At 58.5% G+C, this 56810-nt stretch carries 55 protein-coding genes (2 of these 55 running past the window's edge); 26 read left to right on the top strand and 29 right to left on the bottom strand.

Annotation, left to right across the window (positions count from 1 at the left end; translation table 11 throughout):
• Together flgK and IG616_RS02640 are read left to right on the top strand one after the other, a co-directional pair.
• Positions 1–1278 carry the 3' portion of a flagellar hook-associated protein FlgK gene (flgK, locus tag IG616_RS02645; RefSeq protein ID WP_192146101.1) on the top strand. Its footprint begins 576 nt before the window's first position, so the window shows 1278 of its 1854 coding nt (coding positions 577–1854); the start codon falls outside the window, past its left edge; its stop codon occupies positions 1276–1278.
• Positions 1279–1286: 8 nt separating this feature from the next.
• Positions 1287–2822 (top strand): flagellar protein, encoded by a 1536-nt coding sequence (locus IG616_RS02640; RefSeq protein ID WP_192146099.1) that lies wholly within the window; start codon positions 1287–1289, stop codon positions 2820–2822.
• A gap of 168 nt (positions 2823–2990) precedes the next feature.
• Here the strand turns inward: IG616_RS02640 and flaF are convergent, their stop codons facing one another.
• The 10 genes from flaF to IG616_RS02595 all read right to left on the bottom strand — a co-directional run bounded on the left by flaF (position 2991) and on the right by IG616_RS02595 (position 11269).
• Positions 2991–3365 (bottom strand): flagellar biosynthesis regulator FlaF, encoded by a 375-nt coding sequence (flaF, locus tag IG616_RS02635; protein WP_192146097.1) that lies wholly within the window; start codon positions 3363–3365, stop codon positions 2991–2993.
• On the bottom strand, positions 3328–3741 hold the full coding sequence (flbT, locus tag IG616_RS02630; protein ID WP_192146095.1) for a flagellar biosynthesis repressor FlbT: 414 nt from the start codon (positions 3739–3741) through the stop codon (positions 3328–3330). Before flbT ends, flaF begins: the two co-directional genes overlap by 38 nt.
• A gap of 90 nt (positions 3742–3831) precedes the next feature.
• Positions 3832–5337, bottom strand: coding sequence for a flagellin N-terminal helical domain-containing protein (locus IG616_RS02625; protein WP_192146093.1), 1506 nt, complete (start codon positions 5335–5337; stop codon positions 3832–3834).
• A 428-nt stretch (positions 5338–5765) separates the two neighbouring features.
• A complete protein-coding gene (locus IG616_RS02620) occupies positions 5766–7277 on the bottom strand; it encodes a flagellin N-terminal helical domain-containing protein (protein WP_192146091.1) in 1512 nt (503 codons plus the stop codon).
• Between the two features lie 244 nt (positions 7278–7521).
• Positions 7522–7680, bottom strand: coding sequence for a flagellin (locus IG616_RS23415; protein ID WP_425504140.1), 159 nt, complete (start codon positions 7678–7680; stop codon positions 7522–7524).
• A complete protein-coding gene (locus IG616_RS02615) occupies positions 7677–8339 on the bottom strand; it encodes a flagellin N-terminal helical domain-containing protein (RefSeq protein WP_425504139.1) in 663 nt (220 codons plus the stop codon). The genes IG616_RS23415 and IG616_RS02615 overlap by 4 nt, the downstream gene beginning before the upstream one ends.
• A 245-nt stretch (positions 8340–8584) precedes the next feature.
• Entirely contained in the window at positions 8585–8968 is a 384-nt protein-coding gene (locus IG616_RS02610; RefSeq protein ID WP_192146089.1) for an arginine N-succinyltransferase, read from the bottom strand.
• Between the two features lie 389 nt (positions 8969–9357).
• Positions 9358–9846 (bottom strand): hypothetical protein, encoded by a 489-nt coding sequence (locus tag IG616_RS02605; RefSeq protein ID WP_209007234.1) that lies wholly within the window; start codon positions 9844–9846, stop codon positions 9358–9360.
• Positions 9843–10151 carry a rod-binding protein gene (locus IG616_RS02600; protein ID WP_192146087.1) on the bottom strand — a complete coding sequence of 103 codons (309 nt, stop codon included), beginning with the start codon at positions 10149–10151 and terminating at the stop codon, positions 9843–9845. Before IG616_RS02600 ends, IG616_RS02605 begins: the two co-directional genes overlap by 4 nt.
• A 2-nt stretch (positions 10152–10153) precedes the next feature.
• A complete protein-coding gene (locus IG616_RS02595; protein WP_192146085.1) occupies positions 10154–11269 on the bottom strand; it encodes a flagellar basal body P-ring protein FlgI in 1116 nt (371 codons plus the stop codon).
• Between the two features lie 288 nt (positions 11270–11557).
• Between IG616_RS02595 and IG616_RS02590 the strand changes: the two genes are divergently transcribed.
• Complete coding sequence (locus tag IG616_RS02590) at positions 11558–11977, top strand: flagellar assembly protein FliX (RefSeq protein WP_192146083.1); 420 nt, start codon at positions 11558–11560, stop codon at positions 11975–11977.
• A 166-nt stretch (positions 11978–12143) separates the two neighbouring features.
• Positions 12144–12560 carry an RNA polymerase-binding protein DksA gene (gene dksA / locus IG616_RS02585; RefSeq protein WP_192146081.1) on the top strand — a complete coding sequence of 139 codons (417 nt, stop codon included), beginning with the start codon at positions 12144–12146 and terminating at the stop codon, positions 12558–12560.
• Positions 12561–12788: 228 nt separating this feature from the next.
• Here dksA and flgH read toward each other — a convergent pair whose 3' ends face one another.
• The 4 genes from flgH to flgF are packed head-to-tail and all read right to left on the bottom strand — an operon-like array spanning position 12789 to position 16081.
• A complete protein-coding gene (flgH, locus tag IG616_RS02580; protein ID WP_192146079.1) occupies positions 12789–13553 on the bottom strand; it encodes a flagellar basal body L-ring protein FlgH in 765 nt (254 codons plus the stop codon).
• Positions 13550–14527: a flagellar basal body P-ring formation chaperone FlgA gene (gene flgA / locus IG616_RS02575; RefSeq protein WP_192146077.1), complete on the bottom strand. Its 978-nt coding sequence runs from the start codon at positions 14525–14527 to the stop codon at positions 13550–13552. Before flgA ends, flgH begins: the two co-directional genes overlap by 4 nt.
• A 12-nt stretch (positions 14528–14539) precedes the next feature.
• Entirely contained in the window at positions 14540–15322 is a 783-nt protein-coding gene (gene flgG / locus IG616_RS02570; RefSeq protein ID WP_192146075.1) for a flagellar basal-body rod protein FlgG, read from the bottom strand.
• An 18-nt stretch (positions 15323–15340) separates the two neighbouring features.
• Positions 15341–16081: a flagellar basal-body rod protein FlgF gene (flgF, locus tag IG616_RS02565; RefSeq protein ID WP_192146073.1), complete on the bottom strand. Its 741-nt coding sequence runs from the start codon at positions 16079–16081 to the stop codon at positions 15341–15343.
• Positions 16082–16356: 275 nt separating this feature from the next.
• Here flgF and IG616_RS02560 point away from each other — a divergent pair, with 275 nt between their 5' ends.
• From IG616_RS02560 to IG616_RS02540, 5 genes are all read left to right on the top strand, one after another.
• The gene (locus IG616_RS02560) at positions 16357–16866 is read left to right on the top strand and encodes a flagellar basal body-associated FliL family protein (RefSeq protein WP_192146071.1); all 510 of its coding nucleotides are present in this window, start codon (positions 16357–16359) and stop codon (positions 16864–16866) included.
• A 21-nt stretch (positions 16867–16887) separates the two neighbouring features.
• Positions 16888–18120 carry a flagellar motor switch protein FliM gene (gene fliM, locus IG616_RS02555; RefSeq protein WP_192146069.1) on the top strand — a complete coding sequence of 411 codons (1233 nt, stop codon included), beginning with the start codon at positions 16888–16890 and terminating at the stop codon, positions 18118–18120.
• On the top strand, positions 18117–18731 hold the full coding sequence (locus IG616_RS02550) for a DUF6468 domain-containing protein (protein ID WP_192146067.1): 615 nt from the start codon (positions 18117–18119) through the stop codon (positions 18729–18731). The genes fliM and IG616_RS02550 overlap by 4 nt, the downstream gene beginning before the upstream one ends.
• A complete protein-coding gene (locus IG616_RS02545) occupies positions 18728–19468 on the top strand; it encodes a MotE family protein (protein WP_192146064.1) in 741 nt (246 codons plus the stop codon). The genes IG616_RS02550 and IG616_RS02545 overlap by 4 nt, the downstream gene beginning before the upstream one ends.
• A 288-nt stretch (positions 19469–19756) precedes the next feature.
• Positions 19757–23785 (top strand): tetratricopeptide repeat protein, encoded by a 4029-nt coding sequence (locus IG616_RS02540; protein ID WP_209007233.1) that lies wholly within the window; start codon positions 19757–19759, stop codon positions 23783–23785.
• Between the two features lie 91 nt (positions 23786–23876).
• Here the strand turns inward: IG616_RS02540 and IG616_RS02535 are convergent, their stop codons facing one another.
• The 3 genes from IG616_RS02535 to IG616_RS02525 all read right to left on the bottom strand — a co-directional run bounded on the left by IG616_RS02535 (position 23877) and on the right by IG616_RS02525 (position 27698).
• Positions 23877–25010 (bottom strand): DUF2336 domain-containing protein, encoded by a 1134-nt coding sequence (locus IG616_RS02535; protein WP_209007232.1) that lies wholly within the window; start codon positions 25008–25010, stop codon positions 23877–23879.
• A gap of 157 nt (positions 25011–25167) precedes the next feature.
• Positions 25168–25935, bottom strand: coding sequence for a flagellar type III secretion system pore protein FliP (fliP, locus tag IG616_RS02530; protein WP_425504138.1), 768 nt, complete (start codon positions 25933–25935; stop codon positions 25168–25170).
• A complete protein-coding gene (locus tag IG616_RS02525; protein ID WP_192146060.1) occupies positions 25932–27698 on the bottom strand; it encodes a flagellar biosynthetic protein FliO in 1767 nt (588 codons plus the stop codon). The genes fliP and IG616_RS02525 overlap by 4 nt, the downstream gene beginning before the upstream one ends.
• A gap of 441 nt (positions 27699–28139) precedes the next feature.
• Here IG616_RS02525 and flgB point away from each other — a divergent pair, with 441 nt between their 5' ends.
• The 7 genes from flgB to cckA all read left to right on the top strand — a co-directional run bounded on the left by flgB (position 28140) and on the right by cckA (position 34195).
• Complete coding sequence (gene flgB, locus IG616_RS02520; protein WP_192146057.1) at positions 28140–28544, top strand: flagellar basal body rod protein FlgB; 405 nt, start codon at positions 28140–28142, stop codon at positions 28542–28544.
• Positions 28545–28571: 27 nt separating this feature from the next.
• Entirely contained in the window at positions 28572–28982 is a 411-nt protein-coding gene (gene flgC, locus IG616_RS02515) for a flagellar basal body rod protein FlgC (protein WP_192146055.1), read from the top strand.
• A 79-nt stretch (positions 28983–29061) separates the two neighbouring features.
• Entirely contained in the window at positions 29062–29376 is a 315-nt protein-coding gene (gene fliE, locus IG616_RS02510) for a flagellar hook-basal body complex protein FliE (protein WP_192146053.1), read from the top strand.
• A gap of 34 nt (positions 29377–29410) precedes the next feature.
• Positions 29411–29680, top strand: coding sequence for a flagellar biosynthesis protein FliQ (gene fliQ / locus IG616_RS02505; RefSeq protein WP_192146051.1), 270 nt, complete (start codon positions 29411–29413; stop codon positions 29678–29680).
• A 16-nt stretch (positions 29681–29696) separates the two neighbouring features.
• Entirely contained in the window at positions 29697–30470 is a 774-nt protein-coding gene (gene fliR / locus IG616_RS02500) for a flagellar biosynthetic protein FliR (protein WP_192146049.1), read from the top strand.
• Between the two features lie 8 nt (positions 30471–30478).
• Positions 30479–31558: a flagellar biosynthesis protein FlhB gene (gene flhB / locus IG616_RS02495; protein ID WP_192146047.1), complete on the top strand. Its 1080-nt coding sequence runs from the start codon at positions 30479–30481 to the stop codon at positions 31556–31558.
• An 84-nt stretch (positions 31559–31642) separates the two neighbouring features.
• Positions 31643–34195 (top strand): cell cycle histidine kinase CckA, encoded by a 2553-nt coding sequence (cckA, locus tag IG616_RS02490; RefSeq protein ID WP_192146045.1) that lies wholly within the window; start codon positions 31643–31645, stop codon positions 34193–34195.
• 19 nt (positions 34196–34214) lie between these two features.
• On the opposite strand, the gene IG616_RS02485 is transcribed toward cckA, so the two are convergent.
• Together IG616_RS02485 and IG616_RS02480 are read right to left on the bottom strand one after the other, a co-directional pair.
• Positions 34215–35207, bottom strand: coding sequence for an SEC-C metal-binding domain-containing protein (locus tag IG616_RS02485; RefSeq protein WP_192146043.1), 993 nt, complete (start codon positions 35205–35207; stop codon positions 34215–34217).
• An 84-nt stretch (positions 35208–35291) separates the two neighbouring features.
• Positions 35292–35915, bottom strand: a complete 624-nt coding sequence (locus IG616_RS02480) for a TetR/AcrR family transcriptional regulator (protein ID WP_425504136.1) — start codon at positions 35913–35915, stop codon at positions 35292–35294.
• A gap of 81 nt (positions 35916–35996) precedes the next feature.
• Between IG616_RS02480 and IG616_RS02475 the strand changes: the two genes are divergently transcribed.
• The 3 genes from IG616_RS02475 (at position 35997) to IG616_RS02465 (ending at position 38126) form a co-directional block, all read left to right on the top strand.
• Positions 35997–36674, top strand: a complete 678-nt coding sequence (locus tag IG616_RS02475) for a PspA/IM30 family protein (protein WP_192146041.1) — start codon at positions 35997–35999, stop codon at positions 36672–36674.
• Between the two features lie 91 nt (positions 36675–36765).
• The gene (locus IG616_RS02470) at positions 36766–37047 is read left to right on the top strand and encodes a YiaA/YiaB family inner membrane protein (RefSeq protein WP_192146039.1); all 282 of its coding nucleotides are present in this window, start codon (positions 36766–36768) and stop codon (positions 37045–37047) included.
• Between the two features lie 101 nt (positions 37048–37148).
• The gene (locus IG616_RS02465; protein ID WP_192146037.1) at positions 37149–38126 is read left to right on the top strand and encodes a lipoprotein N-acyltransferase Lnb domain-containing protein; all 978 of its coding nucleotides are present in this window, start codon (positions 37149–37151) and stop codon (positions 38124–38126) included.
• Between the two features lie 55 nt (positions 38127–38181).
• Here the strand turns inward: IG616_RS02465 and IG616_RS02460 are convergent, their stop codons facing one another.
• The 8 genes from IG616_RS02460 to IG616_RS02425 form a co-directional block, all read right to left on the bottom strand.
• A complete protein-coding gene (locus IG616_RS02460) occupies positions 38182–38604 on the bottom strand; it encodes a GFA family protein (RefSeq protein WP_192146035.1) in 423 nt (140 codons plus the stop codon).
• Between the two features lie 85 nt (positions 38605–38689).
• Entirely contained in the window at positions 38690–39196 is a 507-nt protein-coding gene (locus IG616_RS02455) for a hypothetical protein (protein WP_209007231.1), read from the bottom strand.
• A gap of 65 nt (positions 39197–39261) precedes the next feature.
• Positions 39262–39816 carry a DinB family protein gene (locus tag IG616_RS02450; protein ID WP_192146033.1) on the bottom strand — a complete coding sequence of 185 codons (555 nt, stop codon included), beginning with the start codon at positions 39814–39816 and terminating at the stop codon, positions 39262–39264.
• A 71-nt stretch (positions 39817–39887) separates the two neighbouring features.
• Positions 39888–41336, bottom strand: coding sequence for a hypothetical protein (locus tag IG616_RS02445; protein WP_192146031.1), 1449 nt, complete (start codon positions 41334–41336; stop codon positions 39888–39890).
• Positions 41337–41373: 37 nt separating this feature from the next.
• A complete protein-coding gene (locus tag IG616_RS02440; protein ID WP_192146029.1) occupies positions 41374–42303 on the bottom strand; it encodes a DUF6384 family protein in 930 nt (309 codons plus the stop codon).
• A 69-nt stretch (positions 42304–42372) separates the two neighbouring features.
• Positions 42373–43569 (bottom strand): cell surface protein, encoded by a 1197-nt coding sequence (locus IG616_RS02435; protein ID WP_192146027.1) that lies wholly within the window; start codon positions 43567–43569, stop codon positions 42373–42375.
• Between the two features lie 282 nt (positions 43570–43851).
• Entirely contained in the window at positions 43852–44766 is a 915-nt protein-coding gene (locus tag IG616_RS02430; RefSeq protein ID WP_192146025.1) for a pseudouridine-5'-phosphate glycosidase, read from the bottom strand.
• A 142-nt stretch (positions 44767–44908) separates the two neighbouring features.
• On the bottom strand, positions 44909–45871 hold the full coding sequence (locus IG616_RS02425) for a PfkB family carbohydrate kinase (protein WP_192146023.1): 963 nt from the start codon (positions 45869–45871) through the stop codon (positions 44909–44911).
• A 328-nt stretch (positions 45872–46199) separates the two neighbouring features.
• Between IG616_RS02425 and recA the strand changes: the two genes are divergently transcribed.
• The 7 genes from recA (at position 46200) to IG616_RS02390 (ending at position 55699) form a co-directional block, all read left to right on the top strand.
• The gene (recA, locus tag IG616_RS02420) at positions 46200–47276 is read left to right on the top strand and encodes a recombinase RecA (protein WP_192146021.1); all 1077 of its coding nucleotides are present in this window, start codon (positions 46200–46202) and stop codon (positions 47274–47276) included.
• 203 nt (positions 47277–47479) lie between these two features.
• Positions 47480–48439: a ubiquinol oxidase subunit II gene (gene cyoA, locus IG616_RS02415; protein WP_343072330.1), complete on the top strand. Its 960-nt coding sequence runs from the start codon at positions 47480–47482 to the stop codon at positions 48437–48439.
• Positions 48439–50481, top strand: a complete 2043-nt coding sequence (locus IG616_RS02410; protein WP_192146019.1) for a cbb3-type cytochrome c oxidase subunit I — start codon at positions 48439–48441, stop codon at positions 50479–50481. The genes cyoA and IG616_RS02410 overlap by 1 nt, the downstream gene beginning before the upstream one ends.
• Positions 50478–51083 carry a cytochrome o ubiquinol oxidase subunit III gene (gene cyoC, locus IG616_RS02405; RefSeq protein ID WP_192146017.1) on the top strand — a complete coding sequence of 202 codons (606 nt, stop codon included), beginning with the start codon at positions 50478–50480 and terminating at the stop codon, positions 51081–51083. The genes IG616_RS02410 and cyoC overlap by 4 nt, the downstream gene beginning before the upstream one ends.
• 10 nt (positions 51084–51093) lie before the next feature.
• Complete coding sequence (gene cyoD / locus IG616_RS02400; RefSeq protein ID WP_192146015.1) at positions 51094–51399, top strand: cytochrome o ubiquinol oxidase subunit IV; 306 nt, start codon at positions 51094–51096, stop codon at positions 51397–51399.
• A gap of 200 nt (positions 51400–51599) precedes the next feature.
• Positions 51600–54260 (top strand): alanine--tRNA ligase, encoded by a 2661-nt coding sequence (alaS, locus tag IG616_RS02395; protein ID WP_192146013.1) that lies wholly within the window; start codon positions 51600–51602, stop codon positions 54258–54260.
• 176 nt (positions 54261–54436) lie between these two features.
• On the top strand, positions 54437–55699 hold the full coding sequence (locus IG616_RS02390; protein WP_192146011.1) for a cyclic nucleotide-gated ion channel: 1263 nt from the start codon (positions 54437–54439) through the stop codon (positions 55697–55699).
• Positions 55700–55729: 30 nt separating this feature from the next.
• On the opposite strand, the gene IG616_RS02385 is transcribed toward IG616_RS02390, so the two are convergent.
• A complete protein-coding gene (locus tag IG616_RS02385; RefSeq protein ID WP_209007230.1) occupies positions 55730–56218 on the bottom strand; it encodes a hypothetical protein in 489 nt (162 codons plus the stop codon).
• Between the two features lie 179 nt (positions 56219–56397).
• Positions 56398–56810 carry the 3' portion of a sulfotransferase domain-containing protein gene (locus IG616_RS02380; RefSeq protein WP_192146009.1) on the bottom strand. Its footprint extends 373 nt past the window's final position, so the window shows 413 of its 786 coding nt (coding positions 374–786); its start codon lies beyond the right edge, outside the window — the gene reads right to left on this strand; it ends in the stop codon at positions 56398–56400.

The following is a 56810-nucleotide window of genomic DNA, read 5'->3' as shown; positions in this document are numbered from 1 at the left end:
ACCGCGGAGCTGGAAGATCAGCGCGACCGTTACGTGGAGCAGCTTTCGGGATATCTCGATATTCGTGTCGAGCAGGACAGTAACGGTACGCTGAAAATCTCGACCCAGAACGCTCAGCAGCTTTATGCTGACAACCGTGTTTCCAAACTGAGCTTTGAGGCCACGCCTTCGCTTCAACCCGGCCAGTCTGGCGCGAGCATTATGGTAACGACGCCAGGTGGAACCAAATATGATCTGATTCAGGCCTCTTCCTCGGGCTCGATAGTGGCGCTGAGCCAGCTGCGCGACGACGTGCTGGTCGAGGCCCAGGCGCAGCTCGATACCATCGCTGCGGAAATGTCGCTGGCGATGTCGAATGTCAACGTTGCGAGCACGGCCACAACGGTTGGCCTGGAGAGCGGTTACACGCTGGATCTTTCCGCTTTGCAGGCAGGAAACACGGTTTCCCTGACCTATGTTGACTCCTCAGGCAATACCCAAAACGTCTCATTTGTCGCAGTCGAGGATGCCTCGCTTCTTCCCCTCGGCAATACAGCCACGGCGCGGGCGGACGATGTGGTCTATGGCATCGACATTTCCAGCGGCAGCACTGCTGATTATGTCACTCAGATTATTGCGGCTTTGGCCGCGACTGATCTCAATGTCAGTGACGACGGCTCCGGCAATCTTCAGGTTCTCGGCGATACTGCAACTGCGACAACAGTTTCTTCGCTGACTGCGAATGTCACTGTGACCGATGACACCGATCAGGGGTTAGGCCTGGCCGTCTTCGTGGACAAGCGTGCAGGCGAAGAGCTTTTCACGGATGCGCTGGAAAAGGGCGGGCAACGGACAGGCTATGCCGCCTCCATTGCAGTCAGCTCCGGTCTTCTTGCAGACAGCTCTCAACTTGTGACTTATCAGACTGTACCTGAGACCAACTCGGTCAATGATTCTTCCCGTGCGGAATATCTCATGAACGCGCTGACCGGGAGCGGTGTGTCCTTCGATCCGTCTGCCGGCATTGGCAGCTCGACGACACCCTATGAAGGGTCGATCCTGACCTACATCAACCAGGTGATTTCCTATCAGGGCAATCAGGCAAGCGATGCGCAGGCCTATTCGGAGGCAAAGCAGACGCTGACCTCGAACCTGGCAATCCGTTACGAAGAAAGCTACTCGGTCGACGTGGACGCCGAGATGGCCTTTCTGATCCAGTTGCAGAACGCCTACGCAGCGAATGCAAGGGTCATGCAGACGGTCAATGAACTCTTCGATACCCTGTTGAACGCGGTATAGGTGCAATTATGGCTGTTGATCAGATCACCACATCCCGTGCCTATATGACCAAGCAGGTCGCAAGCCTGAGCAAGACGCTGCAGGAAAAGACCGCGCAGCTTGCGACCGGCAAGGTATCCAATACCTACGGTGGGGTCGGCAACAGCCGGTTGCTCGATCTGGAGCTGACCCAGAAAGTCGGCCGGATCGAAGCCTACCAGGACACGATCGTCACCGCGGAACTGCACATCAAGTCGCTCAACCTCACGCTGGAGCGCATGGAAGAGCTGCGCATCGATTCCAAGTCCGCTATTGATCCGAATGATTTCGAAATGCAGTCCGACGGTCAGACCCGTTCGCAAGCGACTTCGGAAGTTCTTCTGTTTGAGGCTGTCAGCCTCCTGAATACGGAAGTCGCAGGGTATTATCTCTTTGGCGGTTCGGATGCGGACAAGAACCCGGTTTCGGCTGTGAATGCCATTCTGGATGGTGCTGACGGCAAGGACGGGTTGCGTGCTGTCATGTCCGAATATGCCGCGGCCAACCTTGGTCCGAACAACAATGGGCGTATGGATGTTTCCGCGCTGACGACCAACTACGCCGGTTCCATTCCAACAGACTCTACCTTCACGGTTGCCGAAGACGGCGCTCATGATTTCGGCTTTGATATTTCCTCCGTCACCAACGGCCTTTCCAATGTTGCCGTAACAGGGCCCGGCGGTGGGGATCCGGACAGCTTTGATATCTCCTTCACGGGCCAGCCGACGGTCGGCGAAACCATATCGATTGCGTTGACCCTGCCGCCGGATCATTCCGAGCCGGTGACAATCGAGCTGACGGCCAAGTCAAACGCCAATACAGCAGATAGCTTCACCATTGGTGCGGACCTTGAAGAGACGGCGGCGAACTTGCGGGCTGCCATTAACACCGCTCTGGAGGAGCAGGCGTCGACGACTTTGCGGGCTGCTTCTGACGAATGGGCGGGCAACCAGTTCTTCGACACCTTTGGCGGCACGGAGCCTATGCGCGTCGATGGCCCGCCCTTTGACACGGCGACCGGCCTTGTCGCCGGCGGTTCAACGACCGTTTCCTGGTACACAGGCGACAACACGGCGACGACGAACGCACGCGAGGACAAGAGCGCCGCGATCGATCAGAACCTGATCATCAACTACGGTGCCCGTGCCAATGAGCAGGGCCTGGCGGATGTGGTAAAGTCCCTCGCGATCTTCGTTGCAGCAGACTTTACCGGTGGCACGGATCAGGACGAAATCTACTACTCGCAGCTTGCAACCAATCTGCGGGGCATTCTTCAGCCTTCAACGACTGATCAGTCTGGCATCGTGGACATTTCGACGGAAGTGTCCATCGCTCATCGCACATTGTCTGCGACGTCGGACCGCCATCTTCAGATGAAGTCCAGCTATCAGACGACCATTGACGAGATCGAAGGAGTGGACAAGGAACTCCTGGCAGCAGAAATTCTGCAGCTTCAGACGAACATAGAGGCCTCCTACAAGGCTTCGTCCATCGTCTACAATCTGAGTCTTGTGAACTACCTTTAGACTTGAGGTTCTCTCAGACCTGAAGGTCTTCAAAAGCCGCCTGAAGCAATGCAGGCGGCTTTTTGCTGACCAACTGAGAGAGTGTTCAACATCGTTAACGAAAACGGGCCGGGGCAGCTCTTCAAAGCGCTCCGGCCTGTTGCTGTTCGATATCTGGTCTTTTCCGGATTATTCTGGGCGTGCACGCAACCCTTCGGCGATGTTGCGGTTGATGGAGATCAGCGTGCCAAGCTTTTCCGGCTGCGGGTCCATCATTACGGCCATCGTTTGCTTGAAGACGAAAACCCCAAGTGTCGCAAGATTGTTCTTCACATCCTGGGGGAGAGGATTCTCATCGCTGGTCGCAGAAGTCACAAGGACCGTCCAGAGCTTGCGATTGTAGGTCAACGCTTCATCTTTCTCGGCGAAGGAGCTTTCGTCCCACTCGTCCTTGATCAATTGGAGGCGTGCCGCAGCTTTCATGAGTAGTGTCGCTTCGAGTTCTCTTGGCGATACCGCTACCTGGCTAGTCTTCTGATATGCCTGCGCTGCCTGCTTGTACATGACCGATCAGCGTCCTCTCGTACTCAATAAGCTTCCGTGCTTCTTTTAGGGCTTTATAGAAGGCGCTGGCGATGATCGCATTGCTGATACGTGTAACGTAAGGAATGGTACTCGGCGCAGCCTTCACGATGTCATTCACTAAAGTGAAGTAGTTCTCCTGGATTTTTTCCACTTCGCTGGAGAGATACATCAGCTGAACTGCCAGATAGACGCGTTTCGCTGGAGTATCTGCTGTGGCCGGTGTGAGGATATCCTTTTCCCTAAGGATAGGCGCTTTCCCTTCGATGAAAAGACGGGTTCGCTGGCTGTCATTCGTAATGACTGAATCGCCAATGATGATCCGCTCACCTGGTTTCAACTCGACCTTGAGCGCCATTCCTTGACCTCCAAAAAACAGTATCCCGCAGCAACATTGAGCAAAAGTTAACGGGATGCCCGAGTTTCTTTAACGTTTGACCTCTCCGGATTACCCGAAGAGGCTCAGGACGCTTTGCTCTGCCTGGTTTGCGAGAGACAAGGCCGTTGATGACAGCTGCTGCCGGGTCTGGAGCGCCAGCATGTTTGCGCCTTCCTCGTTCATGTCAGCGATGGTCAGCGCACCGGCCCCCACTTCCAGCGTGTTGACCATTTGGCTGGTGAAGTCGGTTCTGATCTGAACCGTCGAGAGGCTGGTCCCGAAGTTGCTGGCACTTGAGCGCAATTCATCCAAAGCAGAATTGATCGACTGGAGAATACGCTCGATATCCGTATCCGCTTTGAAATCGGAGTCCGTCGCCGTCAGCTTTACGGTGCCGTCCGTCGTCGCCAGCCGGTCGATGTTGAAGTCCTTGTTTGTGCTGGTGATGTTGAAGGAAACATCACCAACCAGACTCACGCTGCCAGAAGCAAAGTTCGCGTCGAGGCCTTTGACGCCCTTGATCAGGCTGACAAGGTCGCTGACTGTGGTATCGGCATCGATCTCTAGGGACGCGGCTTCATATCCATTGCCGTCTGTAATGTAGAGTGTGTCGCCGACCTGGAAACCGCCGGATTCAGACAGAGAGGCTGCGGCCGTCATGATGGTGCTGGTGAGCGTTGTCGTACCAGTCCCGATCCCGCCGTTTGTGGCGGTTCCTCCCCCCGCGTTGTCCTTGGAAATACTGAGTGTGACTGCCGGGTCCAGTCCAGTTTCGATCGTAATCTGGTCCGTTGTCTCGTCGAAACTTGCCTTGATTCCCTGTACGTCATTCAGGGCATTCACGTAATCCTGTACTGTTTCGATCTGCCCTGTGCCTGAGCCAACGGTGAATGTCTTGGATGTCGTGCCATCCGATACGGTAACGACGTCCCCGTCAGACCAAGCAGCCAGATCGGTCAGCTTGGACGACGCCTGCAGCCCTGTCAGATCAATGGTGGTCGTTCCTGAGGCGAGGGTGAAGGCGGATGTTGCACCAGCTCCCGTCCCCAGATCCGACAGGGCAAGACCGGTCGAAAGGCTGGTGTCCGTATAATCAACCGGATGGACCGTCAGGTTTGAGGTGCTGTCCTCATTGAAAATGACTTGCAGATCGTTTCCTGCGCCGGCCAAAAGGTTCTTACCCTTATAGTCAGAGTCGCGTGCCATATCCTCGATCTGCTGCAGGATCTCGTTGTACTGCTCAGCATAGGTCTTGCGCTGATATTCGCTCTGGGTTTGAAGCGCCTGATTGGCAATTGCCTTCGCCGACTCCACGAGTTTGGTGATGCTCGTGATGCCTTTGTCCGCCGCCTTGATGGTCTGGACGGCCTGGCCCATGTTGTCGAGCAAGTTGGTCAGATCGCTGGCGCGGTCATTCAGGCCTGCCGCGGTGAAGAATGAATTCGGATTGTCGAGAGCAGAATTGACCTTGAGGCCCGTTGCCAGCCGGTTTTGCGTCGTGGACTGGAGCTTTGCTGTGTTCTTCAGCGACAGAAGGTTGTCACGAACAGCACTGGAAAGGACGATATCGCTCATCTGGCTTCACCACATCTACATGCAGCACTCCGAACTCGAGAGTGCGACTGGTCAACACCTTCAGGATGAAGGTTGAGATCCTAAAATGTAAATGGAAAGTTAACCTATGTTGCGAGTGATAATGTTTTGGTAAGGAAGGTTACCAAAAGAATTCTTTTAACATATTGAAAAATATGAGAAAAAATTTCCGTCGAAATGAATGCATTAACCTTTCTGGTCGCTCCCTGTCTCGGTGAGGCTCGCGGAATTAAGAGACTAGCTGCAATCGGGGCTGCGAATCTGAGTCGCAAACTGTGCCGCTACGAGCCGGGGAGGACTCTCTGTGCATTGTCACTTTACGCAAAAGAAAGCGGCGGCCCCTTGGGACCGCCGCGATCTGTGTCTGATTGTCAGGTTGTGAGTCGTTGAAGAAACGGACCCGCTTCTTATTAGAAGAGGGACAGAACCGTCTGATCCGCCTGCGACGCGAACGAGAGGGAGGTGGATGCAAGCTGCTGCCGGGTCTGCAGGGCAAGCAGGTTTGCGCCTTCTTCGTTGGTGTCGGCGAGGGTCAGCTTGCCTGCACCTTCCTGGAGCGTGTTGATCATCGACTTCGTGTAGTTCTGCCGGATTTCAACGGTCGAAAGATTGGTACCAAACTCGGAAGCCTGAGACCGGAGGTTCGACAGGGCTGTGTTCAGACGGTCCAGAGCCTTGTTGATCTTCGTATCCGTCGAGAAACCGGAGTCGGTCACCGCTGAGACATTTACGCCGTCACTGTCAGCTGTGAAAGCGCTGGCATTGAAGTCGTTCGAGTTGTCGCTCTTCAGAGTGAGATCGGTATCGCTTTCCAAGGTCACCTTGCCGGTGCCGGTGTTGAACGATGCGCTGACGCCGTTGAAGTCGTCCATGAAGTCCACGAGGTCTTCGACCGTGGAGTCCTTTTCGATTTCGAACGAGCCGAGTTCATAACCGTTGCCGTCTTCCAGGGTCAGGATATCGCCGACAGCGAAAGAGCCCGAGCCCGTAAGAAGCTGCGTTGTTGCCGTGAAGTTGGCAGAGGTCGCAGAGGTCAGGTCTGTTGCAGCGGGCGTGGTGGCGCCGGCATCAGTATTGTGGAGATAGACGTCTTCATTCGAAGTAATTGACAGAGCGCCAGTCTTTTCATCCAGCGAAGCTTTGACGCCAGCGGCACCATCGATAGTGGTAACCAGATCCGCGACGGTTGTGGTTGCTGTGATGGTAAGCGAAACCACGGAGCTGCCGCCACCAGAGGCTGCGGTCCGCAGCTCAATGACATCGCCAACGGCAAAACTGGCGTTGTCGGTCAGCAACGAGCCGGAGCCCATGGCATCGCCGGTCCCATCGAGCAGGGTGATGCTCGTGTTTCCGCCTTCCAGCTGGAAAGAGGTTGCGCCACCCTTGGCTTCTGCCAGATCGGTCAGGTTCAGACCGGTCGACAAGGTCGTGTCGGTGTAGTCTACGGCCGTGATGGTCTGCTTGGACGTCGCATCTTCGTTGAAGATGGTGGTTAGGTCATTGCCGTCACCTGCCAGCAGGTTTTTGCCCTTGTAGGACGAATCTTTGGCGACTGCCTCGATCTGCGTCAGCAGGTCATTGTACTGCTTGGCATATTTGGCGCGTTCAAACTGGCTCTGGGTCTGAAGGGCCTGGTTGGCTTTCGCCTTGGCGCTCTCGACAAGATCAGTGATGGTGGAGATGCCCTTGTCGGCAGCCTTGATGGTCTGCAGCGACTGGCCCATGTCGTCCAGCAAGGTGCTGAGATCGCTGGCGCGGGAGTTCAGGCCCGAGGCAGTGAAGAACGAGTTGGGATTATCAAGAGCGGAGTTCACCTTCAGGCCGGTTGCCAGCTTGTTCTGGACGCCCGACATCATTTCTGCGGTAGACTGAAGGGTGAGGAGGTTCTGCCGCACGCCTGCGGAGAGAGTGATATTATCCACTGGTGTTCCCTTTCCTGGGTCCCGAAATTTTCAGCCGCTCTTCCTGAGCGGGTTAGGCAGGATCATCTTCTGTTAACCCTAACCAATGATTAAACCCTCGCAATTTAGGGTTAACAATCGGTTAAGGGGCTCAGGGAAAAGGGATATTCCGTTAGGGGAGTGTGGAAATTCCAGTGGGGTCCGCGCAAAAAAAAACGGCGGATCCGAGGACCCGCCGCTTTGTGTTTTGAGACCTTCTGGTCTCTTAGAAGAGACGCAGAACGTTCTGGTCTGCCTGGGCTGCCAGAGACAGCGAGGTGGAGGCGAGGGACTGCTGGGTCTGCAGAGCGAGCAGGTTTGCACCTTCCTCGTTGGTGTCGGCCAGTGTCAGCTTGCCGGCGCCTTCTTCCAGCGTATTGATCATCGCGTTGGTGAAGTCCTGACGGTTCTGCACGATCGACAGGTTGGTACCGAACGTCTGCCAGCGGTCAGGGCAACCGGAGTGGTGGCACCGTTGTCCAGCGAGATGGTGGAGGTGCCAGAGCTTGCCTCGGTCAGGTCCGAAAGGTTCAGGCCGGTCGAGGACGTGGTGTCAGTGTAGTCGACCGAGGAAATCGAGAGCGACGACGAGCCGGTTTCGTTGAAGGTCACGCTCAGGTCGTTGCCTGTACCGCCGAGCAGGTTCTTGCCCTTGTAGCCGCTGTCCTTTGCGACGTCTTCGATCTGCGTCAGGAGTTCATTGTACTCCTTGGCATATTTGCTGCGTTCGGACTGGCTGGAGGACTGCTGGGCCTGGCTGGCCTTTGCCTTTGCTGCATCGACCAGATCGGAGATGGCTTCGATGCCCTTGTCGGCAGCCTTCAGGGTCTGCACCGACTGGCCCATGTCATCGAGAAGGGTGCCCAAATCGCTTGCGCGGTTTTCGAGGCCCTTCGCGGTGAAGAAAGAATTCGGGTTGTCGAGTGCGGAGTTTACTTTCTTGCCGGTGGAGAGCTTCTCCTGGACAGAGCTCATCAAGGACGAGGTTGCTTGAAGAGAGTTCAAGCTGGAGCGCACAGCGCTGGAGATGGTGATACCACCCATGTCAGAGTTCCTTCTGTTTTACTGAAGCCATTCCTTCTGAATGACGAGGGAACTCTGTTCTGAATATTTGTAATGATTCCTAATTAACTTGGTTACCGGTATTTAACGCTAAAGGTCTCTGAATATTTATAGTTAATTCTACTGGATGCAGTTGAGGCAATCTTGGTTGAATACAAAAAACCCGCTCGCTATAGCTGCGGGCGGGCTCAGGCCGTTTGGGGATTTGATCTTGTTTGGAGGTGATGTCAGGCCGTTTTGACCGTGCTTTGCGGTTGTGGGGCGGTGCTCTGTTCGGACAGGACCTTTGCGTAGGCGCGCAACCGCCTCAGTGTTTCGCTGGGCACCTGACGCACCACTTCGCCGGTGTCACTGTTGGTGGCGATGTAAATGTAGCTTTCGCTCTCTGGGTCGAGAACGTTCTGCTTGTCGAGCTTTGCCTGGGCAAAGGGCAACTCGGACCGTTCACTCTCAGCGGAGCGGCGGGACTCTGTCGTGTCGTTTGCCGGTGTGACGGCTCTGGAGGCAGGCAGGTCGGTTTTGGCTGCTGGCTCGATCCGTTCCGGTGCTCGTGCGGCTGGCGTAATCGCCGTGTAAGACGGCGATGGCGACCGTAAAAGTGCCGTTTCCATCGTCTTTTCCTCCGGGTCTATTCAAAAATACTAACCCGATTCCAGACAAAGAATAAAACGGGGGAATGAATCCTTTGTTAATAAAATAATTACAATTTTAACAAGATTGGCTCTGCTGCTTGATTCGCTTAACAGTCAATTGAACGAGAAACATATGTGCACTGATTTATGATCGCATGATGCCGGAAAAAGAAGCGGCAGCCAAGCATCTGCGAGCCTGGCTGCCGTAATCCGCAGACAATCGAGCGTCAGTCATGAGGGCTTTTGAACTGGTCTATCGGTTCGCGCTCGGTAACCTAGAGGTATCAGTGCATATTCCTATGGATGCACAGGTGGTTGCTTCAGGTTTTAAAACTGGGCCAGTCCGGCTAATGACGGATATGGCGCTGTTACAGCGACCGGTTGATGGCGATGCCGCTGGCCGGGCGCGGGGCCTGCGGATGGTTGCCAGCCGGTCCATATGTCGTGCTCTTTTGCTGGGCGCCGACGGCTTTGGCGACACTTGCAACGATGGTGTTTGCGACTTCCCGTGCGGTTGCCAGGACAGCGAGATTGATACGCAGCAGCGGTTGAAATTCGGCATGCTGTCGCTTCAGGTTTTGTGCGGCAGCCGGCGCAAGGTTTCCAAGCGCAACGGAATTGTCCTTCGCGCACATCATGCCGCGCGTATATTCATGAATGTAGCGCGCCTTCTCGGGCTGCAGCGTGCCTGCTTCCCGCAGCTTGCCGTCACGAACCAGAGCCGTCTCGGTTTCAATGATCCGCAGCAGGCTTTCCATGGTACCGGAGAGGGCGATGCAGAACTGATTTGCTTCTGCGGGGGTCGTCGGCCGTTCCAGGGAAAAGGGCAGCTTGCTGGATTCTGGCTGGGCATTCATCGGGAGTTCTCCTGGATGGCGAGAAGTTCTCGCTCCACCGCGCCGGCAATGCCAATGCCGCCAGCTTTTGCAATGGAGTTTGCGTATTCGTCGATCAGCATGCCGCGCCAGGCATCCGAGCCTGTTCCGCCACCCCAAGTGCCACCTTCGCCCATATCCGTGAACATGGGTTCAAGCATGTTCCGGAGAAACGAGGCCTCGAATTGCTGAGCGGTCTCGTGGGCGCCCGCCTTGTCTTGTTTGCTGAAATTGTTCAACGACGGAAGCGGAGTTGCGCTGCTGCCTGAGGTGACGGTGTCATACATAATCAGAGGACCTCTATGTCGGCCTGAAGGGCGCCGGATGCCTTGATGGCCTGTAGGATGGAGATCATGTCACGCGGACCGATGCCGAGAGCATTGAGCCCATCCACGAGTTGCTTGAGCGTGACGGTCTCGCCGACGATCGCGAGTTTTGCGTCCGGGTCGGTGTTCACCGTGACATCCGACTGAGGTGTGATGACGGTTTGCCCCTGAGAGAACGGCAACGGCTGTGAGACTTGCGGGCTCTCGGCGATCGTCACGGTCAGGTTGCCCTGGGCGACGGCTACAGTGGAGACCTTGACGTCCTGCCCCATGACGATGATGCCGGAGTTTTCGTCGATCACGACCCGGGCGGCGAGATCCGGTTCCACAATGAGCTGCTCGATATCCGTGATCAGATCCACGATGTTCCCGTCATACTGGCGTGGAAGGTCGATACGGACGGTACCGGGATCCATCGGTTCGGCTGTAGGCATGCCGATCAGCTCGTTGATCGAGAGCGCAATGCGGCGCGCCGTGGTCAGGTCTGGATTGCGCAGTGCCAGGCGCAAGGTGGTCAGCGAGGCGAGCTTGAAATCGACCTCGCGTTCCACAAGTCCCCCATTCGAGATGCGGCCGGAGGTCGGAACACCGCGCACCACGGATGCGGCATCCGCCTGGGCTGAAAAGCCGCCGATTGCGACCGACCCTTGTGCGATGGAATAGACTTCGCCGTCGGCGCCGATCAGAGGCGTCACCAGCAGGGTGCCGCCCTGCAGGGAGCCTGCGTTGCCGAGCGCACTGACGGCGACGTCAATCCGGGTTCCCTGAGTTGCGAAGGGCGGGAGATTGGCGGTCACCATCACGGCCGCGACATTGTTTGTGTTCAGGTCCACGTCGCGGGTGTTGACGCCAAGGCGCTCCAGCATCGCCTGCAAGCTTTGCTTGGTGAAGGGAGAGTTGCGCAGGGAGTCGCCGGTGCCGTTCAGGCCGACCACCAGACCGTAACCGATCAGTTGATTTTCACGAATGCCTTCGAAGTTGGCGATGTCCTTGATGCGGGATGCAGCAAGAGCGGCCGACGTCAGGATCGTCAAGCAGATCGCAACCGCAAAGAGCCTGTAGATGGTGCCGGATGTCATTGTCGTCCCGTTCCGAAGATGGCTGCTGACCCTGAGCGGGTGCCGCCGTGAAAATTCCCTTCTTAGAATGCGAGCGCCGTGCCAACTTGGCTCCGAGATGAATAAGTCTTGAAAATCCTAGGGAAATAGCCATTTAGCTATTCATCGCCACCAAGTATTTTCCGTCTTCTGGAATGAGGTGGTGAGAACCTGCCCGGCAAATCTTGCCCGGTAGGTGCGGAGTCATTTACCTTGTCAGGCAGATTCTGACGCTCCGCACCCGGCGGGCTAATTCGGACACCAGAGAACATGCGCATTACAGGACAAAAGCCTATCAGCGGCGTTCAGGGCCGGAGCGGCAAGCGGCGCGTGGGGTCTGAGGGCGGATTTTTCGAACCGGATATGGGGGGCGAGGCTGCAGCTTCAGGTGCCACGACGAGCAGCGGCGGCATTCAGGGCATGGACGCGCTTCTGGCCTTGCAGGAACTGGTCGATGAGCCGGATCGTCGCTCCAAGGCTGCCAAACGCGGGCATACGCTGCTGGACCAGCTTGAGGATTTGAAAGCCGATCTGCTGGCTGGAATCGTCTCGGCAGACAAGCTTGAATCTCTCGCCAACCAGGTTGAAGGCACGCTTGAAAGCGGTGATCCGCGCATCGATGGCGTGGTGAAGGAAATCGAACTCAGGGTAAAGGTCGAGCTTGCGAAACTGGGCCGGTTTTCATCCTGAGGTGGTGCCTTGTTTTTGGGGGAGATGCATAGAAAACGAGCTTCCTAGTCTTATCCATCTGAATTGACTAGGGTTTTGTCCTTACGATTTTTGCGAATTCGGTCGTTGTGGCTGGCGTGCGCCGACGATATATTGCGGCCGGCCCAAAGGTAATCCGGAGCTATCGATGACGGTTGAACTTGAGTCTGAATATCGTCCCAGGGATGACGAGCCGTTCATGAATGAGCGGCAGCGGGAGTACTTTAAGAACAAGCTCCTGGACTGGAAAGATGACATTTTGAAGGAGAGCAAGGAAACCCTTGCCAACCTTCAGGAAGAAAGCCAGAACCACCCGGACTTCGCTGATCGTGCATCTTCCGAAACGGATCGCTCGATTGAACTGAGAGCCCGTGACCGGCAGCGCAAGCTGATCTCGAAGATCGACGCTGCTCTGGAGCGGATTGCAGATGGCAGCTATGGCTACTGTGAGGAAACCGGCGAGCCGATTTCCCTGCGCCGTCTGGAAGCCCGTCCGATCGCAACCCTGTCGATCGAGGCGCAAGAGGCGCATGAGCGCCGCGAAAAAGTCTACCGGGACGACTGACAAGGCCTGGGGAACTTCAGGAATTTTAAACCCTTCCGGTTTGCCCGGAAGGGTTTTTTTGTGCCTGCGGTCAAAATGCGGAAGGCAAAAGTGAAAACGGGCACGGTACTCGGGGAGCGAGGTACCGTGCCCGTTGTCAGCGGCAGGGAGCGGGCTTCTAGAACACCCAATCCCGCCGCCGGGGGAGCTTGTTATGCCTGGGGACTGTCTGGGAAGTTCAGACGGACATCAGAAGGGGAGGAGGATGTCCATGACCTGGCTGCCATAGCGCTGCTGCTGGACGTCCGTAATCTGGCCGCGGCCGCCGTAGCCGATGCGTGCTTCTGCGATCTTCTCGCTGGCGATCTTGTTGTCGGAGGTGATGTCCTCCGGCCGGACAATGCCTGCAACAACCAGCTCGCGGACTTCGAAGTTCACGCGCACTTCCTGGCGGCCTTCGATCACCAGATTGCCGTTGGGCAGAACCTGCAGGACGACGGCAGCGACGGAGGTTTCCAGAGACTCCTTACGGTCCACAGAGCCGGAGCCCTTAAAGTCGGTCGAGCTGTCCACCGATGCCAGATCGCTGGCGGATACGCCTGCAGGAAGGAATATGGTGTCGAGAGCCGTTCCGAGGGCGCCGCCTGTTCCTGCGGAGGAGCTGTCGGTGCGCGAGCGGTTCGTGGTGTTGTCGAACTCGGCCTTATCGGAAATCGTCACGACAACGGTCAGAATGTCCCCGACTTGCTTTGCGCGCTGATCTTCGAAGAAGGCGCGGTTGCCGGAACGCCAAAGGGAGTTCGGGTTATAATGCGCTTTCTGCGGCTCGGGCATGGGCATTTGAACCGGGCGGTAGCCAGCTGTCGTGGTCGGGTCCTGAATGGCGTTCAGAACCGGCTGCTGGCCGACTTGTGCCAGACGGTCGCCTGCGCCACAGCCTGCAAGGACAGATGCCAGAATAAGGCTGCCGAGAACCGTCGTGGCACGGTGGCTGGAGAGGGAGGCTACAGTCATTTCACGGCCTCATTCAGGCTGGCGAGAACGGGGGAGGCGGAGGTGACGCGCACCTGTCCGCGGGACAGGACGACGCCAGGTATGGTTCTCTTGGATTGAAGGTTCTGGATGTCGATCACATCGCCTTCAGCACCATCTTCGAGTGCTTGTCCGCGAGTGGTCAGCTTAAGGCCAGGAAGCTCGTAAGTTATCGTCACCTTCTCGCCACGGGCGATAAGGATGGGCCGTTCAAAGTCGGTCTTCAGAAGCGGGGCGCCTGCGCGAAGATTGTTGCGGGCGGCAAGGCCGGCAACCTCCTCAGGGCTGGTCAGCGCATTGGCAGGAACACGGGCGCGCGGCTGGCGGACGAGGGTGAGATCCTGCGGTTTCAGAACACTGCCTCTGCGCAGAGGCTGGCTCAGCACGGCGACTTCCATCAGTTCGGTTGCCTGACCGGTCAGGCTCAATTGCTGGATACCGTTGCCGGTTGCGACACTCAGGAACAGGGTGAAGCGGCCGTCTGTCCGTGACCACAGGACTCTGTCGACAGATATGGGCTCATCCGCTGCCGGATTTGCCTGAATGGTGACCGGCGTGCGGTAGAAGGAAATGTCCAGATCGGCAGGGGTCAGGCTTGCGTCGCGGGCTGCGAGAGCCTTTTTTGCCATGTTTTTGAGACGTTCCGCGTCATAGGGCTCGGCCCGGCGCTGGACAACGACACTTGTCAGGCCATCGGTCCCTGCCTGAAGAAGTCCGGCGTCCCTGGCCCTTGCGGCGACATCTGCGGCGGGAACTGTGCCGGAGGTCCCGAGGTCCGGGGCGCGGAACAGCGGTACGGAAGCCGAGGGGCCGGCGTTGTCGTAAAAGTCGCCAACGGTGACCACTTCCGAGAGTGTGGCAATTTCCGAACGTAGCACCGGGCGGCTGTCCGCCATCGCACCAAGCGAGGACATCAGGCTCAGGGTGAGACCGGCAAGTGCGAGAATGCGTGTCATGATCGTGGCCCCTTAACGGATGTTCGACGTTGTCGAGTACATTTCGTCGGCGGCCTGGATGATCTTGGAATTCATCTCATAGGCACGCTGCGCGGCGATCAGATCAGAGATTTCGGTCACAGCATCCACATTCGACATCTCGAGATATTTCTGCTGGAGATCACCAAAACCGTCCGAATTGGGAACATCGACCTGCGCAGCGCCGCTGGCGGCTGTTTCAAGGAACAGGTTGTCCCCGATGGCTTCCAAACCGGACTTGTTGACGAAGCGCGCGAGGGTGAACTGGCCGAAGGTCACGGCGTTTCCCGCTCCGTCGATGCCTTGAACCGTACCATCGGCGGAGATGGTGATGTCCCTGGTGTCGTCCGGAATGGTGAGGCCGGGTTGAACGGTATAGCCGTCGACAGTCACAAGATTGCCGTCGGCGTCCAGTTCAAAGGAGCCATCACGGGTATAAGCCGTTGTGCCGTCGGGCAGGTCGATCTGAAAGAAGCCTTCGCCGCGGATCGCGACATCGAGATCCTTTTCGGTCTCTTCCAGTGTTCCCTGCGACATGATGCGGCCGGTGGCGGCCGTCTTCACGCCTGAACCGATCTGAACACCTGTCGGCACGATGGTGCCGGTGTTCGAGGTGTCAGCGCCCATACGGCGCAAGTTCTGGTAGAGCAGATCCTGGAATTCAGCACGCTGGCGCTTGTAGCCGGTCGTGCGCATGTTCGCGACGTTGTTCGAGATGACTTCGACATTCAACTCTTGAGCTTTCATGCCCGTCGCTGCGATATGGAGTGCTTTCATGGATCAGGGCTCCCGCAGTCAGGCCCGAAGGCTGCCTAGTTTGGAAATGGCGTTCTCGCGAAGGTCGTCGGTCTTCTGCATCATCGTGCTGACCGTCTCGTAAGCGCGAGTGATTTCAATCATGTGCGCGACCTCAATGATGCTGTTGACGTTAGAACCTTCCAGGCCGCCCTGGATAACCTTGCCATTCCGCATCGGTATGGCGTTCTCATAGGTGTAGAGGTTCTCGCCGATCGCTTTGGCCATCTGAGGGGTTTCAAAGGAAACCATCTTCAGTTTCCCGCGCAGGCCCAGTTCGGTCGAGATCGTACCGTCGTCTGAGATGGTGATCTTTCCGTCCTGGGCTGTGAATGTGATCGGGCCGCCGTCCGTCAGGACTTCCTTGCCTGTGGACGTCACAAGCTTGCCGGTGTTGTCCAGCTTGAAGGAACCATCCCGTGTGTAAGTCTCGCTGCCATCCGGCATCGCGATAGCAAACCAGCCGTCGCCGTCTACTGCCACGTCAAGCTCGTTTCCGGTCAACCGGACTGAGCCCTGCAGCATGTTGAACGAAGTCCCGTAGTCCTGAACATAGGACAGCCGCTGGTCACTCTGTTTGAACTCGGACGCTTCTGCCAATGGCATGGTTACTTCTTCGAAGACCATACGCTGAGCCTTGAAACCGGTCGTGTTAATGTTCGCCATGTTGCTGGCGACAACGTCGATCTGATTCCTGAGGGCGATCTGACGCGACAGCGAGATGAGTTGCGCGTTCTCCATATTAACTTCCTTTTGCTCCCCGGTGAGCCGCCGAACTCCCCAGAACGCCGGCTCGCTATGGTTAACAGCACATACCGTGCCAGTTTTTAAATCGCTGAAAAATCTGGGCAAAAGCGGAAACTGACAAGTGCGCTCGGCAGGAGTTTCCGGCAGATATTAACCACATGGCAATAATTGCCGAGTCGGGGGTGTTAACGGTTTGGTAACCATTCGTTAACCATTGACTCTTTAAAAGTTAATACGCGTGCAGACGCGTCGGGCACTGGGGTTGTTTGATGGCTGATGAAGACGCAGCAGCCGACGAAGGCGCGGAAGAAGGCGATGGCGGCGGTGGGAAAAAGAAAAAGCTGATCCTGTTCGGCGGCATTGGTCTCGCCGTGCTGCTGGCTGCTGCTGGTGGAGCCTACTACTTCCTGATGTCGGGCGGTTCGTCAGCCCCGCAGACCGATCCCGCCGGAGGCCCGGCGCCTGAAGCGCCTAAACCGGCAGTGTTCTACGACCTGCCGGAAATGACAGTGAATTTGGCGACCGATGGCCGGGGTACTTATCTCAAGGTGAGAATTGCCCTGGAAGTGCGGGACAAGGACATGATCTCGCAGATCGAGCCCTATCTGCCGCGCATTCTCGATGCTTTCCAGATTTATCTGAGAGAGCTTCGTCCCGCAGATCTCGAAGGATCTGCCGGTCTGTTCCGCCTGAAGGAAGAATTGCTCAGGCGTATCAATCTGTCTGTCTATCCGGCCAAGGTCGAGGGTGTCCTGTTCAAGGAAATCCTCGTTCAGTAGGTCATGTGATGGTGATGTTGAATGACTGACGACGACGACGACCTGTCCGATGAGGACATCGCCGATGCCTGGGGGGCCGCTCTTGCCGAGCAGGGCGCCGGGAGTTCGGACGATGACGATCTAGCTGCAGCCTGGGGTGCTGCTCTGGAAGAGCAGGGCGCGGGCGGTGCGGATGATATGGCTGCCCAGTGGGCTGCCATGATCGACGACAGCGAGCCGGATCTGGAAAACGCCACCCGGGGCGCGGACCGCGTCCTGAATCAGGAAGAAATCGACAACCTCCTCGGCTTCAACATCGAGGACACGATTGCTGGCGACCAGAGTGGGATCCGGGCGCTGATCAACTCGGCCATGGTGTCTTACGAACGCCTGCCGATGCTGGAAATCGTATTCGACCGGCTTGTCCGTCTGACGACGACGTCCTTGCGCAATTTCACCTCCGACAATGTGGAAGTGTCCCTGGATTCCATCAGCTCGGTCCGTTTCGGGGATTATCTGAACTCGATTCCTCTGCCGGCCATTCTCGGTGTGTTCAAGGCTGAGGAGTGGGATGGCTTTGGTCTGATCACGGTTGAGTCGAGCCTGATCTACTCGATCATCGATGTGCTTCTCGGCGGTGGCCGCGGGACCACGGCGGTGCGCGTCGAAGGGCGCCCCTATACGACGATTGAAACCAACCTGGTCCAGCAGATGGTCGCGCTGATCCTGCAGGATATGGAGTCCGCTTTCTCGCCGCTGTCTCCAGTACATTTCAATCTTGAACGCCTGGAAACGAACCCGCGCTTTGCGGCGATCTCCCGTCCGGCCAATGCGGCAATCCTTGTCGAGCTGCGGATCGACATGGAAGACCGGGGCGGCACGGTCGAGATCATGATGCCCTATGCAACCCTGGAGCCGATCCGTGATCTGCTGCTCCAGATGTTCATGGGGGAAAAGTTCGGCCGCGATCCGATCTGGGAAGGTCACTTGGCCACCGAGATCTTCTCGGCGGAAGTGGAAGTGGACGCTGTTCTCTACGAAACGCATCTGCCGCTTGGCCGTATTCTCAGCCTTGACGTGGGCCAGACCCTGGTCTTCGACATCGAGGCTGACAATCCGGTGATGATCAAGTGCGGTAACACACCATTAACCGAGGGAACACTTGGCAAGGTCGAGGATTCGATTGCCATCCGGGTATCCCGTAATCTGCGCAAACCGAAGATGACCCTCGCGGCATTCGAGCGCGCCATGCAAAGCGAAATGGAGTCGCCATGAGTCTGCCTCTCGGAATGATCATTGAGGGCCTCGTTGCAGTCCTGCTGGTCGTGACCATCGGGTATTGCTGGCTGCTCAATCACCGGCTTCAACGCCTGCGGGCCGACGAGGAAACCTTGCGGGCGACGATTTCTGAGCTGATGACGGCAACCGAGATTGCTGAGCGCGCAATTCTGGGCCTCAAGGCAACGGCTTCGGAAGCCGACCGGTCTCTGGGCGCGCGGTTGCAGGATGCTGAGAAGCTTTCTCATGAACTTGCCGAGCAGGTCGGGGAAGGGGAGCGTATCTTCCACCGGATCAGCCAGATCGCCGAAACCGTACGCGGCGCAACGGCTCAGCGTGATGCTGCTGCCCACGAAGCTGCTGCCCATGCGGCCATGATGGCTCAACGCCAAGTCTATCAGCAGCCCGTGCCGCAATCTGCTCAAGGATATGAGCAGCAGGCCTATGGCGCGGCACCGCACGTGCAGGTTCAGAGCGTGGCGGCTCCCGCTGCTGCCCCCCAGGTGCGCAAACGCGGCTTGAGCACAGACGACATCCGCAGTGCGGCTGCAGAGGCAACCGCACGTCTTGAACGCTTCCGCAAGCGCTCGGAGGGCGCCGCCGCATGACACCACGCCTGCTTCCCATGCTTGTCGTTTCAGCCAGCGCCTTATTGGCGCTGAAGCTGCTTGGATTCGTCATGGGAACGGGCATGGTTGGCGGCGCTATTCCCGGAGCGGTCGCTCAGGAAACATCTGCGGGTACTGAACCGGGCGGAGCTGCCGGTCAGATGCCTCCTGTGGAAGCGCCTGCCGGACAAACTCCGCCGGATGCTCAGGCGGCAATTCCCGGTTCGGCTCCAGAGCAGGCCCCCCCTCCGGGTCTGAACGACTCCATGGAAATTGGTGGCTCGGCAGCAGAGCGGGCTGTTCTGGAGAGCCTGGGCAAGCGGCGCAAGACGCTGGACGATCACGAGGGACAGCTGGACCTGCGCGAAAAGTTGCTGCAGGCGACTGAAGAGCGTGTTCAGAAGCGTGTCGACGAACTTAAAACTCTTGAGAAGCGGATCGAGAGCGCCGTCGAGGAAAAGAAGAAACAGGAAGAGGGCGAAATAGCAGGGCTGGTGACCATGTATGAAAACATGAAACCAAAAGACGCCGCCCGTATTTTTGACCGGCTGAACCTTCCGGTTCTTCTCAAGGTGGTGCGGCAGATGAAGCCGCGCAAGATGGCCGATATTCTTGCGAAGATGTCTCCTGAAGCAGCTGAGCGTCTGACCATCGCGATTGCAACGGATGCCGGAGCAGTTCCTGCTTCAGCCGTTACAACTGGGGCGGAAGACCTTCCCAAGATCGGTGCAAATTGAGAATTGCCACGGTTTTTGAGTCCGCGATGTAAGGTCGCGTTAAGTCCGTTCGCCTAAGATTGCGGTGCTGGGTGGCATCGAAGGACAACATTAGTGCTGAAAGACCCTCGGGATCAGGAACAGCACACGGGCAAACACCGGTGGGCCCGGTGTGCAGTGAAGCGGACGTTTGCGGCCGCATTGGTAACGTGTGCCCTTTTTCTGTCCGCTCCGGTTTCAGTTTCCTTTGCGCAAACCCTTGACCCGGTTGATCTATCGGTTATCCCGTCGCAAGGCTATGGCCGCCTTATGCTGACGTTCAAGGACCGGACGCTTCTGCCCCACTATGATGCTGTCGTGACCGGCGGTGTGCTGCGCATTTCCTTCGAGGAGCCTGTCGACGTCAACGTTGATGATGTGCCGCTGGAACTTGCCGATTACATTTCCATCGCCCGCAGAGACCCGGATGGCAGCGCCATCCGCTTTGCCCTCAAAAGCCAGTTCCAGATCAACACGCTTGAGGCGGGGGAAAAGCTCTTCATCGACATTCTGCCTTCCAACTGGCAGGGCCTGCCGCCGGGCTTGCCTGACGATGTGGTCCGCGAACTTGCCAAGCGTGCCGAGGAGGCTATGCGCAAGGTGCGCGCCCTTGAGCAGGCGCGTCTTAAGGCGCAGGAGGGGCCGACCGTTGAGCTGCACATCGGTGAACATCCGACTTTCACGCGGCTAGTTTTTGACTGGTCGATCCGCTTCGATACGGCCTTCGTGCGCGAAGACGACCTGATCAAGGTCACCTTCAACCACCCGGCACAGCTCGATATCTCGAAGCTGCGGGCGCATCTGCCGCCAGGGGTCATTGACGCGACTTCTTTCCTTGATCAAGGGAAGCTCAAGTTTCTGATGCGTGTTGACCCTACCGTCGACATCCGTGCCTTCCGTGAAGACGACACCTATGTGATCGATATTACACCGGAGAGCATGACGCCCATTGATGCGGCGAACGCGAAGATCAATGAAGAGATGAGCGTCACCATCAATCCGGGACATCAAGGCCTGGTGGTTGCCCCGGGGCAGCGCGTTGATGGCCCGGCGCCGGATGCAGCTCCTCCCCAGCCTGCGGCCACGCCGGCATCCATGCCTTTAGCTGATCCTCTGGCGCCCTCATCTGCTGCATCTGTTCCGCTTGAGGCTGTCTCGGAGCCGGAAAACCCCGCGCCGGAACGGCTCGCCTTTGCGTTGAGCCTGCCTGAAGACGCCAGCGCTGCGCCCGCGGTTCCGCCAGCTGCTCAGATGCCGGCGGAGAATGTTAATGCTGCACCTGCCGAAGTGGACAACAGTCTGGGAAGCGTGCAAGAGGTCCCGGGTTTGCCGCGCGATGTTCCCCGGCCAAAGCCGGTGGCTGGCGCGGCTCCAGAGCCTGCTGGAGAGCTCACCGCAGACGCTGAACCTTCCGCCCCTGAGGAGCCGGCCATATTGCAAGCGGACGCAGCACCGCCGGCTGAGGAGCCTGCCCGTTCGGCTGAAGCTATTATCCCGCCTGCCACGGCTCTGGAGATGCAGGCTGATTCAAGCCCATCAAAGCCGGATGTGATGCCTGCGCCCGAAGTGACGGCTGAAGCTGCCCCGCCTGTCTCAGGCGGTGTTGATTTGACCTCAACGATCCCGCCGAAGCAACTTCCTGCGGATATCATGCCTCCCAGTGTGGCCGAAGGAACCCAACGCGAGACTGCGGCTGTTTCTGATCTTCCGGAAGTTCCTTCCGCACAGGCTGACGATATTCCGCCGCCGCTGCCGCTGGAAACCTCTTCTCAGGATGGCCAGGATGCCTGGCGCGCGAGCAGCAACTTGCCGATGGAGTTGGCGCAACGTTCACCGGAACAACCTCCTGCTGATTTCGGCAAGGAGATCAGAAACATCGTTTCTGCAGAGGCGCGGCGGATCGGCAACACGGTCCGGGTCGAGTTTCCCTTTGTCGAGCCGGTGTCGAGCGCTATCTTCCGCCGGAATAACAGCGTCTGGATGATTTTCGATACGGATGCGACGATCGATACGCGGGGGATCGCCTCCGCTCTGGCCGAGTCGGCGAAGGCCATTTCCTCCGAGGCCAAAGATGGCTATCAGGTGCTTCGTATCGATCTCAGTGATCCGGTGCTGGCAACTGTCGGACTGGACGGAAACGCCTGGAGCCTGGTGATCGGCGACATGGTTCTGGAGCCTTCCAAGCCGTTGCGGCTCGAGCGCAATGTGCGCGGAGACGGCGGCTCGGTCTTGCGTGTTCTCTACAAGGATCCGCAGAAGATCCGTGAAATTCAGGATCCGTTCGTCGGCGACACGATTGCCATTGTCACAGGGTTTGGCCCGCCCCGCGGGCTTCTCAAAGCCCAGAACTTTGTTGATCTTGAGGCCCTGAGTTCGGCTCAGGGCTTCGCGATGGCGGTAAAGTCCGACGGCGTCACTATGAAAATCCTCGGTGATGATGTGATCATCGAGAAAACGGATGGTTTGTCTCTGTCCAACCGCCATCTGAATGGCGGCACTGGAGCGCTCAATTCGATTAGCGATCCGAACCAGCCTGATTTTATCGACTTCGTCAATATGTCGACCGAAGACCCTAAGACCTATCAGGAAACCCTTCAGCGCCTGGAATCCGATCTGACCAATGCCACAGCCGGGCAGCGGAACAATGCCTTGATGGAAATGGCCAAGTTCTATCTGGCGCATCAGTTCGCCCAGGAAGCCCTTGGCCTCATGAAGCTGGCTATCGAAGAGAACCCTGCCATCGCGGAAGACAGCGCCTACAATCTTATGATGGGTGCCGCGCAAACGCTGGCGAGCCGGCCTAAAGAAGCGTTCCCGTTTCTGAACCGCCCTGAACTGAAAAGCAGCCCGGATGCTGCAATCTGGCAGACCATCGTCGAAGTGCAGATGGGAAACTGGACTGCAGCGCGTATCGCAATGCCGAGAGGGCGCGCGGTGGTCGGCAACTATCCCAGGGCGATCCAGACAGAGTTTAATCTTGCCGCTGCTCAGGCCATGGTCGAGGCAAATGACTTTGGCGTCGCTAATGGTATTCTCGCCGAGATCGAGCCGAGCGACATTTCCACTTCGCAGGCGGCCCGCTACGACATTCTGCGTGGCCGGATCGCGGATGCCTCCGGACGTTCCGAAGAGGCGCTTAAGGCCTTTGATCTGGTGGCTAAGTCCAGCGACCGGCCGAGAGCGGCGGAAGCCGAGTACCGCGCCCTGAGGATCCGCTACCGGGACGGAGAGCTGCCGGTCAGCGACACCATTGATCAACTGGCCGGTCTGGCTACGTCCTGGCGCGGGGACGAAATCGAGCTGAAGACCTTGCGGTTCCTGGCGCAGCTTCAGGCTGAAACGGGTAACTACCGGCTTGCCTTCGAGGCGATGAAGTCTGCGGTTCAGGCAGATCCGAATGCGGATACCACCCGCCTTCTTCAGGAAGAGATGAACAGTCTTTTCACCTCTCTGTTCCTGGATGGCAAGGCAGACCAGATGCCGCCCATTCAGGCTCTGTCGCTGTTCTATGACTTCCGTGAGCTGACGCCTATCGGACGGCAAGGGGATGAAATGGTCCGTGGTCTGGCCAAACGTCTTGTCGAGGTGGAGCTGCTGGATCAGGCCACCGAACTTTTGCGCCATCAGGTGGACAACCGTCTGAAAGGGGCTGCCCGTGCTCAGGTGGCTGCCGATCTGGCCGCGGTCTATCTGATAGACAGAAAGCCTGAAGAGGCCTTGCGCGTGCTGAACGTGACCCGTCAGGCCAGTCTGCCTTCCACTCTGGAGCGCCAGCGCAACATTGTTGAGGCACGGGCCTTGACGGCAAGTGGCCGTCCTGACCTTGCGCTTGAGCTTGTCCGTAATATGCGCGGTACAGACGTGGACCGTTTGCGGGCAGATACATTCTGGTCCGCCCAGAGCTGGCGCGAGGCGGGCGAACAGCTGGAGGCCATGCATGGCTCGCGCTGGTCCGACAATATCCCGCTGGATACCCGGGAGCAGCAGGACATCCTGAAGGCTGGTATTGCCTATTCCCTGGCCGGCGATCAGCTCAGTCTCAACCGCTTGCAGACCAAATATGCAGCGAAGATGGCAGACAGCCCGAATTCAGCTGCCTTTGAAGTCGTGACACGCCCGATCGAGGTTCAGGGCGTGGAGTTCCTCCAGGTTGCCAATCAGCTGGCCAACATCAACGAGATGGACACGTTCATGGAGGAGTACAGGCGTCAGTACATGACACCGGACAAGTCCGCCGAGTCCGGTTCGGTGATGAATGCCACCCCGCCTGCGGGACAGCCGTCTACATCGAACGGCTAAGCACTGCCTAGCTGTATCGCCAGTCTCATTCTGATAGCTTTTCTGAAGATGCTTGCTCGCGGTTTAGCAGGGTCCAGAACCTGGGCTTGCGTCAGGCCAGTGCGCTGTCGAGCGGCAGCATAACCTTGGTGGTTTTTTTCTGCTGTTCCGCGCCAGCCTGTGCGGCTTGCTGCTGAAGAAGAGCTCTTTCCGTCGCGGCCTTCCGCCGGCGGCTTTCGCTTTTGTAGCGTTGAACGAGGTCCGGAATGATGCGCGGGTTCCGGTCTTGCCAGGCGCAGCGCTCGCGCATCATGTCCTTGTACGTGGCATCGCTCACCTCCGCTTCCAGCAGAAGCATCATCAGAGCAATGTCGGAATCTGACTTCAGGGTTTCCAGAACGACGATGTGATCCATGCCGATCTTTCGGCCGATCAACCAGGCCGCTGCATCAAAGCGCCTTTCCTTGCAAAGGGTCAGAAGGATGGCATCGAAGGAAAGTTCGCCGCTGGCGATCTGCACGCTGGCCTCGTGGCGGGAATAGGTTACACCGTCGATGGTGATGTCCATGCCTTCGCCCCGTGCACCGATGTCTTTTGCCAGTCTTTCCAGTTCACCCTTGCGCAGGGCATTTTCAAAAGCCTTCGGCACCAGCGGACAGCCTGCTTCCAGGATATCCATCTGGGTCTCCATAAAGTCGGAATCATGCAGCGCGCGCTGCGCCATGCCTGCCAGAATATCGGCCTCGGTGTTGGCGAAAATCAGCAAGGCGAGATTGGCCTTGACCGAAATCGGCGCCTGAAGGTTCGACAGGAGCGCATGCACGATGGGCCGCGGGCTGCGGGCGATCAGCGTGTCAGTGATTTCCTCTTTCAGGTCGGCCCGGTGGCACATGGACATCTTCTGCCGCGTGCTGCCAGCTTTCGCTATGGCGCGCAGAGTGTCCTGGCTGATCATGGGGGAGCACTCGATGACAGGCTCGGACAGCTCATAGTCTTCACGGGCGAGGCGGTCCGCCAGAGCCGTGCTGATCCTGTCCGTCTTTGCAAGGCGTACGACCAGCTCATAACGGGCACTGCGGTCCAGCTGGTCAAAGACGGAAAGCACGATCATCGAGAACAGGTCACGCTCGGTTTCGGACGGTTCCTTTCCATCCGAACGGGCATACTCGGCAACCAGCGCTCTGATGAGCCGGGATCTTGCCTCGGGCTCCTTCATACGCGCCAATTGTTCGAGCTGCTTACGCAAAGTGTGGTTCCTGATACTGGTTGCGGTCAGGGAAATCCGTGGCCGCCTAACCTCGTATCCTTTGCGATATGCATTAAAATTCCTCTACGTTCCGGCGCATTTTTCCCCAGTTTGCGGAAGAAAAGACGAGTTCTATCTCGAGTTGTGCTTGGTGCCCTTATCCCGCTCCAAAACTTTTGACGAGACTTCCCGCCACCATGTTCCATCCATCGACCAGAACAAAGAAAATCAGCTTGAAGGGAAGGGAAATAACGACTGGCGGCAGCATCATCATACCCATGGACATCAAGACGGATGCCACAACCAGATCTATGATGAGGAAGGGAAGATAGAGTAGAAATCCGATTTCGAATGCTCTGCGCAACTCGCTGATCATGAAAGCGGGAACGAGGATCTTCATTTCAAGATCGTCGGGCGTTTGTGGTGCCTCTTGTCCGGAAAGCTCCTGAAAAAGCCCCAGATCCTTCTCGCGGACCTGCGAAAGCATGAAGGTTCTGAAAGGCGCCGACGTGCGTTCGAAAGCTTGATCGAATTCGATTGTCCCGTCGACGAGAGGCTGGATGCCCTCATCATAGGCGGTCTGCAAGGTGGGGGCCATGATGAAGGCGCTCAGGAACAGCGCCAGACTGATCATGACCATGTTTGGCGGGGCCGTTTGCAGGCCGATGGCTGAACGCAGAAGGGAGAGCACCACCACGATGCGGGTAAAGCTGGTGACCATCACGAGAATGGACGGAGCCAGACTAAGAACCGTCAGCAGCGCGACAAGCTGAACCGCGCGCTCCGTCAGGGTCGTTCCTTCGCCCAGTCCGATGGAAATGTCCTGCGCGAGCGCCTGTCCGGCCAGCCCTGCGGCAAGCGCAATGGCTCCCAGCCCTGCAATGGTGAGAATACGGAACATGACTGCGCCTGAGCGTGACCTCATGATCTCTGCGGTCCGGTCATTTCTTCGAGCAGCTTGGCCATCTCGTCTTCAATGGGGTTGGGCAGCGGGCCTTCCTTCGGCCGCTCGACGCGAATGGGAGGTGCGGCGTTTGCCTCGCTGGCACCCCGTTCCACGCTGATCTCGGGTGCCTTCGCCGTGGAAGGCTGTTGGCCGGAGACTGGGGCAGCAACAACCGGGACAGGGGCCTCGATCTTGATCTCTTCTACGTCCTTCTCTGCAGCTTCCAGGACGTCCGCTTTTGCAGCCTGAGCGTCTTCTGGTTGAGCGTCTTCCGGCGCCTCCTCTTTTGCTGTCACAGGCTCGGATGACGGCTCAAAAAGATCGGAGTCTTCAGCTGGGACGGGCTCTTTGCCGGTGCTTGTCTCTACAGCGGCGGGGCGCACTTCCGGTTCGGCCTGCATGGTTTCATCGAGCTGGAGCGTATCCTCTTCAGGGGTCTCCGGAGCATGAGGCTCCGGGGAGTTCACGGTGTTTAGGGCAATAGCCGGGGATGTTTCCGCGGAAGCTTCCTGGAGAGCCGGTTTTGCTTCGGTAGTGGTTACCGGTTCTTGTGCCGCTTCTGCTTTCAGTGGCGGCACTTCCGTTTTCTCCACCGGCACGGTGTCTTTTTCTGCCGCTGGAACCGCCTGTGCCAGAGAGGGCAAGTCAACAGCGGCTGCGGTCACAGGCTGAAGGAAGACCGTTTTGGCTTTCGCGGCAGGGCCGGAAGAGGGAGGCGTGACCTGCCGGGGAGGCTGGGGCTGGCTGGAGGCCGGAGCAAGTGCGGGCCTTGCAAGCGTTCTCGCAAAGCCTGCCACCTGGCTTTCCTGCTGGCTGACCGGGGGGCGCATTGAGCTGCTTGAGTGGCTGGCGGGAATAGCCGGGGCTGTGCTGGCAGAGACACTGGCTGCCGGTGTCTTGATCTGCGGGGCGGCAGCAGATTCCGGAGGACGGTATTGTCCACGGCCCGGAACTGGCGAAACCGCTGGAGCGCCTCTTGCTGCCGAAACCGGCGGCTGCGCCGGGCTGACGGTTCCGCGTGCGGACACAGCTGCCTTGACGAGGGACTGCTCAGGTGACGGGGCTTCGGTGGCTCTTTCTACGGCTCTCGATGAGGCTGCCGCAAAGGGGCGTTGATAGGTTGTGCGCGGCTCCGGTGTTGTCTTAGGGGCAGTTCTGGCCTGCTGGTGCTGAGAGACGGATGGCCCTGCCGACGATGCCGGTACCGGAGAAGGCGCAAATTGTTCCGGCGGGACTGATAGCTGCGCTGGAGGGGGGGCGGCGCGGGTGGGCTCGACAGCTTCTGCAGCAGGACGATCCGTCTCCGGATCCTGTTGGGCATTGGCCGCATAAGAGGCGACCGCTATTGAAGATGGGAGCCCCTGGGAACTGCCATCCGTCCCGGTATAGGCCAAATGGTTTGAAGGCGTGCTGCGTGACTGAACAGAGGTGCCAAGGCCAGCTGCTTTCACGATCCCTTGCTCGATAACCAGGTCATTGGAGCCTCCGACGAGAATCAGATGCTCGACATTGTCCCGGCGGATGAGCAGCAGGCGGCGGCGTGTGTCGATGTTTGTGGCGTCCATAACCGTCAGGCGCGGCTGCCTGCCCCGTGCCGACGACAGGCGCACCCCCGTCAGCCGCTTCAGGATGAAGACGAACAGGGCAATGAGCAGCAATACGATTGCCAGCGCGACGGCGAAAGCCAGCCCTCTTGCCAATCCATCCGGGAGACCGAACGTGTCTGCGATCCAATTGTACATGCCTACCTCAATAAAGCCCGGACCTGATCTTTCGGACAGCCTTGCCGTCCCGGGTCCGAATTCTGCCAGCGCCGCTCCGTGATCCGGAAGGTGTGTTGGCATCGGTCATACCTTTCCCTGTCTGACTTGTCATCGGCGGGGAAAGCCTGCGGTGGAGAAGTCTGGTCTTTGGCTTCGCGGATACCCGTCTACGCTTTCATTCATTCTCCTTGGGACGCAGGGCAGGAGGGGCTTGCGCGAATCTTCCATCTCCCAAATGTTAACAGAGCCAGGCACAATTTTCCTGTGCCGGGCGCGTTTCCAGCTGCAATTGGTAAACGGAATATGCTGTCGTCCACGGGTTTTGGCGGGTAATGGTTAAAGCGGCACATGCGTGTTAACCTTTCGTTAACCTTTAAAGCGGCAATCTTTGCCTAGTTTGTTAACGATAGGGTGAATCAGATGGCTCTGACCGACCTGCCGATCTTTCAGGCTCTGAAGTCCAAGATGCAGTGGCATCAGGTGCGTCAGGGCGTTTTGGCGGAGAATGTCGCGAACTCCGATACGCCGCACTACAAGGCCAAGGACGTGAAGGATTTCGCTTTTGCGGATCACATTGGCCGCAAGGAATTCGGTCTTCAGACCGCAGTTACCAAGTCGGGACACATCACCGGCGCGATGACTGGCGGGAACAAGGCAAAGGTGGAAGAGCAGGACATGTTCGAAGTGACGCCAAGCGGGAATAACGTGAATCTGGAAGAGCAGATGATGCTCGTTACCCAGAACCAGATGGATTTCCAGGCCGCCACATCGATCTATTCCCGCAGTCTTGGCCTGATCAAGACCGCTCTGTCCAAGTCCGCTTAACGCGCTAGACGCTGCAGGAGAACTCAAATGGATCTGCTCAAGTCTCTGCTGGTGTCCGCCTCTGGCCTAAAGGCGCAGAACGGGCGCATGCGCATCATCGCCGAGAACGTCGCCAACGCGAACTCAACTGGCCGGACGCCGCAGGATGATCCTTACCGGCGCAAGATTGCGACCTTCAGATCCCATTTCGACAAGGAACTGGGTGCGGAAAAAGTTGAACTTGGCAAGGTTGCGCGTGATGAGAGCGACTTCGATACCCGCTATGAGCCGGGACATCCTGCTGCCGATGCCAATGGCTACGTCAAGCTGCCCAACGTGAACACCTTGATCGAAACAGTCGACATGCGCGAGGCGCAGCGGTCCTACGAGGCCAATCTGAACGTGATTGAATCGACCCGCACCATGCTGCAGCGGACGATCGATATTCTGAAGTCCTGAGACCGGCTTTCAGCGTCCTTAAACCTTCCGGTCTGATGTGCCGGGCCGCAAACTCAGAAATATGAAAGGCGATCAAGCCATGGCGACTCCTTCTCTTGCGAGCAATGCCTATCAGACTGCTGCCCGGCTGACGCAGCAGGCCAGCAAGCCCGACGACATGCTGGCAGCGCGCAGCGGCGCTGATTTTGGTCAGATGGTCGAGCAGGCCGTCGGAACTGTTGTCGACAAGGGCCGTGACATGGATGCAAAGTCCATCGGCATGCTGGAAGGCAAGACCGACGTGGTGGACGTTGTGACCGCCATCGCGGAAACCGAAACGGCCCTGCAGACCATGGTGACGGTCCGTGACCGGGTGATCTCTGCCTATGAAGAGATCATGAGAATGTCGATCTGATTGTGTGAAGCTGGTATCTGGTGAAGGGTAAGTCATGACCGGCGGAGAAGTGCTTGACTTGGCGCGGGAAGGGGTCTGGACCATGATCCTCGTGGCCGGGCCGACCATGCTTGTCGGTCTCGTGGTCGGCGTGATTATCGCTTTGTTCCAGGCGCTCACGCAGATTCAGGAGATGACGCTGGTTTTCGTTCCGAAGATCCTGGCCATCTTCGTCACCCTTCTTCTTACGCTGCCATTCATGGGCCAGCTGCTTGCCTCCTTCACAGCGCGGATCGGTGAAATGATCCTCGTTGCGCCCTCATGAGCGCAGGAGGGGGCGGATGACCTTGCAGCTTTCCTTTCTGCCTGAGGTGGCTGCGGTCTTCATGTTGATGTTCGCGCGTCTGGGGACGCTGGTCATGCTCTTGCCTGCCCTGGGCGAACGGACAATCCCTTCACGTATCCGCCTGAGCATTGCCCTGATGCTGACGCTGGTCATGTATCCGCTGGCGTCGCCGCTCTATCCTGCCGGGCTGCTGCAAAATCCGGCGCGGCTGATGATCCTGTTTGGTCAGGAATTCGCTGTTGCCTTCGGTGTCGGACTTTGCGCCCGGCTGATCACCAATGCGCTTCAGATCGCCGGTGTGATCATCGCGGGCCAGATCGGCTTGTCCATGGCGCTGGGCGCTGATGTGACCAACTCCGGTCAGCAGGGCGCGCTTGTCAGCAACTATCTGTCGATCCTCGGCCTTACGCTGGTGTTCGTGACCGACACCCACTACCTTGTGATTGCCGCGCTGCATGACAGTTTCCAATTGTTCCCGCCCGGAGGATCGCTGCCGGTCTCGGATTTAGCCGAGCTTGCAACCAAGACCTTATCCGGTGTCTTCACCATCGCAATCCAGTTGAGCTCCCCCTTCATCGTCGTGGGGCTCGTTTTCTATTTCGGTCTCGGCCTTCTCAATAAGCTGATGCCCCAAATGCAGATTTTCTTCATCGCAATGCCGGTAAACATTGCGCTGGGGCTTGCTCTGCTTCTCATCCTCATAACCACGATCATGTCGGTCTATCTGGAGCATTTCCAGCAGGCGATCGGCAAGTTCATCGCTGGATAGGAGGCCCGATGTCAGACGGATCCGATGACTCGGAGAAAACCGAGGACCCCACGCAAAAGCGCTTGAGAGACGCGCATGAAAAGGGGGACATACCGAAATCGCAGGAAGTCAGCACGTGGTTTACCCTCGCGGGCAGCACGCTGATGGTGGCCATTTTCCTGCCGGACATGGCGGCGTCACTGGGAGGGTCGCTGAGGGGCTATATCGAGCACGCCCATGAAATTCCGATGGATGGATTGGCTCTCAAGGCACTATGGCGCGATACCGGCCAGTCCGTTGCCCTGATCGTCTCCGTGCCCATTCTCGTGATTGCCGTGATGGCAGTAGCGGGTAACCTTGTTCAGCATCAGATCGTCTTCACCGCCGAACCGATCAAGCCGAAATTTTCCAAGGTGTCGCCGCTGTCTGGCTTCAAGCGCCTGTTCTCCTCAGAAAGTCTGGTGAACTTCGCCAAGGGGATTTTGAAGATCGCCATTGTCGGTGCGATCATGACGGCGGTGCTGCTGCCGCATAAGAACGAAGCGGAGCTCATGCTCTTTGCGGATGTTCATATCGTGCTTGAGGAGACCCGCGACCTTTCACTCCAGCTTCTTGCTGCTGTTCTTGCGGTCATGACCCTGGTCGCAGGCGGCGATCTGCTCTACCAGCGGCACAAGTGGTACGAGAAGCAGCGCATGTCGCTGCAGGAAGTCAAGGAAGAGTACAAGCAGACCGAAGGGGATCCGCATATCAAGGGTAAGATCCGGCAGTTGCGCCAGGAGCGGAGCCGGAAGCGCATGATGGCGGCGGTCCCGTCGGCGACAGTGGTGGTCACAAACCCGACCCACTATGCTGTGGCGCTGAAATATGAGACCGGGATGGGGGCTCCGGTCTGTCTTGCCAAGGGTGTCGATGCGGTCGCGCTCCGGATCCGCGAGGTCGCGAAGGAGAACGATGTGCCGGTGATCGAGAACCCGCCGCTGGCCCGTGCGCTTTATGCGACCGTCGAAATCGAACAGGAAATTCCAGAAGAGCACTTCAAGGCTGTCGCCGAAGTGATCGGCTTCGTCTTTAAGATGCGGAAACGCGCCGGGGGGCGCCGGAAATAGCCCTGCGCCGGTTGAATTCCGGTGAATTGCACAGAATGCTTTGGGATGGCTCATCAGAACGATTCGAGCCGGGGAGTTACAGGAATGAGTGAACTGGACGGTGCTCCGGGAGAGCCGATGATTGACCGGCCCGAAAGGACCGGAAACATCTGGCTGCTGATCGGACTGGCTTTGGCGCTGGTGGCGGCAGCCGCCGGCTTTGCCATTGCCGGCAAGGAGCAGGCCCAGCCTTTCGTTGTCGGCTTGCTGGGCATTCTGGCAGTCGTTGGGGTCTTCTGCATGTTCGCAGGGGCTATCGGTTTCCTGCGCTTCGGCACCCGCAATCAGGGTAATCCTGTTGCAGCAGCCTTCCTGAACTCTTTGGACGATGGCGCCCTGATCACGGACCCGGATGGGCGCATTCTCTATGCCAACCAGTCCTATGCCGATTTGACCGGCGCCGAGACGGTCTCGGCCATCCGTGTCATGGAGCGGGTCTTCTCCTCCGACCCGGATGCTGCCGATGCGATCTTCCGACTGTCTCAGGCCGCCCGTGAGGGGCGCCGGGCTCAGGAAGAAATCCGCATGCATCATCCGCTTGGCCGGCATGAGGGCAATCCGCGCTGGTACCGCGTTTCCGTGCGTCCGCTTCAGGTTCCGCGCAAGGAAGGCGGCTCGGGCCGCCGCCTGTCTGTCTGGCAACTGGCCGACATCACGAGGGACCGGGCAGATCAGGAGAATTCCTTCCAGGAGCTGCAGCGTGTCATCAATTTCCTCGACCACGCCCCTGCAGGGTTCTTCTCCTGTGATGGCGAAGGCCGGATCCTCTATCTGAACGCAACCCTGGCCGACTGGCTGGGACATGACCTTGCCCAGTTCGAGGCAGGTGATCTCGGCCTTGGCGATATCGTGCGGGGCGACGGCACCGAGCTGATCCGCTCGGTGAAGGGGCTGGCTGGCGAGGTGAAGAGTGAGACCTTTGATCTCGACTTCGTCACCCGCAATGGCCGCAGCCTGCCGGTGCGCTTGCTGCACCGGGTTCCTTTCGGCGAAAACGGCCAGCCAGGTGACAGCCGCACCCTGGTGCTGAACCGCTCACGCGGGGAAGAAGTCTCAGAGGCCCTGCGCGCTGCGGAAGTCCGTTTCGCGCGCTTCTTCAACAACACGCCGATTGCCATCGCCTCGCTGGACGAGGAAGGCCGGGTGCTGCGCACCAACGCGCCGTTCCTGCGCCTCTTCGGTGCTGTCGATCTCTCTGGTGAACCGCCGAAGCTGGAGAACTATGTTGCTGCCAGTGGCCGGGAAGAGCTGGGCCGTGCGCTGAACGCTGCGGCCAATGGCATCGGCGAAATCGCGCCCATCGATATTGCCTTGAACGATGGCAACGACCCGCGCTCTGCCACCTTCTATGTCTCTGCCGTGCGCGACGGGGAAGGGGACGGCGAAGCGGCCATTGTCTATGCGCTGGAGACCACTCAGCAGCGGGCCCTTGAAGCCCAGTTTGCTCAGAGCCAGAAAATGCAGGCCATCGGCCAGCTGGCCGGTGGTGTCGCTCACGACTTCAACAACGTCCTGACGGCGATCATTGGTTTCTCGGATCTGCTGCTTGCCAGCCACCGTCCGACCGATCCGTCTTTCCAGGACATCATGAACATCAAGCAGAACGCCAACCGTGCGGCAGGCCTTGTGCGCCAGCTGCTGGCCTTCTCGCGCCGGCAGACCCTGCGCCCGCAGCAGCTGCATCTGAATGATGTTCTGGCTGATCTTTCCATCCTGCTCGACCGCCTGCTGGGCGAAAAGGTGGAACTGAAGGTGATCCATGGCCGGGATCTCTGGCCGATCATGGCGGACATCAACCAGCTGGAGCAGGTGATCGTCAATCTGGCGGTCAACGCGGGCGACGCCATGTCCGAGGGCGGCAAGCTGACCATCCGCACCAGCAATGTGACTGAGGCGGAATCCACCCAGTTCGAGAACACACGGGGCATGCCCGCGGGCGATTACATGCTCATCGAGGTGACGGATACCGGTCACGGCATGCCGCCGGAGGTCATGGCCAAGATTTTCGATCCGTTCTTCTCGACCAAGGAAGTGGGCAAGGGCACAGGCCTTGGCCTGTCGACCGTCTATGGCATCGTCAAGCAGACCGGCGGCTATATCTTCTGCACCTCCGAGGTGGATGTGGGCACCACGTTCCGCCTGTTCCTACCGCGCCATATTCCGGCAGCGGTCGAGGAAGTGGTCGTCAAGCCGAAGGAAGCCGAGAGCGAGAAGGTTGCCGATCTCACAGGTTCCGCCTCTATCCTGCTGGTGGAGGACGAGGAAGCCGTCCGCGCCTTCGGGGCCCGTGCGCTCGCGTCACGCGGCTATACGGTCTATGAGGCCGCCTCCGGCACGGAAGCGCTTGAGGTGATGGAAGAGGCCGGCGGCAAGATCGATCTGGTGGTTTCCGACGTGGTCATGCCCGAAATGGATGGCCCGACGCTTCTCGTCGAGCTGCGCAAGACCCAGCCGGACCTGAAGATCATCTTCGTCTCCGGCTACGCGGAAGACGCTTTCGAGGAAAACCTGCCGGAGAACGAGAAGTTCTTCTTCCTGCCCAAGCCCTTCACCCTCAAGCAGCTCGCGACGACGGTGAAGGATGTGCTGAACAGCTGATTGAGCACGTGTCTAACCGCTATTTAGGATAGCTGCGTGCTCTAAGCTGGGATTGATCCTTCCGGATGTTGCGATCAGTAAACTGTCGCGTCACTTCGGATGCGACGTACTGTGCTCCCATAAGAATATGGCCAGTTTCATTTCTTGATGGAAAGGGATCTGTATATCTTACTTTCACGAAATTTGGGAAAGTCTTCACTACCCGTGTCACTCGATCAGCATCAAAATCGTTGCATAGCTTTCCAAGCTTAGCGGCTGCAGCTTCTAGATTGTGCCCAAATTCTCTGGGGTTTCTTAATTCTTCGTCTGAAATTCCCCGAGCTGCCAGCCCGGCTTTCAATGCTAACTCTGTGCCCAGTAGGGCGCTTTGTATTGTGCCACGGAAGTCACATGTTGAAGTCGCGGTGGCCGCAGCTGCTTCGAGTTGCATATGAGATCGCCAAATCAAGTCCCTACTGCGCGAATCTGGATTCTGATAGCCGCAGAACTCGGACCAACCGTGGCCAAAATCAATAATATCGGCGGCTTGATCAACGAATATTGATAGTTCAGTTTCTGTGTCCGATAGCCAGCCCTTCTGAAAATTTGATAGATCTACCAAATCCCAAAAATTTATATTAACCTCTCCAAGTACGATTGGTGCGTGAAGCCTGCAAAACATGTCCCGAAATAGAAAAACGCCTATATGGCTTGCACGCTGCTTTAGTTCGTTTGGAATAAATAAGTTATTGTTTAGCTGGCGAGCGCGCTCAAGGGTCGGCGGTGTGCCTGGCCCCATGACTACGGTAATCTCTTGGCCAAGTTCCTGGAGTGCTCTGATTGGATTCTGAAAGCTCCGTTGGGCCGGACTTTCCCCCAAGGATAAGCCTTTTCTGTCGGCTCTTTTTAGCAACTCCAGCAGAACATCATCGGAAGGGTAGTTTTCCATGCTCGTCGGTGTAGGTAATTTGCCGTGACAGTGTTTGAATTTCTTTCCACTTCCACAATCACATAATTCATTTCTTGATTTCATGACAAAACTCATCTCTAATAAGCGTCAATTTTTGAATGAGATTTTATGATCTTATTTTTATATTTCAAATCTTGAGGTTTTTTCTCACGCCGCCCGTCTTGCCATGATCTCCACCAAGGCCCGGACTTCTGCCTTGAGGTCAGGAAGAGGCACGCCGACGAATTGGCCCTGAAGCGACAGGTGCACGACCCCATGTACGGCTGCGAAGACCGTCCGGGCACGCAGGGAGAGGGCTTCTTGCGCTAGATCCGGGCGAAGCTGAGCCAGCGGCGCTGCAATCCCATCAATCAGAACCGCATGGCTTTGCCGGTGCCGCTCCGGAACGGCTCTGTCCTCTGGCAGCCGGTGTTCGAACAGAGCCAGCCAAAGTCTCCGGTTCTCAATTGCGAAATCGATGTAGGTACTGGCGAGGGCCTGAAGCGAGTCGACCGGAGATGCGTCCGGGCCGGGCAGGGCAGCTTTCAGCGCCGCTCCCAAGTTTGCGAGTGTCCGGGCATTGACCTCCAGGACCAGCATATCGAGATCTTCGACTGCGTTATAGAGCGCGCCGAGCGCACAGCCTGCCCGGGCGGTCACGTCGCGGGCCTTCAATCCCGACAAGCCCTTGTTCTGCAGTTCGTTTTCCGCAGCATCAATCAGCCGTTCCCGGAGTTCTGCGCGTTTCGTTTCCCTGGTCGTCACCATCGTACCCTTACTTTTTGTGAACATTGTTCAAAAAAGTTCTTGAACAATGTTCACGCAATCGCTAAAACGAATTCATGAACATTGTTCATATCAGTGGAGGTTGAAATGTTCAAGATGATGACGACCCTGATCCGCGGACGCAGCCATGATGCTGCGGAGGCTTTCACCGATGCCAATGCCCTCTCCATTCTACGCCAGCAGTTGCGCGATGCAGCTGACGGTCTGGAAAAAGCGAAACGGGCTGTTGCAGTCGTGATGGCTTATTCGGCGCGGGAAAAGAAAACCGCCGAGAGGCTCTCCGCCCAATTAGCGGATCTGGAGACCAGAGCGCTTGAGGCCATCCGACTTGGCCGGGATGATCTGGCAGGAGAAGCTGCCTCCGCCATTGCTGATGTGGAAGCCGAACAGGCGGCCACGCTCAAGGCCATCGACCACTATGCCCGGGAGATCACTAAGCTGCGAGATCAGGTGGGGATCTGCGAACTGCGGCTGCGTGCCTTGCAGCGCGGCAAGCAGATCGCAGACGCGGCCGAGCGGACACACAAGCTCAAGGGCTCCATGCCTGACGGCGTTCTCGCGAGTCTGCGGGAAGCGGAGGCGACGCTGGAGCGGCTGCAGGTGCGCCACACCCACTGCGATGAAGTGGAGCAGGCCTTCGATGAGCTAAATGGCCAATCCAATGCGGCAGCCATTGCCGCCCGGCTTGCTGCTGCCGGATGCGGTTCTCCGCTGCAGAGCGATGCCGCCAAGGTGCTTGAACGCCTGAAAGCCAAGGCAGGTTGATCTGCCGCTTCATCCAGAAATCGACCCAAGGCACCGGTGAGAAGCGGTGCTGACCACAAAATGCCAGACCTGGCACATAAGGAGATTTGAAATGAGCACTTACAAGCCGAAGGGAAGCAACGCCTGGAACATCTTCACCTACTTCAACTTTGCCGTCGCTGCCGTGATGATGGCGGGCGGGATCTGGTCGCTTGAGGCAAGCTTTTCCGCCAAGGGCTATTACGCGATGGCTGCCTTGATGCTTGTCTATTCAACGGCTTCCATCACCAAGGCTTTCCGTGACCAGGAAGAGTCCGACCGAATCTACAACAAGATCGAGGATGCCCGTACAGAACGGCTTCTGGCGGAGGTTTCCGGGAAAGACACTGACTGATTTTCATCTCAGGCGGGAGGGCTGCCTCCCGCCTGGCTGCCTGCATTTGTTGTTCGTGCTGGTCATGCATGGCATTCGCTGCCCATGCCTGGGAGTTGACCATGATCCGCGTCCTGAAGTTTCTGCCGCTTGTGCTATTTGCTGCCGTCATGGCAGGGGGAGCGCTCTGGTCCGCGACAGCCTTCTGGTTCCATTTGTCTGACGCAGCCTTGTTGATCGGCTGGTGCGTCCTTGGACTCGCCGTTCTGGCAGCGGTCCTTTCTCACCGTAAATCCCGCCGGGCCGGGTGGGCTGTCGCCGTTGTCACTGGCTTGTTTGTCGCAGGCTGGTATCAGACCATTGTGCCGCTTCAGAGCCGGGATTGGGCGGATGAGGTTTCCCGTGGTGTTACGGCGCGGGTTGAGGGCAGTAAGGTTATCCTGAACAACATCCGGGACTTTGACTGGAGCTCGCCTTCCCAAGCGAAACCGCGCTGGATCTCGCACACATACGATCTGGATCAGCTGCAATCGGCGGACATGTTCACATCTGTCTGGAGTAACCCGGATATTGCGCATTTGCTGGTGAGTTTTGGCTTTGCAAATGGTGAGCACATCGTCTTTTCCGCGGAAATCCGCAGGGAGAAGCAGGAGGCCTTTAACGAGATTGGCGGCTTTTTCCGGCAGTTTGAACTGGTTCTGATTGGAGCGACCGAGCGCGACATCATCAAGCTGCGGACAAATTACCGCCGGGAGGAAGTTCGGCTGTATCCGCTGACCCTTGGACCGGAGGCCCGCAAGGCGATGTTCCTCTCGTTTGTTGAACTGTCCCAGAAGCTGGAAAAGGAACCAGCTTTCTACAATACGCTTACAGCCAACTGCACGACGGTGGTCTACCAGCTTGCGAAGGCCTTGCAACCAGATCTGCCGATGGACTGGCGTCTGGTGCTGTCCGCCCATTTGCCGGAATACCTGCTGAATCTGGGACTGCTGGGCGGCGAAGGCACGGTGGATGACCGCAAGGAGGCCGCGCTGATTTCCGGCAGAGCGCTGTCTGCACCAGAGGGGGCTGACTTCTCCAGGGTGATCCGGAACCAGTGAGAGCGGAAGGCGCGGCGGTGGGTTTTGTCAGCAGCCTGGGAGGTTGAAGCGCCCCTTATGCGGGAAGTTCCGGAAACGCAGGGATGTTTTCGAGGCTTTCGTCCCAGTTTGCCCGGCTTGCAGTGAAGATATGGGCATTGGGTCGTAGCTTTACCGGTGTCTCAAGACTTCCAGCGGGAACGACGAGCAGGCTTCCATCCGCGCTTTTGCGGGGCAGGGGGGAGCCACAGCTGGTGCAGAAGTGACGGCCATGGCGGGTGCCGGGGACCGCATAGCTCCGGGTTACTTCTTCGCCAGAAAGCCACTTCAGGTCGGCGTTCTCAGCAAAAAGATTGGAGGCGTGGGCAGAACCGGTGCCTTTCCGGCAGCGTTCGCAATGGCATAGAAAAAAGTGGTTGAAGTCACCCGTAATTTCGAAAGTGACTGTGCCGCAGAGGCAACCGCCCTTGTGCACTGTCTTCGTATTCTGAGCTGTCACTTCTTTGCCTCCCTCACAAAATCACAATCCGGGCTGTGCCGGTGTCTTGGGGCTGAGTGTTCCACCCAGCCCCAACCTCAAAACCTTAGAACCGCGGGCACGCGCTTTTACGTTCCGCATCACGCTTCAGGCCATTGAGGCTTTCCAGCGTATTGGGGTTGCCAGGCAGAACGAAGCTCTGCTCCAGAGCTGTGTGCACGTTGTTGACCACGGCGAGATCCTGAACGGCAAGCGTCTGGCAGCCCGAGCCGGAGAAGCGGACGCGGATACGGATCACGCGGGTGCCGTTATCTGATGGTCCGAACTCGGCATCAAGGGCGGGGTTGGCGCCGCTCATTACGCGCTCCATCACAACCATGTTGGGTTGATCCTGAACCACTGTGGTGCCCTTTTCCTTAGCGCTGGATGTCAGCGTGGCACGGATGGTTGCCGGGTCTGCGGCGATCGTGACACTTTGCGCGCCAGCCGGCACGTCGAGCGTCGGCTGAGCGGGGCCAGTCGGGGCGGGGGCCTGAGATGTGCTCTGGCAGGCGGCGAGGCCCGTCAGGGCTGCAACGGCAGTCACTTGAAGAAGAGTTTTCATATTGCGCATGGCGCGGTCCTTGGTTTGCAGCGGCAACTAAGCCTGTTCCGGCCAGTCGCGCGGGAAATGATCGCCTAAATATCCGCAGCGGATTGGCCGTTTGGCGTGTCCGCAAATTTTGTAGTGTGGGCGCCGGTCTGTTCTGGAACGAAGGGCAGATCGGTTACACCTATGTCCAGTCCACACTGGGAAAGCATGGTGGTGATTTGCCCCCGGTGATGGGTCTGGTGGTTGAAGAGGTGTGAGACAAGCAGCCAGCGCGGACGCGTGCTTGTCCGCTTGCCGTCGGAGCTCGTCCAGGTCAGGTCGCCCGCGAGCCACTCGACGTCGAGCGTTTCAACCCAATTCGATATCTCATCCGTGATGGCAAGATGCGCCTGACGCAATGCGTCGAAATCGTCATGAATATCCACCCCCATGCCCCTGTGTGCGTAAGAGCGCCCGGTGAAGCGGTTCATCCAGACACTGTCGGCAAACAGGATATGGTTTAGGGTGGAATGGATGGATTTAAAGAAGGCGCCCCGGTCTTCCCGCCGCTGAGCATCCGAAAGTTCAGCACAGGTCTCGTAAAGCCGCCCTGTCATCCAGCTATTGTAGCGGGCTAAGGCGCGATAAAGCTCCGGATCCATCAAATAGCCTCATCAAAATCATGCCGTTCAAGACAGCGCATAGATGTGTTTTCAGCTGGTTGCCTGCGTAATCAGAACGTGTCGCCGGTTTTGAACCCGCCGCCGCCAAATCCGCCACCGGTTTTGAACCCGCCGCCACCGAACCCTCCGGAAGAACCACCAGAAGAGCCGCCAAACCCGCCGCCCATACCACGCGGCAGGCCCGAACCACCGGGAAAACCTATCCGGGTGCCCTTTGGCTTGCGCCGCTTGTGGCTGCGCTGGGCACGGGTCCAATACTCTGCACCGGTGATCGCGCCTTTCAGCAATTCGCCAAGCAGCACGGTCGTCAGGCTGTTGTCGGAAAAGGTTGAATCCCAGTTGTCATAGCCATTGCGGCGGAAGTTCTGAGCGACGGACGCAAGCTCGGCCCGGCGGGCGGCAATGTCGCGCTGCAATTCCCGGTCCTGCCGGATATCCCGCTCCACCGCCTCGATCTGATCCGCAAGGTCTTCCAGCTTACGAACGATTTTTTCATCCTCGGGGGAAGGGGTGGCCAGCGCATCTCGCCATAGGTCCTGCAGGTCATCGCCCCGCAACGAGCCGGAGAGCTGTTCCTCCGCCTTGCGGAAGCCGTCATCTTCTCCATTGGAAAAGGCGTGCAGTGCGTTGGTCAACGTGGTGATCGACGGCTCCAAGTCTTCGATCTTCTGGTCCAGGGCCGAGATTTCCGCCGTCGCGTCTTCGATCTTGCCTGCCAGGTCTTCTCCGGCAGTCTCCGCCATTTTCTTGCGGCTCATCGCAGCCAGCACATCCTGCTCCTGTGCGGCAAGTACCTCGCAGCGGTCGGCATGAGCTGCAAGCTTCTCAGGGATGCGGGTGAGCATGGCGTAATTGGCCCTGGCGCCTTCGAAGCCGATCAGCCTCGCGACCCAGCGGTCCAGTGAGCGGATGAGACCAGTCGAGGCGTACTCCGGGGTGCCAAAACCCCGTTTCCAGAGATAGATGAAAAGGATGTCGTCCTGATAGGCCTTGCCTTTTTCTTCCCTGTCAGCCAGCGCACGCTGCGCCTTGGCCCGGGCTGCGTCAGCGGTCTGAGCGGCTGCTTCTGCCTTCCGGCTCTGGGTGAGATAACTCTCGTCCGCCTCCAGCAGGCTGTCGACCTCCTCCATGAGACTGTCCATCCGGCTCGCAAGCTGTTCGCGGTTGCCGGCCAATGCATCCCGGTTCTTCCGCAGATCCGCAAGAGCGGTTTCCTTGGTGCGCAGTTCCTCGCTCAGCGTGCGGAAGTCTTCGCTGCGCTTATCCATAAGGCGCTTGGCCTCCCGCGCGGCATCATCAAGACGGCTGGTTAGGCCACTTGCTGCATCGTTGTCCAGCCTGAAACGGGCCAGCTCTCTATAGCCATCGTTCTGGCGGCTGCGCAGATCAGCCAGCGAACGGGTGGAGCGCTCGATGCGCGTGTCCAGTTCGGTCTCCTCACGCCGGAGATCCGACATGGCCTGATCCAGACTTGCGAGGGTCTCACGACCATTCAGCATGGGCGGGGCTCCCGAACACATGGGTTCCAGTCAGCGCTTACCATTCGGTGATCGCTCCTTTCTGGACGCCGGACTTCCAGGATATGGCCAGCTTTCCGCGTTCCTTTGTGCCCAGAAGCGTGTCTTGAACGATGCCGTCCTCGGACTTGTCCTGTCTCACCCGGTTAAAAAGCGCGGAACTGACCCGCTGGGCCCAGATGGTGACATCGTGAGGCTTGCCGTCTTCCTCCGATGTGATGGTACGTCGCATCGGCTTGCCATCAGATCCAATGGCTTCAACCACAAGGTAATAGTTGTTGGCGCCCGGATTGCTGTCCGGGATGCGGGTCACGCCGGTCGGTACACCAGGACGGGAGACGATCTTCACCTCATAGGTATGGGCCAAATCGGCAGCCATGGTGCTCAGTCTGGCAACCGCCTCGCGGGCAGTGTCCGCATTCCCGGCAGTGATGGCTGCTTGGGCGTCGTCCGCGACACGCTTGGCATCGGAAAGAATGGCCGCGTCATCTGTCAGCCCAGCAATACGTCCTGAGAGGTCGGTGATGGACTTGGGTAAGGTCTGGGTCAGTTCGACCTGCAGCGCTGCGGCAGCCCGCTCACGGGGCATGACAACAAGGAACTGCCAGGCGGCAATCACCAAAACCAGCCCGGCAAGAGCGCCAGCAACCCACTTGGACCAACTGCTGCGTGTGACATAGGCGATCGCGAGCCAGCGCTGAAAGCCGGAGGCTGGTGGGGAATAGACGAAGCGATCTTCCTTCAGGCCTTCCACACCAGCCTTCAGGATCTCATCGGACACCTCAATGCCCTGAGACGCATAAACCTGCCGCAGACGTTCGATCATCCGGGCATCCCGGTCATCTGCAGCCAGTTCCTTCATGACCATCGCTTCGTCATGGCGCAATGTGTCCACCACGTCCATGGCCATCATCAGATCATCAAGCGGCGCGTCAGCCTTGTCCGCCATAAAGCGTCTCCGCTGAAAGGCCACAGGGCATAGGCGCCCGGTGGCTCTTTACTGTTTTCATTGGCGCCATCAGCGCAGCGCGTTGCCCTGTGCAGCCAGCTTCGCAAGCCGGCGCTTGCCATCTTCGACAGCGGTCCGGATTTCCTCGGAGTTCTTCGTCGACATGTCGCGCATCTCGTTGATGATCTCGCGGGACTGAACCTGAAAGTTCACCACCGAGTCCACGAGCTTCTTGACGGAAGCAGCAGCGACTGTCGGACCATACCCTGCCTTGAGGGCTTCGGCCTGAACGGCATCGCCGATTTCCGCAAGAGTTTCGAGGCTCTTGTTCATGCCATCCTTCATGGCATTCAGTGTCTCGGTGGACTCGTGTAGTCCCTGGAGGCCAGTGAAGGACGCATTCAGAGCCGTCAGAACGGACTCGTTCGTAGAGAAGAAGCTGACCGATTGCGCATAGACCCGCTCCTTGGCGTTGGTCGTCTGCATCAGACGGGCCATGATGATTTCGGACGTGTTGTAGCCGATGGTCAGATTGTCGGAGAGGTCCTTTGCCACCTGGTAGCGCTTTTCCTCATCCTGCATTTCCCGCAGCTTTTCATCACGGGCCAGCTCCAGGCGGGCCTTGGCAGCCGCGTCGTCGCCCGTATGGGCCGCAACCTCCGCAGAAGCTGCTTCCAGAGCGGCCTTGGCCTCATCCAGCTTGGCTGTCGCGGTCTTCAGGATCTCGAGAGCAAGCACTTCGGCCTGCTTCAGGGCGCCCCGGAAGTCGCGGTAGGAATCGAGGATGGTTTGCTCGCGCTCGATCTGGTCCTTCGTTGCACGCGCGACTTCCTTATAGGCGTCGCGGATCTTGTCGAACCGGTCGGAAATGGTGCCCCGGCGCATGTCGCGCCATTTGTTGGAGAGGCTTTCCGTAAAGGAGATCTTGCCGTCGGCCAGCTGATCTACCAGAGCCTTCGCATCATCGCGGATGGTGTTGAAGCTCTCGGTGATCTCTTCGTAGCGCTGGCCGATGTCCATCTGCTGGATCTGGCTGCGCACGACTTCATTGAAATTCGACGCCTGGCCAAGGGTGCGGGTGATAATCAGCACTTTGTCCGGAGAAAGGGATGCAATCTGTTCCAGAAGCGCGTTGATCGGAGCGTCTGTTTCGGTTTCCACCGGAAGCCCGATTTCACGCAATTTGCTCAGGGCGCGATCCAGATATTTCAGGGGCGTCATGCCGCCTTCTGTGGCCGGCGCAACCGCCGTCGTCGCTTCCGTCATCGGCGAACCTCCTCATCCTGTACCCTTTGCCCGGCCATGCCGCAGCGCGATAACTTAGGGCAGGGTGAGGCGGAGGAGTCAACGGTCTGATACCGCTACGCGATCCGGTTGGGCTGGATTGGGCGGTTGCTGTGACCCGGGAGCGACACTTTTGCCGGGCGATGCGGCAGAAAAATGATCCGCATGGTCAAAGGCTTGGAGCCTGCAGCGGTCTTCACCACAAGTTCCTGCCCCGGAACGGGTGGCGCTCCGGGGCAGGAAAGAGGCTTACCCGGACTGGCTTCAGGCCGCAGACGCCGCCGCGATACGCGCGGCAAGCCTGGCGTTGTTGCGTACGAGTGCGATGTTGGTGGCCAGGCTCCGTCCGCCGGTGAGCTTCAGGATCGCGCCGAGCACAAAGGGCGTTACGTCCTTACCCCTGATCCCTTGGGCATCCGCGTCTTCAAGAGCTGCGGCGATGTACCCTGCCATCTCGTCTGCCGGAATTTCGTTTTCCACCGGAACGGGGTTGGTGATCAGGACGCTGCCATGATCTCCGAAAGCGGCGCGGGCCTTGAGCAGGGCAGCGATCTCTTCTGCTGTGTCCATGCGGAAAGGTGCTTTGAGGCCGATGCTGCGGGACCAGAAAGCCGGGAGTTCGTTCGTGCCGTAAGCGATGACCGGAACACCACGGGTTTCCAGCACTTCCATCGTCTTCGGGATATCGAGAAGAGCTTTCGCGCCTGCGCAAACCACCAGAACCGGGGTCCGTCCCAGTTCGTCCAGATCTGCGGAAATGTCGAAGGTTTCCTCTGCACCCTTGTGCACGCCGCCGATGCCGCCGGTGGCAAAGACGGAGATACCAGCGGCATGGGCCGCCATCATGGTGGCCGCAACGGTTGTTGAGCCCGGACGGCCGCTTGCAACGGCAATCGCAAGGTCAGCGCGGGAGCACTTCATCACCCCTTCCGCCTTGGCCAGGCGGATCAGGTCCTCATCGCTGAGACCGATCCGGATCTTGCCGTCGAGAACGGCGATGGTGGCCGGAATAGCACCGCTGTCGCGGATGTCCTGCTCAACCATGCGGGCGGTTTCGACATTGTCCGGATAGGGCATGCCGTGGGTGATGATGGTCGACTCCAGAGCCACCACTGGCTTGCCGGCGGCAAGCGCTTCACGGATTTCTTCGGTCGGTACAATGAAGTCAGCAGGAAGCACGGCGGGAGTCCTCAGGGTTCGGGTCTGGTTTGAATTGTGTGGGTTGAGCGCCTTATAGTCCCGGCATCCAGTCCCGTCGAGCACCGGACACCGGACACCGGACGCGCGTGGACAAGGCTTGGGACAGGCGGTCGTTGGAACGTCAGCTTTTCGAGGCTCCAAGAGTGCTGGCAACAGCGCTCCATGCGAGATTGGCAGGTGCTGCGCCAGGATTTTCAAGGGCAATACGGGCGGCTTCCTGTCCGGCTTTGACTGCCATTTCCAGTGGTAAACCGCGTCCAAGCGCCGCAAGCGTTCCTGCTACGAGAGCGTCCCCCGCGCCGGTCACATCGACGACGTTTGCTTGCGGAGTGGGGAAAAACACGCACAGATCCTCAGTCCGCAGGTGCAGCGGGCGTGCCCCGTCAGTGATGATGATGTTTCGTGCCCCCTGCGCAAAAAGCGCACTGGAAAGCAGGTCGGGCGGTGTGTTCGCGGGCAAACCCGACAGGGCCGCAGCTTCCGCCCGGTTCAAGAACAGAAGCGTCAGCTTCGGCAGGATAAAACGCAGGCGCGGGGCCTTGGCGATCGAGACGGCTTCCGCCGCAAGGTGGCAGGACGGGGCGGCATCCGCTAGCAGGGCCAGAGCATCACCTGAGAGGTTGGCATCCAGCAGCCACCAGCCATCGCGGGAGGTTCTTTGGGCTGCTGCCTCGAACAGGCCCAAGGGAGCTGATGACAGAACCGTGTCGCTTATACAGGCCGCGGCAAGACCGCCGTCCGGATCATGCAGGGCCAGATATTGGCCCGTCGTGTACCCCTCCCGGACCGTAAGATCGGTTCCCACCCCCTCCATCTTCAAGACCAGCTGAATGGAGGCGCCCGCAGAATCGTCGCCGATCATCCCGGTGAGGGTTACGGGCACGCCAAGTCTTGCAAGGCTTCGTGCCACGTTGGTGGCAACGCCTCCAGGTTTCATGTCGATCCGGGCAGGTGTCGAGGTGTCCCGCAAGATCATCCTGTCAGCGTGGGCAATGATGTCATAGTGTATGGCACCGAAACAGGCCACGGGCAGGGGAAAAACTCTTTCGGGCGGCGTGGTGTTTGCCGTGGGCGTGGATGTCATGAGGACAGTGCTCGGACGGGTTTCAAGAGAATGGTGCTGATCCGGCAACTGCCGTTCGGTGCACCGATGCTCCAGCGGGTATCAGCTGCCGGCTGCCTCAGCAAGTTTCCCAGGAACAGGGCAGTGCGTGATTCTGGGCATAAGTTTGATTTGAAATCGAATTGCCTTTGCGTCAATTTTGTGCTGGCGAAACGGAACATGAGGGGAACGCATTGAATATTATCGTTTATTTCCAATGTCTCGTGAGGGCTTGTCAGATGAGAACATAAGGAGTACAAAACCATGGTTTGAAACGGTGCGTCCATCGTGGAATAAGGATCTGGAAGCCATGTCGCAAAGCACACTTCGTCTCGTAGAAAGCAGCCAGATGGATAAAACCAAAGCGCTCGACGCCGCCCTCTCCCAAATCGAACGGGCCTTTGGCAAGGGCTCTATCATGAAGCTCGGGCAGGGGCAGGCAGTCGAGATTCAGTCCATTTCAACCGGATCCCTCGGGCTTGATATTGCCCTGGGTATCGGCGGTCTTCCCCGTGGCCGTATCATCGAGATCTATGGTCCGGAATCTTCCGGTAAGACCACTCTTGCCCTGCACACTGTCGCCGAAGCTCAAAAGGGCGGCGGGATCTGCGCTTTTATCGATGCTGAGCATGCGCTGGACCCGATCTATGCCCGCAAGCTGGGCGTCAACATCGACGACCTTCTGATTTCCCAGCCCGATGCTGGCGAGCAGGCCCTCGAGATTGCCGATACGCTTGTTCGCTCCGGCGCAATCGATGTGCTCGTGATTGACTCCGTTGCTGCCCTGACGCCGAAGGCGGAACTTGAAGGCGAAATGGGGGACAATCTTCCGGGTCTTCAGGCCCGCCTGATGAGCCAGGCGCTGCGCAAGCTGACCGCATCGATTTCCAAGTCGAACTGCATGGTCATCTTCATCAACCAGATCCGCATGAAGATCGGCGTGATGTTCGGCTCTCCCGAAACCACCACCGGCGGCAATGCGTTGAAGTTCTATGCCTCTGTCCGTCTGGACATCCGCCGTATCGGCGCGATCAAGGACCGGGACGAAGTCATTGGCAACCAGACCCGCGTCAAGGTGGTCAAGAACAAGGTGGCTCCGCCGTTCCGTCAGGTGGAATTCGACATCATCTACGGTGAAGGCGTGTCCAAGATGGGCGAGTTGATCGACCTCGGCGTCAAGGGCAACGTGGTCGAGAAGTCGGGTGCCTGGTTCTCCTACAACAGCCAGCGGCTGGGGCAGGGGCGTGAGAATGCCAAGCAGTTCTTGCGTGACAATCCCGAGATGGCCGCAGAGATCGAACTGGCGATTCGTCAAAACGCAGGCCTGATCGCCGAAGCCATCATTGACCCGGATGGTGCTGGTGATGAAGGGATGTCTGACGAGTGACCTATTTCCGGAGAGGCACTTGAATTAACCTCTTTTATCAACCCCTGGGCACTGCCTGGGGGTTTTTGCTTGTCCGGGGCTGTCCCGCAGCGCGGGACCGCTATACCCTCGTCAAGACTACCGGTTTCTGCGCCCGGCTCGGGCGTTTGCGAGACAGGCAAGCCGCAGCCGTCAAGCTGGCGGAATTGGAGAAGGAAGAGCACGTGTCGCGGGAAACAGCTTTGAACAGCGGGGAGCCAGATTGCCAGAAAGGCAAGACAGGATCCCTGTTTCAACGGTGCGTGCGCTGGAGCCTTCTGGCTGGAGCTGGTGTGCTTCTGTCCGGCTGTTCGCTGATCCGCTCTCCGGTTCTTGATCCTCAGGGGCCTGTCGCGCTTGATGAGCGGAACCTCCTCCTTGTCTCTCTTGCAATCATGATGATTGTCGCAATTCCGGCGATTGGGCTGACCCTCTTCTTTGCCTGGCGCTACCGGTCTGGTGCGAACCGACCCGACTATGACCCCGAATGGAGCCGGGCGCCGGCTCTGGAGGCGGCGATTTTTCTGGTGCCGGCGGCGATCATTGTCGTTCTGGGCACGCTGGTCTGGGTCTATACGCACCGCCTCGACCCGTATAAGGAGCTGGCCGCCGGGCGCGAACCGTTCCAGGTGCAGGCAGTGGCGCTCGACTGGAAATGGCTGTTTCTCTATCCGGAACTGGGTACGGCGTCCGTCAACGAACTGAGCTTTCCTGCCGATCGTCCAGTGTCTATCGAAATCACCTCCGACACGGTCATGAACGCCCTGATGATCCCGGCTCTTGGCGGGCAGATCTATGCCATGGCGGGTATGCGGACGAAGCTGAACCTCCTGGCCAACGAGCCAGGCACCTTTGATGGCCGCAACACCATGTATTCCGGGGACGGTTTTCCCGATCAGCATTTCCAGGCGCACGCCCTGACGGACAGTGAGTTCGAAGCCTGGAAGGCCAAGGTGAAAGCCTCTGCAAACGCGCTGGATGCCCGGGCCTATGTGGCACTGCATGAGAAAAGTTCTGCCAATCCGGTCAGCTACTATTCTTCTTTCGAGCCGGGTTTGTTCGACCTCATCCTGCGCAAATATGCGCCCATCACCGGCCCCTATGAAAGCAAGGCTGCCGAGATCATCTGCCGGGGAGCTGCCTGATGTTTGGACGCCTGACAATTGATGCGCTGCCCTTCTATTCCTGGATTGCGGAAGCTGGGGCCATGGTGGTGGTTGGGGGCGCCGTCGTCTCGTTCCTTTTGGTCACCTATCTCAAGGCGTGGAAGACCCTCTGGTTCGACTGGTTCCTCAGCGTGGACCACAAGCGGATCGGCATCATGTATCTTGTGCTGACGCTGATCATGTTCCTGCGGGGCGTGGTCGAGGGCGTAATGATGCGTGCCCAGCAGGCGGTTGCCCTCAACAGCGACGGCTATCTGCCGCCCATGCATTTCGAGCAGCTGTTTTCCACCCATGGCACCATTATGATCTTTTTCGTGGTCATGCCGTTTTTGACAGGCCTCATCAATCTGATCGTGCCGCAGCAGATCGGCGCGCGGGATGTTGCCTATCCCTTTCTCAACTCTCTGAGCTTCTGGCTGACAGCTGCTGGCGGGGCGCTTGTGATGGTCTCGCTCGTGATCGGCCAGTTTTCGCGGGCTGGCTGGACCGGCTACCCGCCCTATTCGGGACTGCAATATTCCCCCAACGAAGGGGTCGACTACTGGATCTGGTCGCTCATGATCAGCGGTATCGGAACCACCTTGTCGGGCATCAACTTCATCGTGACGATCATCCGCAACCGCTGCCCGGGCATGACCTGGATGCGGATGCCGATGTTCACCTGGACTGCCTTTTGCGCTTCGATCCTGATCGCTTTTGCCTTCCCCGCCCTTACGGTGGTTGCTGCCCAGCTGGCGCTTGACCGGCTGCTCGGCTTCCATTTCTTCACCAACGGGGATGGTGGCAATATGATGATGTATGCCAACCTGATCTGGATCTGGGGCCATCCGGAGGTTTATATCCTCATTCTTCCGGCCTTCGGCGTCTTCTCCGAGGTGGTGGCGACCTTCTCGCGCAAACGGCTCTTCGGTTATGACTATCTTGTCTATGCGACCGCCTGTATCGCGTTGCTGTCCTTCACCGTCTGGCTCCATCACTTCTTCACCATGGGCTCAAGCGCCAACGTGAATGCGGCGTTCGGCATTGCGACCATGATCATCGCCGTGCCGACAGGCGTGAAGATTTTCGACTGGCTTTTCACCATGTACCGGGGCCGGATCGAGTTTCCGCCCGCGATGCTGTTCACGGTCGGGTTTATGGTCACCTTCGTCATCGGCGGCGTCACTGGCGTTCTGCTTGCCATGCCGCCCGCGGACTATCTGATGCACAATTCTGTGTTCCTGGTCGCGCACTTCCACAACATGCTCATTCCGGGTGCGCTGTTCGGCTATCTTGCGGGAATGAATTACTGGTTCCCCAAGGCTTTCGGTTTCAAGCTGGATCAGAAGTGGGGCGTACGCTGTTTCTGGCTTTTGATCTCCGGCTTCTATCTGGCCTTCATGCCGCTCTATGTACTGGGGTTCATGGGCATGAGCCGCCGCATGGAGCATTACGCCAATCCGGAGTGGCAGCCTTACCTGATTGTCGCCGCCTTCGGCGCAGCGCTCATCCTTGCCAGCGTAGCCTGTCTTGTGATCCAGATCCTGGTCAGCATCCGCAATAGGGACGCCTTGCGCGATGAAACTGGCGATCCCTGGAATGGCCGGACGCTGGAATGGGCGACCTCCTCACCGGCCGCGCCCTATAATTTCGCCGTCATTCCCGAAGTCTCGGATCTCGATGCCTTCCACTCCCAGAAGATGGAGGCAAAGGCCTATCAGCGGCCTCAGGCCTATGAAGACATCGTGATGCCCAAGCCTTCTGTCCTTGGCATTGTGCTGGGCGGTCTCGGTTTCATCATTGCCTTCGCCATTGTCTGGCACATCTGGTGGCTGGCGGTTGCCGGGCTGGCCGGGGCGGCAGCTTGCGTGATCTACCGCAGCTGTGACGACGATACGGATTTCGTCATTCCGGCGGAAGAAGTAGCCCGCATTGAGGCGGCGCATCTGGAGCGTCTCACACCTGAGCGTCAGCATGACATGCGCATCTATCAGCCGTCTGCACATGCTGCCGAGCCCGTTCTGGAAGGAGGCCGGTCATGAGCCATTCTGCGAGCGCCAGCGCCGCTCTTGCCCATGAAGAGACCCATGCGCTGGAAAGCCGGGACTTCGGTTTCTGGCTCTACCTGATGACTGATGCGATTATTTTCGCATTGCTCTTTGCCACCTACGCGGTGCTGTCCGGAAACACGGCAGCGGGCCCTTCCGGCCGGGATGTCTTCGACCTCGCGCATGTGGCTGGCGAGACCGCGCTGCTTCTGGTCTCCAGCATCACTTTCGGCGTCGCCTCGCTTTTCCTGAAGGTGGACAGAGCCCGACCAGCGGTTCTGTGGCTTGGCATCACGCTCCTTCTCGGGCTCTGGTTCCTGGTGATGGAGCTGAGCGAGTTCTCCGGCATGATTGCGGAGGGGGCGGGACCGCAGACAAGCGGCTTTCTGACGGCCTTTTTCACCTTGATCGGAACGCATGGCCTGCATGTTGCCGTGGGGTGTCTGGGCATTCTGGTCATGATGGGGCAGATCCTCGTCAAGGGTGGGACGGCTCCTGTCCGCTCACGCCTCAACCGTCTTGGCATGTTCTGGCATTTCCTCGACATCGTCTGGATCGGGATTTTCTCGGTCGTTTACCTGCCTGCTGTCTTGTGAGGACCGCCTGATGGAAAAAGTCTCTCTTCCCGGTCTTCAACGCTATCTCACTGGCTTTGTGCTCGCTGTGCTTCTGACGGCGATTCCCTTTGCCGCTGTCGCGCTTCAGCTGTTGTCATCAGGAGCCGCCCTGGCCCTCATTGCGGTCTGTGCTGTCATTCAGGTGATCGTACATCTTTATTACTTCCTTCACATCGACTTCAAATCCACGCCTACGGCCAACATGTTCTTCCTGATTTTCGCGGCCATCCTTATCTTTCTGATGGTCGGTGGCAGCCTTTGGATCATGTCCGACCTCCATCACCGGATGATGTAGTGTTCCAGCTTCCAGAGTGAAACGCGGGTAAGGGCGCGCTCGCCCCGCTTCGCGCACGGGAACTTGCGGGCAAGCTTCTGGACAGTGCTGGAAGCGAAAGATAAAAGGCTCTGAATTGCTTGCGCGGGAAACAGCCGGACGAGCGCGCCTTGCGCGCCCGCTGTTGACCGCTCTGCCGAAGGACCGAGAGCGAGACCTAGATGAGTGGCGTGAACGAAATCAGAAGTGCGTTTCTGGACTATTTTGCCAAGAACGACCATCAGGTGGTCGAGTCCGGCCCGCTGGTGCCCCGCAATGACCCGACGCTGATGTTCACCAATGCCGGGATGAACCAGTTCAAGAACGTCTTCACCGGTCTGGAAAAGCGCGACTATCAGCGCGCCGCGACGGCTCAGAAGGTCGTCCGCGCCGGCGGCAAGCACAACGATCTGGACAACGTCGGCTACACCGCGCGTCATCACACGTTCTTCGAGATGCTCGGGAACTTCTCCTTCGGCGATTATTTCAAGGACCGGGCCATCGAACTCGCCTGGAACCTGATCACCAAGGAATACTGCCTGCCGAAAGACAAGCTGCTGGTGACTGTCTATTCCGAGGATGAAGACGCAGCTAGCCTCTGGAAGAAGATTGCTGGCCTCGGCGATGACAAGATCATCCGCATTCCGACCTCCGACAACTTCTGGACCATGGGGGACACGGGTCCTTGCGGCCCTTGCTCGGAGATCTTCTTCGATCACGGCGACAAGATCTGGGGTGGCCCTCCGGGCTCTGCCGAGGAAGACGGTGACCGGTTCATCGAGATCTGGAACCTCGTCTTCATGCAGTATGAGCAGACGCCGGAAGCCCGTCTCGACCTGCCGCGACCGTCGATCGACACGGGCATGGGTCTGGAGCGTGTGGCTGCTGTTCTCCAGGGCGTTCACGACAACTACGACATCGACCTCTTCAAGGCGCTGATTGCGGCCTCCGAAAACGCTACGGGTGTGAAGGCGGAAGGGGCGGCTCAGGCCAGTCACCGGGTCATCGCCGATCACCTGCGTTCCACCAGCTTCCTGATTGCTGACGGTGTTCTGCCCTCCAACGAAGGCCGTGGCTATGTTCTGCGCCGCATCATGCGCCGCGGTATGCGCCATGCGCATCTGCTGGGCGCCCGCGATCCGCTGATGTTCAAGCTGGTGCCGGCGCTGCTGCGTGAGATGGGTCAGGCCTATCCTGAGCTGATCCGCGCCGAAGCCCTGATCACCGAAACCCTGAAGCTGGAAGAAACCCGTTTCCGCAAGACGCTGGAACGGGGCCTCGGTCTTCTCGACACGGCGACGGAAGGTCTGGGCGAGGGTGGTGAGCTGGATGGCGAAACCGCCTTCAAGCTCTACGACACCTATGGCTTCCCGCTTGACCTGACCCAGGACGCCCTGCGTGCCCGTGGCGTCAGCGTTGACACGGCCGGGTTTGATGCGGCCATGCAGCGCCAGAAGGCCGAAGCCCGTGCCGCCTGGAGCGGCTCCGGCGAAGCGGCGACCGAAACGGTCTGGTTCGCTCTGAAGGAACGGCTGGGGGCGACCGAGTTCCTTGGCTATGACACGGAAGTTGCCGAAGGCGTCATCACCGGTCTCGTCGCAGACGGCGCCGAGGTTGCGTCCATCGCAGCTGGCCAGTCTGGCTACGTGATCCTGAACCAGACACCTTTCTACGGCGAATCCGGTGGTCAGATTGGCGACAGCGGTGTCCTGAAGGGCAATGGCGTTTCGGCAACTGTGACGGATGTGCAGAAGAAGGCCGACGGTCTCTTTATCCATGCCGTTACCGTGGACGAGGGTACGCTGAAGGTGGATCTTCCGGTGCAGCTGACTGTGGACCACGAGCGCCGCGGCGCGATCCGCTCGAACCATTCGGCAACCCACCTGCTGCATGAGGCCCTGCGCGAAGTGCTCGGCACCCATGTGGCGCAGAAGGGCTCGCTGGTCACCTCCGAACGCCTGCGCTTCGACTTCTCTCATCCCAAGCCGATGAGTGATGAAGAGCTGAAGGTGGTCGAGGCCTATGCGAACGAGATCATCCTGCAAAACGCCCCCGTCGACACGCGCCTGATGGCCGTGGACGAGGCGATCGAGAGCGGCGCAATGGCGCTCTTCGGCGAGAAGTATGGCGACGAAGTCCGCGTCGTTACCATGGGCAAGGCGATCCATGGCCCGAAGGCGGGCAAGTCCTATTCTGTCGAATTGTGCGGCGGCACCCATGTGCAGCGCACTGGCGACATCGGTCTGGTGACCCTGATCGGCGAAGGCGCGGTTGCGGCCGGCGTGCGCCGTCTGGAGGCCCTGACCGGTACGGCGGCCCGCACCTATCTCGACACCCAGGACAAGCGCATGCGAGAATTGGCAGCGCTGCTGAAGGTCGGCGCGGCTGATGTTCCGGCCCGCGTTGCCCAACTGGTCGAAGACCGCAAGAAGCTGGAGCGCGATCTGGCCGATGCCAAGAAGAAGCTTGCCATGGGTGGCGGTGGTGAAGGCGGGGCAGCTCCCGTCCGCGAAGCCGGTGCCTTCAAGCTGATGGCCCGCGTCGTCGACGGCATCAACCCCAAGGATCTGAAGGGCATGGCGGATGAAGCCATGGTCCAGCTCGGCTCCGGCGTTGTGGTTCTGATCAGCGTTGCCGAAGACGGCAAGGCTGCCATCGTGACGGCTGTTGCCAAGGACCTGACCAGCAAGGTGACGGCGGTCGATCTGGTGAAGATCGGTTCTGAAGCCCTTGGTGGCCGGGGCGGTGGCGGCCGGCCGGACATGGCGCAGGCCGGTGGTCCGGATGGCTCCAAGGCCGATGACGCGGTTGCAGCGATTGAAGCTTATCTGGCTGGTCTGTAACAGACAGCGTCAGAGAATGAACGGGAAGGGCGGGCGAGCATGCACCGCCCTTTTTCTTTATGCTTTTGCTTTGAAGCGCAGCTTTCAGGTGACCGCGGTTGATCCGTGTCGTCGTCTTGCGGTGCGAAGCAGACTATAGATCGGATCAGACCTCACCCAGCCGTCAAGGAAGGCCAATGCTGAAACGTACGCTCTATGATCTCCTGGAGGACACCGGCAACCGGCGCGTTGGAGCGAAGGTGATCAGGCGGTCGCTGCTGCTGCTGATCCTGGTGAATGTCGTGAGCGCAGTGGTGGAAACGCTTCCCCAGTTTGAACGGCATCCCATGGATTTGTTCATGCTGTTTCAGCTGATGTCTGGCACCATTTTCCTAGGGGAGTATCTGCTGCGTCTCTATATCGCCGACCTGCATCCTCCACTGCGCCGCTATGGCCCCTTGGGCGCACGTTTGAGATATGCCCTGCAGCCAGATTCGATTGTCGACCTGATTGGGGCACTGCCACTGATCCTGGTGCTTGTGCTGCCCAACTCTGCCGTAACGGTAGTGGTGATCTTCAGGTTGCTGCGTTTCCTCAAGCTGGCCCGCTATTCACCGGCCCTTCGCTCACTTCTGTCTGCCATTGCCTCCGAGCGCCATGCCTTGATGGGGTCGACGGTCATCATCTGCGGCGTCGTGCTTATGGCGGCGACATTGCTTTACCTCGTTGAGCATGACGACCAGCCCGAGAAGCTGGCCAGCATCCCCGCAGCCATCTGGTGGGCGGTCGCGACCGTGACCACAGTCGGTTACGGCGATGTCGTGCCGGTTTCTGCTACGGGCAAATTTATCGGCGGCATTGTCATGCTTCTGGGTTACGGTCTTATCGCTCTGCCGGTCGGCATTGTCGCCTCAGCATTTGCCCGCGAGATCCACAGCCGGGACTTCGTTGTGACCTGGTCCATGGTGGCGCGGGTGCCGTTGTTCGAAGACCTCAAGGCAGCGGAAATCGCCGAGATTGCCAAGCTGTTGAGAGCCCAGCGCGTGCGGGCAGGAACAGTGATCTCGGCCAAGGGGGACGTCGCCAACCGGATGTATTTTATCTCTGACGGCGAGGTCGAAATCGAGCTGCCGCATGAAAAAATCTATCTGGGTGAAGGCAAGTTCTTCGGCGAAATGGCGCTTTTGCATCAGCGGCCCAGAACCGCGACGATCCGGGCTTTCCATGATTGCGAGCTGCTGGTGCTGGATGCTGATGCCTTGAATGCGCTGATGTCGGCAAAGACCGAGCTGGCGTCCCGCATCCTGGCGGAGGTCGAAGAGCGGATGGCGGCCTTGGCGAAACAGCGGGGCGATCTGGTGGAAGAAGAGCTGGCTCAGGCAGAAAGCCGTGAGGACCTGAGCGATGAGCAGCCAGAGCTTTTCGAGGATCAGAAGAAGGGCGAGAAAGCCCCTGAATAACACATGCTTCCGGACGCTTTTCCTCCGCGATCAGTAGGGGGTAAGACCCGCAGGCACTTGCCTGTAAAGCGGATCGCCTTGCCAGAACACATCGGTGGGGCCGACTGCGAAGTCGATGATGTTCCAGCGGTCAAACTGATAGCGCAGCAGGGCGTAGGTCTGCGCGCCGTCCATATATTCTGCCTCACTGGCGAAGACAGTTTGCCTCAGGTCAATGGCCGCGCCGCCCGGACGCTGAGGGGCAAGACTGACGAAGGCCCAATTGTCCGCAGAACGCATCCAGCTGACGACGAATTCCACTGGGGTGCCCAGACGCGCCTCTGCCAGGGGGCGAACAGCGTCGAGGATCAGTTTCCGCTCCGCTGTTCCGCGGGCGGGTTCATGGGGTGCCTGTGCGAGGGCTGGCGGCAGGAAAGCGCAAGACAAAGCGACAAGAGCTGCCTGTGCAATGCGCTGGAGGCGCTTCAGTCCGGCCAGTCCTGAGCGGACCGGGAGGGTGGAAAGAGATAAAAAAGCCACTTTTGTTCCAGTCAATCTCTCAAGCGGACCCAGAAAATGGATCCGCAAACCAGTTGTTCAGGCACAGTTTCCTGCAAGCCGGTGAGGGCTTCAGAACACTGGCTTTGACGAGAGTAACGGAAGCAGACCCGATTGGGCGATAGAATTCTCGCCACACGGAGCAAGCGCAAGCAGCAATCTCAGGACAGGTAGTTCAGGTCCACCATGGTCGGCGCCAGCGAGCGGGTCAGGCGCAGGCGGTTTTCGTCGGATAGTTCCTTCTTATAGGCACCAGCGCGCCCCTGGCGCATATGCTGCAGCTTGGCCGGATCGTTTTCGTTCTCAAAGCGCTGGCGTGCCTTCTCGAAGCTCTGGTTCTCGATAGCTGCGGCTATCCGGGCCCTGTCAACCGGGATCTGTGCCTCGCGGAAGAGCTGCTGCAGCGACTCGCCCGGTGCCTCGAGCATGTCCTCATAGCGGGCCATGGGCATGCAGGGGTCGAGGAACTGGTCGACATATTCCGACCAGCTGCGCCGGTCCCATCCGGCACCGCCTGCACAATGGGTCATGATTCCGACCATCTTCCCTTCGGCGTCATTCTGCCCTTTGAACA

Source organism: Roseibium litorale (assembly GCF_014842915.1).
Lineage (GTDB): Bacteria > Pseudomonadota > Alphaproteobacteria > Rhizobiales > Stappiaceae > Roseibium > Roseibium litorale.
Note: the sequence above shows the minus strand (reverse complement) of the source record. Positions and strands in the feature narration are given on the sequence as shown.

Bases quoted from the DNA above. Each gene is read 5' to 3' on its own strand.
- IG616_RS02640 (WP_192146099.1), top strand. From the start codon at position 1,287: ATGGCTGTTGATCAGATCACCACATCCCGTGCCTATATGACCAAGCAG.
- flaF (WP_192146097.1), bottom strand. From the start codon at position 3,365: ATGTACAAGCAGGCAGCGCAGGCATATCAGAAGACTAGCCAGGTAGCG.
- flbT (WP_192146095.1), bottom strand. From the start codon at position 3,741: ATGGCGCTCAAGGTCGAGTTGAAACCAGGTGAGCGGATCATCATTGGC.
- IG616_RS02625 (WP_192146093.1), bottom strand. From the start codon at position 5,337: ATGAGCGATATCGTCCTTTCCAGTGCTGTTCGTGACAACCTTCTGTCG.
- IG616_RS23415 (WP_425504140.1), bottom strand. From the start codon at position 7,680: ATGATCAATACGCTGGAAGAAGGCGCCGGCAAGCTGACACTGGCCGAC.
- IG616_RS02615 (WP_425504139.1), bottom strand. From the start codon at position 8,339: ATGGGTGGTATCACCATCTCCAGCGCTGTGCGCTCCAGCTTGAACTCT.
- IG616_RS02610 (WP_192146089.1), bottom strand. From the start codon at position 8,968: ATGGAAACGGCACTTTTACGGTCGCCATCGCCGTCTTACACGGCGATT.
- IG616_RS02605 (WP_209007234.1), bottom strand. From the start codon at position 9,846: ATGAATGCCCAGCCAGAATCCAGCAAGCTGCCCTTTTCCCTGGAACGG.
- IG616_RS02600 (WP_192146087.1), bottom strand. From the start codon at position 10,151: ATGTATGACACCGTCACCTCAGGCAGCAGCGCAACTCCGCTTCCGTCG.
- IG616_RS02595 (WP_192146085.1), bottom strand. From the start codon at position 11,269: ATGACATCCGGCACCATCTACAGGCTCTTTGCGGTTGCGATCTGCTTG.
- IG616_RS02590 (WP_192146083.1), top strand. From the start codon at position 11,558: ATGCGCATTACAGGACAAAAGCCTATCAGCGGCGTTCAGGGCCGGAGC.
- dksA (WP_192146081.1), top strand. From the start codon at position 12,144: ATGACGGTTGAACTTGAGTCTGAATATCGTCCCAGGGATGACGAGCCG.
- flgH (WP_192146079.1), bottom strand. From the start codon at position 13,553: ATGACTGTAGCCTCCCTCTCCAGCCACCGTGCCACGACGGTTCTCGGC.
- flgA (WP_192146077.1), bottom strand. From the start codon at position 14,527: ATGACACGCATTCTCGCACTTGCCGGTCTCACCCTGAGCCTGATGTCC.
- flgG (WP_192146075.1), bottom strand. From the start codon at position 15,322: ATGAAAGCACTCCATATCGCAGCGACGGGCATGAAAGCTCAAGAGTTG.
- flgF (WP_192146073.1), bottom strand. From the start codon at position 16,081: ATGGAGAACGCGCAACTCATCTCGCTGTCGCGTCAGATCGCCCTCAGG.
- IG616_RS02560 (WP_192146071.1), top strand. From the start codon at position 16,357: ATGGCTGATGAAGACGCAGCAGCCGACGAAGGCGCGGAAGAAGGCGAT.
- fliM (WP_192146069.1), top strand. From the start codon at position 16,888: ATGACTGACGACGACGACGACCTGTCCGATGAGGACATCGCCGATGCC.
- IG616_RS02550 (WP_192146067.1), top strand. From the start codon at position 18,117: ATGAGTCTGCCTCTCGGAATGATCATTGAGGGCCTCGTTGCAGTCCTG.
- IG616_RS02545 (WP_192146064.1), top strand. From the start codon at position 18,728: ATGACACCACGCCTGCTTCCCATGCTTGTCGTTTCAGCCAGCGCCTTA.
- IG616_RS02540 (WP_209007233.1), top strand. From the start codon at position 19,757: ATGCTGACGTTCAAGGACCGGACGCTTCTGCCCCACTATGATGCTGTC.
- fliP (WP_425504138.1), bottom strand. From the start codon at position 25,935: ATGAGGTCACGCTCAGGCGCAGTCATGTTCCGTATTCTCACCATTGCA.
- IG616_RS02525 (WP_192146060.1), bottom strand. From the start codon at position 27,698: ATGTACAATTGGATCGCAGACACGTTCGGTCTCCCGGATGGATTGGCA.
- flgB (WP_192146057.1), top strand. From the start codon at position 28,140: ATGGCTCTGACCGACCTGCCGATCTTTCAGGCTCTGAAGTCCAAGATG.
- flgC (WP_192146055.1), top strand. From the start codon at position 28,572: ATGGATCTGCTCAAGTCTCTGCTGGTGTCCGCCTCTGGCCTAAAGGCG.
- fliE (WP_192146053.1), top strand. From the start codon at position 29,062: ATGGCGACTCCTTCTCTTGCGAGCAATGCCTATCAGACTGCTGCCCGG.
- fliQ (WP_192146051.1), top strand. From the start codon at position 29,411: ATGACCGGCGGAGAAGTGCTTGACTTGGCGCGGGAAGGGGTCTGGACC.
- fliR (WP_192146049.1), top strand. From the start codon at position 29,697: ATGACCTTGCAGCTTTCCTTTCTGCCTGAGGTGGCTGCGGTCTTCATG.
- flhB (WP_192146047.1), top strand. From the start codon at position 30,479: ATGTCAGACGGATCCGATGACTCGGAGAAAACCGAGGACCCCACGCAA.
- cckA (WP_192146045.1), top strand. From the start codon at position 31,643: ATGAGTGAACTGGACGGTGCTCCGGGAGAGCCGATGATTGACCGGCCC.
- IG616_RS02485 (WP_192146043.1), bottom strand. From the start codon at position 35,207: ATGAAATCAAGAAATGAATTATGTGATTGTGGAAGTGGAAAGAAATTC.
- IG616_RS02480 (WP_425504136.1), bottom strand. From the start codon at position 35,915: ATGTTCACAAAAAGTAAGGGTACGATGGTGACGACCAGGGAAACGAAA.
- IG616_RS02475 (WP_192146041.1), top strand. From the start codon at position 35,997: ATGTTCAAGATGATGACGACCCTGATCCGCGGACGCAGCCATGATGCT.
- IG616_RS02470 (WP_192146039.1), top strand. From the start codon at position 36,766: ATGAGCACTTACAAGCCGAAGGGAAGCAACGCCTGGAACATCTTCACC.
- IG616_RS02465 (WP_192146037.1), top strand. From the start codon at position 37,149: ATGATCCGCGTCCTGAAGTTTCTGCCGCTTGTGCTATTTGCTGCCGTC.
- IG616_RS02455 (WP_209007231.1), bottom strand. From the start codon at position 39,196: ATGCGCAATATGAAAACTCTTCTTCAAGTGACTGCCGTTGCAGCCCTG.
- IG616_RS02450 (WP_192146033.1), bottom strand. From the start codon at position 39,816: ATGGATCCGGAGCTTTATCGCGCCTTAGCCCGCTACAATAGCTGGATG.
- IG616_RS02445 (WP_192146031.1), bottom strand. From the start codon at position 41,336: ATGCTGAATGGTCGTGAGACCCTCGCAAGTCTGGATCAGGCCATGTCG.
- IG616_RS02440 (WP_192146029.1), bottom strand. From the start codon at position 42,303: ATGGCGGACAAGGCTGACGCGCCGCTTGATGATCTGATGATGGCCATG.
- IG616_RS02435 (WP_192146027.1), bottom strand. From the start codon at position 43,569: ATGACGGAAGCGACGACGGCGGTTGCGCCGGCCACAGAAGGCGGCATG.
- IG616_RS02425 (WP_192146023.1), bottom strand. From the start codon at position 45,871: ATGACATCCACGCCCACGGCAAACACCACGCCGCCCGAAAGAGTTTTT.
- recA (WP_192146021.1), top strand. From the start codon at position 46,200: ATGTCGCAAAGCACACTTCGTCTCGTAGAAAGCAGCCAGATGGATAAA.
- IG616_RS02410 (WP_192146019.1), top strand. From the start codon at position 48,439: ATGTTTGGACGCCTGACAATTGATGCGCTGCCCTTCTATTCCTGGATT.
- cyoC (WP_192146017.1), top strand. From the start codon at position 50,478: ATGAGCCATTCTGCGAGCGCCAGCGCCGCTCTTGCCCATGAAGAGACC.
- cyoD (WP_192146015.1), top strand. From the start codon at position 51,094: ATGGAAAAAGTCTCTCTTCCCGGTCTTCAACGCTATCTCACTGGCTTT.
- alaS (WP_192146013.1), top strand. From the start codon at position 51,600: ATGAGTGGCGTGAACGAAATCAGAAGTGCGTTTCTGGACTATTTTGCC.
- IG616_RS02390 (WP_192146011.1), top strand. From the start codon at position 54,437: ATGCTGAAACGTACGCTCTATGATCTCCTGGAGGACACCGGCAACCGG.